The sequence below is a fragment of the Bacillus nitratireducens genome, from assembly GCF_036320425.1.
GTDB lineage: Bacteria > Bacillota > Bacilli > Bacillales > Bacillaceae_G > Bacillus_A > Bacillus_A nitratireducens.
The window spans coordinates 904,061-961,731 of sequence record NZ_JAUMJO010000002.1 but is presented as its reverse complement, the minus strand read 5'-3'; the positions used below and the strand labels follow the sequence as shown (position 1 = coordinate 961,731).

The following is a 57,671-nucleotide window of genomic DNA, read 5'->3' as shown; positions in this document are numbered from 1 at the left end:
CTGATAAGGTTTTCATAGATTAAACTGACTTCTGTTTCCAAATTATCATACTAACCATAAAAATTTTGTCATCCTTTTATTATAGTAATGGTTTTTAGGAAGATATCTCGAACTCAATACTTTCACAATCCTGCCCGTTTGCTGAATAATCTGCTGTAAATATTATACCGTATTAAGAAAATTAACCTTTATTTTAATTAAAAGCAACAATCTTTATGAAAAGAGCCTTTTAATTAAAAGTATCTCTGATTGTAAAATAAAGGTAAATACCTTAAATTAGACATATAAACACTAATAAGGAAGGAGTGCCATTCCATGCAACTGAAAACATACACTTGGAAAAGTTATACGTTTCTCATTGTAAGTATATTCGTTACTATTAGTCTATTTCTCTTCTCACCTATTTTAGACAGATTTGGAGTAGAATACGTGGTTCCTTTCGCATACTTCATATTAGCTTCCACTGTTATAGCAATTATATTAGCAGTTATCTCTTTTTGTAGTCGTACCGAAAAGAAAATTTTATCTATTATCGGTTTAACCTTTACGTTATTTAATACAGCAATTATTTTATTTTCCCTTTGGTTCGGTTACCATTTCACGTAAAATATAAATATAATCCGTAACCTAAAAGAAGTATTAGTATTATAGAAATGCTGAGTATCGTGTATATGACCCATCTTAATGTTGTACTCATATAATCACCCCTCCCACATTCCAATAATTCCATTATATAACAAATGATTCATCGAAAGTTCAGAACTTTCTTTAAAATAAATTAAGCGAAGTAAGGGACGCCATTTGACTCCCCTTACTTCGCCTTTACAGAACAATGAGTGAATAGCTTACTCAACCAGCTTATTAAGTAACCTTTCACTATTTTTACACAATGGTAATTATAGTGTTTTTTGACATTTGATCATTATAAATTTAAATGGAGGTTTACTTGCCATATTTTTATGTGGCTCCACAATTTCCGTAGTTTCCATCAGTCCATATTTTCCAAAGTCTTGTTGTACCGAGTCAACATCATAAAAATACATTTTTACCCCTTCCATTATCTCGAAGTAGTCTTTACCAAGTTGTTTCCCCTTCCCAAACATTGGGGCATCTTTAGAAATAGTAGTAAAAATCATATATCCGTTTGGTTTTAACTGACTATAACAATCTTTAATAAACTTCTCTCTCTCATCCCTATTCAACAAATGAATAAGTGCATAAGAAAATATGCCATCATACAGTTTGTTATCAAAAGGCATATCCGTAACTGAACCATGGAATAAATTAGCATTAATTTCATTTTCCCTCGCCAATTCAATCGCCGTTTTTGAAATTTCAATACCTGTTACATGTATTCCGTTATCAATAAAAACCTTTGCATTTCTTCCATATCCAATACCAGGAATCAATATATCCTTCACTTTCTTTTCAAGGAAAAAATCCTTCGTCAATATTGCGGAATCTGCAGCTTCAAATCCCCACATCATTTGATTTTCTATAAAACTTGCTTCCCAAAATTCTGTCATACATCAATCTCCTTTATATATATCGTTGTTTACCGTTGAATGTTGAAAAATCAGCGCATATTCACGAAATTGTATCAAATTTCAACATTAATTCAAAACAAAAAGCATTGGATACCCAATGCTTTTTACACTTACGCAAATAGAGAGGTATTCGCATATAAAGCTGGTGAGCCACCTGAATGTACGAATAAAATATTGTCCTCTTTATTAAATTTACCTTTTCTAATTAAATCGATTAGTCCCGCTACTGCTTTACCTGTATAAACTGGATCAAGTAAAATACCTTCAGTTTTCGCCAGTAACTGTACTGCTTCAACCATTTCTGGTGTTGGTAAAGCGTATCCTGGTCCTACATATTCATCAAAGCATGTAACTGCTTCGCGTGAAATAGAGTTTGGAATACCTACGTGAGCTGAAGTTTCATCTACAAGTTTTGCTACTTTCTCTTCTTGCTCCGCTTTTCCTCTACTTACGTTAATTCCGATTACAGGAATTTTGCTTTGCGTTCCAGAAAAACCAGTAATTAAACCAGCATGCATACCAGCGCTACCACTTACACAAACAACTGAACTGAAATCAATTCCTTGCTCGAATGATTGCGCCATAATTTCTTGCGCACAAGCAATATACCCCATTGCACCAGTAGGATTTGATCCACCAACTGGTATTACATATGGTGTATTACCTTTTTCACTAACTTCTTTCGCTACTTTATGCATCTCTTCCATAAGATCTGCTCCGTTTGGCACAACAATTACGTTTTCAGCACCTAATAAATGATATAAGAAATAGTTTCCGTTAAAGTCTGGCTTTTCTTCTGGCTCAAGCCCTTCTTCTAGCACAAGAATACATTTCATTTTTTCTTTTACCGCAGCTGCAAGTGTTAGACGGCAATGGTTTGACTGAATACCACCAGCTGTAATTAACGTATCTGCACCCTTTTCCTGTGCATCCGCAACTAGAAACTCTAACTTTCTCGTCTTATTACCGCCAGCTGTTAAACCAAGTAAATCATCTCGTTTAAAATAAATAGTCGGCCCACCAAGTACTTCAGAAAAATTGTTTAATTTTTCAATTGGTGTATATGATTCTGTATATTTTTTTCTCGGGAATTTAGCTAAATTCATTGTAACGCTCCTTTTGTACTTCTTTCACAATATATGTAACGATACTATTATTACATGGAAAAATGGTGAAGTCATCTTTCTGAATTTAAAATGTATTGAATTTCAATACGGTACATGAAATTTACATCGACGTTTTTTTAATATATCGACTTATTAACAAAATAAAAAGAGCCTTATCTCATTAGATAAGGCGCACCCAATCACTTATGTACCGAAAAACGAAGAAGTTGTGTTAATCCTGGCTCTAAATTCATTTCTCCTTTGTGACGTACGTATACGATTTTGTCGCCATCAAATTTCGGCGGTTTTCCTGGATTATACGTATTCCACTCGTTCGTTCCTTCTACAGAGTACTCCATATATTCTGTTGCACCAACGATTATATTTTTACTATCATCAGCGGTTACATTTGGTGCCATTTGTACGATTTTTGCATCACTAATTGATAATTTCTTTATATCCTTATCACGTTTATAATCGTAAGCCGTTACGACTACATCGTTACCATATGCTTTTATTTGTAATCCTTGTTTGAAAGAATATCCATCCGGCGCAGTCTTCTCGCCACCATTTGGTCCAGCCGACATCCAACCAGTTTCAATTCCGCCCGTATTTACAACCGTAAATCCTTTTTCATCTCCGCCTGTAATTTTCTTTTTACCAGCCCAGTCCGGCAAATTTAAATCCCAATGCGTATGACTCGTGAAGAAAACAACTTGCGGATAGTCTTTTAATATATCGTACAATTTATCAACGTTTAAATAGTCTTGTAAATACGGGTTTTGTCTTGATCCAGATACTGTATCAGGTAAAACGTGATGAGAGAAAATGAAAATTGGCTTATTTTTATCTTTTTGACTATATTCTTCTAAATTTTGTTTTAACCAACCTAATTGCTCATCACTCATATATACTTCATCCCACATTTTTGAATCATGGTATTTCATATATTTTTCAGTTCCTAAAAATAAAAGCGGATAACCATCTAATTCTTTTTTATGATATACCTTATCTTGTCCGCTAAATTTTAAATATCGATTAAACAATGTCTCTTCCGTTACACCATTTGGCCATGTATTTTGAGAAAGTTTCCCATCAGCTGTCCATTTACCAGCGTAAAATTCATGATTCCCAACAGTTGACCATACATTTTCCGGATGCTTATTTTTGTTTAGCACTCGCTTTACATCATCATATTGTGACTGCTGTCCAGTTGGTGTTATATCCCCATTCATAATAAGCGCTCTAGAAAGTGGTGTCACTTTGTTCATATCTTTTAATACGTGATCAAAATCCCCTAAATCCCCTTGAATATCACTAATAACATTAAACATCGTCGCTGTTTTCCGTGCTTGCGCTTGTTCTTTTCCCTCAGCATTCATCGAAAACGTTGGTAATAACACTGCCATAACGGCTAACGAAGCAACTGCCTTTTTCATACAATTTCTCCCCCCTAATAATAGAATGTATAAACTGACATGTTCTGCGTTCTCTTAGTTGCTTGTCCAATTCATATTATAAAGAGGGATTGTAAAGATTAATGGAGTAAAAATTTAAGTATTTTTTAAGAGATTTTGTCTTTTTTTCGCATTCCACAATTATCGATTCGCGCCAATCTAACTTTCTACCTTTTAACATTAAATAAATGTAAATTTATTTAATACATTTTTTAGTTTAATACGTTGTCTTTTAATCTCAGTTACATTACTACAACAAAATACTCTACCTTTTTAAGTTCTCTTCATTTAATCCGAATAACTCTGGTAAAGTAAAACGTCCATCTTTTCTGTATATTTTTCACAAAAAAATAACGTTTTTCCCCTTTTATAGATACAATCTCATTTATTTTTCTTGGTGCTCCGCTTCCCACTCACTTAAATAAGATGCATATTCTAATTCATCTGGATTATCATGTAACATAGAAATAAACTCTAATTTATTCCCATCACAATCCAGAAAGTATACACTTGCAGCTGGCATCCACCTTTGGACAATTGGCTCTTGATTTCCTTTCCCTTGGCTTCCCACCACTTCTATTCCACGATTCTCTAACCACAATTTAGAAGTCTTTAAAAATTCTAAATCTACACCAAAAGCAAAGTGTTTTATCTCAAAATCTTCAATATTATGTACTTCCCATAGTCCAAGCATTTGCTTTTTACTTTCTCCTACCCAAAAGAAGGCCACCTTTCTTTTGGATAGTTTTCTTGCTAATGCTAACCCCAACTTATTTTGATAGAAATCTATCGCCTTTTCTAAATCTCTTACATGTAAATGCGTTTCATATATGTTCTGTATCATTCTGCTTATTCCTTTCTTTATTAGTTAAGTAGTTACTGTAATTCTAAATCTGAAGTATGTATAATCATTGTAATTTATCTTCATATCCGATATACCTATTTACTATTCTATCGAAATTGAAATATGATAAATCCAACTGAGGTAGTAAATTTAAGTAAAAATTCTACTAATTTTGGAGGAAAAATCTCCAATACATTCAGATGAAATCATATTTAAATAATAAAAAAAACGTTATTCTTTTAGTAAGAATAGCGTTTTTGACTCTTGGAGTTAGTTAATATTTTTCAGTAAATAGGTATGTGCAATTACCCCATCACTATCAAGCTAAGTTCATACACCGTCAATTATAGTAGAGGTTGTTTCTTTTTTAAAAGGCTATGTGTAAGGAATTTAACCCTCCCCCAGGAATCAAAAAATTTCTGAGGGGATGCCTACGTAATATAACATATTTACAATTACATTGCGTTTAGGTTTAAAATGCGTATCTTTTTCATCTATATTTCAACTACCATATTTAAGTTTATAAGAGTTATGCTTTTTAAATAAAAGTAATTACTTGTTTTATAAACTCGTAACCAAAATAACCACTAAATCCGAATAGTACTATTGCGGCAAATATAGATACCCATTTAATAAAGGTTGGATTTAGAAACCGTCTAGTAAAATGAACAAAGCTTAATAAGACCATATCATGCATAAAGATACCTAATAAAATACCTACAGCTATTAATATAAATGTTGATGTACTTGCATTACCTAATGAAGAAACTAGAACCGGCCCAAAGATCCCTATCCAAAAGACAATATTAGCCGGTGATATAGCAATCATAAAACCAGACAAATAAGCTGTTAATAAAGATTTATTAGGATCTTCTCCCTCTATGTTAACTTCTGACTTTGCTTCTTTAATACTTTCTATTCCAATAAACATTAAAAACCCAAAACCTAGTAACCACATAACTGCTTCCACCCACGGATTGGTTAATACACTAGAGAACCCTAGATAAATCAGAACTATTAAAGATAAATCTACAGTCATTCCTCCTATACCTACAAACCAACCATGTACGAAACCATTTCTCATTCCTTGTTTAGTCATTTGGACAGTCATAGCACCTGCAGGTATTGATAAAGATAAACCTAACAATATATATGTAAAGAGTGTTACAATCATAAAAATTCTCCTATTTTAATCAATTATTATTCTTTGTATTAAATTATGCATGAAAAGGGCACTTACCTTTGATCGATTCATTACCATCTGTTATTACATATTATTTCCATTCTCTTTTATCTGGAGCAGTCACCCAATTAGATGACCACTCTTTTGGACCATGTTCGTTAAGATATTTTAAAATACTCCAAGTACCCCTTTGTTGAAGAGCAATGCCTAAAACCCCATAAGATCCTTTACATGTTTAGCGTTCTTTTTAGATGTTAGTTTTTCAAGTAATAAAAATGCAACATCAAAAGCTGTACCTGGATTTGAAGATGTAATAATGTTTCCATCTTGAACGATTAAATCATTTTGTACTATTGCACCGAAATTCTTTAACTGCTCTTTTCGTTTACTCGTTGGATGACTGTATGTGGTGGCTTTTTTATCTGTAAGAATTCCGCTTTTTCCAAGCGCTAATGATGCGACACATATACTGGCAATAGGCTTCTGCTTGGCATAAAAATGTTGAATAACATGTAAGAATTCTCTACTATATGCATCCCGATAAAAACCAGCTTCTTCAAAACCTCCTGGAATAGCTAATGCATCAAACTCATCTAATTGAATATCATCAATCGTTTTTTCGGGTATAACAGTAAAATTCCAAGTACAGGTTAATTTATTCCGAAGACCAACTGTTACGACCTCAGTTGATCCATCTCCCTCCCATTTATTCCAACCTAGTACATCTGTAAATACACTAGCTTCTACTGCTTCAAATCCATCAGCTAATAATAATAAAACCTTTTTCATATCGTAAATCGCCTCCTGTTATCCTTATTTTATACAAATATATAAGGCTGATAAATAAGTTCAATAAGGATATTCGATCATTTGGCTTTATTATATAAGGAATTTAGGTTATTCTATTTTATAAAAAAAGGTTGGATGATTTATGGATCAAATTGATAAAAAAATCGTGGGATTATTACAGTCAAATGCAAAAATTTCAATGAAGGATCTAGCAGAAGCCGTTCACTTATCTGCTCCGTCAGTAACCGAGCGAGTACGGAAGTTAGAGGAGCAAAAAATTATTGAAGGTTACCATGCACATGTTTCTCTAAAAAAAATAAACCGTCCAATTTCTGCACTTATATTGTTTAAATCAAAGGATTGTAAATCATTAGCTAACTTTTGCTATAATCATCCAGATGTACTTGAGTGTTACAGAGTAGCAGGGGAAATTAGCTATATTGTCAAATTAGCAACGTATTCTGTAGAAAGTTTAGAACAATTTATTGATGATACAATGCAATATGGTACACCATCAACGAATATCGTGTTATCTTCTTATGAAAAAAAAACAATTGCTCCTTTTATTAGTGAAGAATAAAAATACTGGCACAATCAATTAACTATTACTTACTCAATAATCCTTAATCCTTTAAAAATAGCCCTGATTTTTTTGACTGTATAAAAACCAGGGTCTCTAATCATTTTTATCGTTTTTGGGTAACCCATTTTTATTAGCTGGATAACGATGTGCAATTACCCCTATATAAACATTTAAATTATTCTTCACAATCCCTCTACTTCCAATAGCAACATGCTTATTACTTCCCATCACTACACCCCATCTCCTTTTTCCCACAAAAAAAGACACAGAGATTTCTCCCCATGTCCACTAATTCCTTACTTCTTCACCGCATGCACATAATGCACCGTCTCAAAAGCTTCTAAATAATCGTTTCGTCCCTCAAAATATAGTTTATTAATATCCTCTGGTGATAAGTGCTCATAAATAAGTAAACCCGCCTTTTCTAATAGTGCTTCCATTTCGGCATAAGAAAAACATGATTTCATCGGTTCTCCGCCTACCATAGCCATTTTCACCATGTTTTCAACCCGATTAGATAAACCTTTTTCCGTAAATAAGTTTTCATCAGGGTAATCAAAAACGATAGAACTCCCTTTTGGAACCCTCTCGAATAAACATTCTATTAAACTGGAAAGTTCCTCTTTCGTTAAATAGTACGTAACACCTAAAAGGCTAAAGAAATTCTTTTTATTTTCAAATCCTTCATTTACTAATTTTTGCTTAGAGAAATCCTTAGTAAAATCCATCGAAACAAAATGAAGATTGCTTGGAATTTCTAGACCTGATTCTTTCACTCTTTGTATTTTAAACCCTTGCGTAGAAGGATGATCCACTTCAAATATTTCTATTTTATTTTCTAATTCTCGGTGTCTAAAACTAAACGTGTCTAAGCCTGCACCGAGTATGACGTATTGCTTCGCGCCTAATGCAATTTCATGTAATAGCACTCTTTCACAATATGCCGCGCGTGCCAAAGGTGTTGGTGATAATTGAACTTGTGTAATCCATTTTAAAATTTCTTTCGGATTGTCTTGAAGCTGCTTTGCAATGTCTTTATTGAAAAAATGTATTCCTTGAACCATGTTCATTTCAATATCATTACGTTCTTTTTGTGAAATAAGATCTTTAGCTACATAATCATCAAAGATTTTAGAACTATCAAATTCACTATGATACGCCCTTCCGAAAGCTGATACTAACGACGTTACACTTGCTTCACCTTTTTTCACGCACATACACTCTCCTTCATTTCCACAACAAAAATAGGGTCCCCCTGGCCAGGAGAACCCTATTATACACTTTATTTTTATATTGGTAAATTATAGCATAAATAAGTTTTTTTGTCAAGTTTCTAACCTGCTACTACTCCGACACTTTGTATATTCTCTGGCAGGAAAACCGAAACTATATACGGAACTTTCCGAATTATTTATCCATTCTTTTTTGAGCAGTATTAGTATCTTGAGATACTGGTATGTGTTCGGTAGCTCTAGATAAACCGGTTTTTGGCATATTAACATAGATTGCTTCAGAAGCACCTTTTTCTATTTGATAAGTTTCGTGAAAAACACCGACACTCCCATTATCTTTAATCTTATTATTGTAGGATTTCCAAGCAGATGAATGGTTTTTTCCGTGAGCGTAGTTTACTAATTCATCGAATCCCTTCCAGTATTGAATTAAGACCACCTTTCTCCAACTAAATAAGAATTCGGTATGTAAGAAACCCCATTGTGGGTTTTGATACAATTCTTTAATCATAGGTCCCATAGCATTGAAAACTGGTAGCCACTTCCAAAATTTTAATAGGTTATTAATACGCATACCAATAATAAAAACAACAAATTCTTGATCCTTGCTATTGGCTATATGCCTGCCGTTAAAAATTTTAGCCCCCACTTTAATCCCCCTTTTTTACTGAACATAAATAATGTACAGCTCCCAAATAAACCATAACACTTTCCCCTGAATTTTCCAATTAATTTAACATAGATTATGAAAGGCCGTATTTAACAATAAAGGGTATATGTTTCCTACCTTATTATTATTTATTCTAAATCTCCTTTTCACCAGGTACATTTCCATAATATATTTCAATAACGATAGCATTGCCGCCCCCTTTCTAAACAGAATATTTTTTTGTAAAATTTTCAGCCCATTACTACTCAGCCACTTTGTATATTCTCCGGCAGGAAAATTGTCGATTCACATCGAATGTTCCAAATTATAACAATACATGTGGAGGCCAATATGAAACGATTAGTCATTATTACAGTAGGAAAAACACACAGCGGAAAAACTACATTTGCAAGAGCGTTAGAAAAAGAGATACCCAACTCTTTCGTTATGGATCAAGATAACCAAGCCGAATTTATTAACACGCATTATGAAAAATTACAGCCGACTAAGGGCCCTAATACATTTAAGCATGGTCTTTCAAAATTCATCGTTGATTATGCAAAAGAATATACAAATTTACACCTTATCATTTGCAACTCAAATAGAAGCCGAAACGGCCGGATGTATTTACTAAATGAACTGTTTAAGAAAGAGAAATATGTACGCATACTCGTTCATTTTGACATTCCAGATGATGTACTTTATGAAAGAGTAGCTCGTAGTAAGCGAAGTACAAATATATTTAGAGGTAACTATTCTAGTTTCAAAGAGGTACTCAATCGCCAACAGGCCGAATCACTGCATGAAGATGTAGTACATCCTGTAGAAAATGAGGCTGATTATTTGTTTGTTATTCGCGATAGTAAAGATGTAAAATCTACTATAGAAGAAATTGTTCATCTTGCTGAAGATTTGTCCCCTATCCCAAAATAAGAGACTATAAGAATCACATAATCATAGATTATTATGCAAATACTTCCTCTAAGCGCCGAACATGGTATATAATGATAAAATATTCTACTTCTATATGCTCAATTTTACACAATAGAGTTCACTCATAGGAAAGAGGTACAAAAAAATGAAAACAAAACAAACAATCGCTGCGTCTACACTAGCTTTAGCAATGATTGCGGGATCTACCCCTACTCATGCAGAAGTAAATGATGCTACTCCCCAGCAAAGTACGGGAAATCGCTTAGCTGAAATTAAGCAACATAGACAAGAGTTAGATGCGAAATTACAGCAGCACAAAGAAAATGTGGATCAAACATTAAATGAACTTAACCAAGTTAAGGAAAATGTTGATACAAAGGTTAATGAACTACATGAACGTAAACAAGTTGCAGATGAAAAAATCGGCGAGATTAAACAACATAAACAAGAGTTAGATGCAAAACTTCAGCAAGACAAGCAAATCGCCGAAGATAAAATTGCTGAAATTAAAGAGCATAAAAAACAAGTAGATGATAAAGTTGCTGAAATTAAAGAACATAAGCAAAATATCGATAATAAGGTTACTGAGATTAAAGAACACAAACAAACTGTCGATGAAAAGGTTAATGAAATTAAGCAACATAAAGAGAACATCGATCAAAAGGTTAATGAACTTAAAGAAGTAAAAAAACAGGTAGATGAAAAATTAGCTGAGTTAAAAAAAGCGAAACAAACTGCTGAGGACAAACTTGCTGAGCTAAAAGAAAATAAGCCGAATACTGGGAACGCGTTAGAAGAACTTAAGAAAATTAAAGGCAATTTAGATAGTCTTTCCGCTAACTTAGAACTAGCTAAACAAGATGTAAAAAACAAACTTGCTGAATTACAAGAAGCTAGACAAGATTTACTAAATAAAATAAACGAAATGAAACAAGCGAAACAAACTGTTTCAGATGATTTATCAAAGAAAAAACAAGACTTAGATATTAAAATAAACGACTTTAAACATACTGAGAAAAAAATTGACGACAAATTAGCTGAGTTACATACAACGAAGCAAAATGTTGATAACAAAATTAATGAAGTATCACAACCAAAACAAACGACAGTGAATAGTAACACTACTACTACACCTTCTACTGTTCCAGCGAAAAACAATGCTAAAGAACTTCCTAACGCTGGTAGTGAGCAATCAAATAATATGGCTTTAGGTATGTTATCTATTCTAGGTGGAATTTTATTAGTAACACGCAATAAAATTAAAACGTTATTCTCAAAATAAAGCCATTATATCTATTTTAAAATAATCATACAAAGGCCAACTGCACATATATGTACGGTTGGCCTTTTTTCTTTATATTAACTGTCCATCTCTAAGTGTCAATATACGATCACATACATCAAGCATTCTTTCATCATGTGTAATCATAATTGCTGCTTTTTGGCTCTCTTTCACTTCACGTTTCATCATTTCAACAACTTCACGTGCGCGTTTTGAGTCTAAGCTTGCAGTTGGTTCATCCGCTAATATTAAATCTGGGTTGTTCATGAACGCACGAGCGATTGCTACCCTTTGTTTTTCCCCGCCAGATAGTTGATTTGGATAATGACTTTTTCTTTCTCCTAATCCAAATGCCGCTAATAAATGATCCGCACGCTTTTCTGAGTCTTGTTTGTTTTCTTTTTTAAGCTTTGCAATGTAAAGCAATTGTTCTTTTACATTTAAATATGGAACAAGATTTGCGAACTGGAAAATGAAGCCGATTTTTTTCAAACGAATGTCTGTCATTTCCTTTTCTGATAACTGCGTAATATTTTGTTCACGAATGTAAATATCCCCTTTTGACGGTGATAGTAAAGCACCCGCGATTGATAATAACGTACTTTTCCCTGATCCAGAAGGACCGACGATCCCGATAAATTCTCCAGCTTTCACATCAAGCGACATCGGATGAAGGGCTGTTACTTCCGTATTCCCTTCTCCGTACACTTTACTTACTTTGTCTAATTTTAATAATGAAGTCATTACATCCCGCCTCCAATTGCTTCTAATGCATCAACTTTTAATACTTGGTATAACGAAATAAGTGTTCCTAAAATACTAATTACGATAAAGATTGCTGCATATTGTGCAATCATCGGTGTTGTTAATAAGAACGGCATACCCGCTGGTAAAATTTGTTCTAATCCTTGTACAAGAACAATACTGATCACCATCGCAACGACTGATAAGAATAACGCCTGCACGACTAAGCTATTTGCTAAATAAGAATTTTTCGTTCCAATTGCTTTTAGTACACCTAATTGCTGTGTTTTTTGCAGTGTAATTACGTAGAAGAATACACCGATTAGTAACGCAGCGATAACAAGTAAGAATGCAATGATCATCGTTAATGTCCCTTGCTCTTCTTTAAATCCTGGAATACTTTGCAGTACTTCTTTTTTGTCGATAACATGTGCATTTTTAATTTCTTTATCTGTATTCAGCGCAATTGCACTATAATCTTTTTGGTTTGGTTGTGAAATAGCGCCCCATACGTCTTCATTTACATAAACGACTGGTGTATGGCTAAACATTTGATCTTTCGTAAATCCAACGATTGTAAATTCTTTCTTTGAAACAGGGTCGATAATTGTATCTCCAATATCGATTCCTTTTTCTTTAATTGATTCATCAGCAACCATTTCGTTGTTTGCTGTACCTAATTTCTCACCTTTTACAATTTTCGGTTCTAAAAATGAATCACGTTCACTTGAGAAAATAGCAACATCCACTTTTTTCGAACTATCTTTCTTTTCATACGTTGAAACTTTCACACGAAACGGCACTGCCTCTTTCTCGCCTACTTGACTTACTACATTATCTACATCGTCTTTCTTAATTTGTGAACGAAGTAATTTATTTTCCGCATCATCTGCTAAAACGAACTTATTTGCCTCCATATTTTGAATCGATGAAGCATTATCATATGATAGTCCATTTGCTAATCCTGAAATGACAAGGACTAAAAATGATAATAACACCATAATAAGTCCGATTAATCCATATCTTAATTTTGATTGTTTTAATTCACGCAGAGCTAAAAACATTTCGCTCGCTCCTTCCTGTTACTTTCTATGCACTTATCATAAAAAAGAAATATGAACGGAGTATGAACGGAAGATTACAGAAGAAAAATTAAATTTTCAGAAAGTATTGAAAATAATTAAAATCCTTGATACAATTCAGTCAAATAATCTTGACCGAGTAATTTTATTTGAGGAGTTGATCATTTTGAAGCCCATGTTAACACTAACTACTTATAGCCAACTAAAAGCAATAAGCGATCCACTACGTGCCGAAATGATGATGCGTCTATGCGAACGTCCTTATACAGGACAACTGCTATCTGAGAAATTCGGCATTTCAAGGGCGAAAATTCATTATCATTTAAAAGAATTAGAAAAGAATGGCCTTATAGAAATCGTATATACAGAAGAAAAGAATGGCATCATTCAAAAGTTTTATCAATCTGTCGCTAAAGGCTTTACCCCTGCTGCAGAACTATTACCTCATGTAGAAATATTAAGTGAATCAGGTCGCCAAATCTTTTTACAAATGACGGAAATGACGAAAAGCCATATTCTCGCTGCGCCAGAAGGAGCTTTTACATTACGAAAAGTAAGTGAAGATCCAGCTGAGTGGAATTACGTTTCATCTTGCTGGGAGTTTGATGCTACGCCAGAACAATTTCAAGTGTGGGTGAAAAAGTTTTATAAAGTGATGTCTGAATTAAACGAGATCACAAAAGATGCAGATAAAGATCCAAATAGTAAATCTTATTACATTTCTACTACTGCACTACAAATCGAAGAACGAGCAATGCAGCGCTTTGTGAAAAAAGAAGAAAAATCGTAATACGATTTTTTTTACACTAACGGTCAAAATTATTTTACCGAATAAATTTACCCGGCAGTAACGGGCAGTAAGAATCCCCCCTGAAAATTCAACTGGAACAAAGAAGTTAGATAGGAGATTAACTGCCCGTAAATGCCCGATTGGTTCAACTAATAATCAATGGGAATAAACCTCCCACTGATTAAAGTTTCACTTTATTATAAAGGAGTAGATTAAATGGACATATTAAAAAACCGGAATTTCCTCTTATTATTTTTAGGGAGAATTTTTACAAACATAGGAGATAGCTTGTATTATGTAGCAGCGATGTGGCTCGTATATAAATTAAGTGGCAGTCCTTTCTATTCTGGATTAGCTGGTTTCCTTACATTATTACCTTCTGCACTTCAATTTCTTACTGGGCCATTCGTTGATAGATGGTCAATCAAAAACACCCTCGTCATCACACAAGTTCTGCAATGCGTCCTAATATTAATCATTCCTATTACACACTACTTCGACCTATTAACTGTTCAACTACTACTTATCATCATGCCCATCGTAGCCTTTATCGAACAATTCGCCTATCCCGCACAATCAAAAGCTTTACCTCTTCTACTGAATAAAACACAATTATTAAAAGGAAATTCACTCTTCTCATTTGCGTATCAAGGCATCGATTTAATTTGTACGACTCTTTCTGGAATATTAGTAGCACTACTTGGCGCAATCACTTTATATGTAATCGACTCTTTTACATTCGCGATTACTGCCCTTTTGTTCTTTTCATTAAAAATGCCAAAACAAACCGAAACGGGCACATCACTGTCAACTAAGCAATATTTCTCTGATTTAAAAGAAGGTTTTTCAATCGTCTTCCGTTCATTAATGGGCGTATTCTTAATCGGTTCAGTAGTCGCTAATTTTTCAATCGGTATGACGATGGCGATACTCCCTTCTTTCGCTGATTCTTTAGGAGGCGTGAGATCATATGGCTTCTTCTTAGCTGCTATATCAGCAGGTAGTCTCATTGGTGCATTATTCAGTTCATGGGTTGGCAAACGTAATGTTGGCCGTGTCTCTATTATTGGCTTTGCGACTGGCGCTATTTTTTGGTTTCTCTCTACGATTGTACCATTTCAATGGCTGTCTATTTTCTTATTCGGCCTAGCTTGGATTCCAATTGGTGCCACCAACATATTATTTGCGACAATTAGTCAAATTGTAATTCCAAATCAATACCTTGGACGCATCAATTCAGTCACACGGAGTATGGGCACAATCGCTATGCCGTTCGGTTCTTTAATTGGTGGATACACTGCAAATGTATTTAGTAGCCAACTCATTTTCGCGCTCGCTAGCATCGGGATTTTATTCATTTCTCTCGTATGGCTACTTCATCCGAAATTACGTTCATTGCCGAAAGCTGATGAAATTACATCGGATACTTTTGGGCTTCGGTTTAAGGAGGAACGTGGGAAAGGTGCGGCTTTATAGCAGAAAGAAAATATTATCTAATCCGTAATGTGTAGTTATAATAAAATTATTTAATTTTATTATCTCAAATAAGCATAACCCCGTTCTAAATATAGGACGGGGTTAAAAATATAATTATTTCATTTTGTATGTAAGATACTTCACTTCACTAAAAAATATATCAATAAAGTTGTTTAAAAATCTAAGTTTTATTCAACAATAGCGCCCTTTAATGGAATAACTAAAACGTTCAGTTAACGATTTGATGGCCATACCCTCTGCATCTTCCTTAATTGAATAATTTGGCCTGTATGATACGCATCATGAAGCATGATGTCCAGTAATTTACCCTCAAATGAATTTTGTTCAAGCTCTTTTTCGGAAATTGCACTCAATACCTGTCTTAAATTACGTTGAGCATCTTCAGAACGTTCAACGACTTTCTTCCATTCCTTATCATCATTAGATTGATTTGTAAGATAAAAGGTTTCATCACCGTCGAGATTATGTGTCCATTCACGGCCTTCCAAGTTTGCTGCAAGCCCCTCTTTGTAATAAATGAGATGATTAACGTTCTCCCAAATGGTTTTCGTTCCCTCTCCAGGTGGTTTCCATATAGCCTGTTCAGCTGTAAGTCCTTCTATAGCATGTTTAAACGGTGCATACCAACTCTCTTTATCGAATGTTGAATCTAGTGCGTTTAAAAGCAAGTCAATTCGTTTCAAAGTAATCTCCTCCCTAAATAGTTACAGTTTCAATAAAACCCTTATAACTCTGTAGGGATTCTACATTTCCAAATAAACTTCCTGCTAATCTTATTCCACAAACTAGTCCAATTGTAGAATAGAATGACTCGCATTTTTTTAACAATTCCATTGCAAATTAAACACCTTTTCTCACTTTACACGTAAGTGAAAATATATCGACTAACCAACAAAAAAATGACAAAAGAGAAGAGGCTGTTTCCAAACAGCCTCTTCTCCTACACTTATTTCGGAAGCTCCACCTGAACAGTCGTCCCTTCCCCTTTCGTACTATATACCGAAACGGTTCCTTGATGCAGTTCAACAATCTTCTGCACAATCGATAATCCTAAGCCGCTACCTTCTACGTTTCTTGCTCTTGCTGTATCTACTTTATAAAAACGATCAAATATACGATCCATCTCTTCTTTTTCCATACCAATTCCGTTGTCTGATATAGAGATCATCACACTTGATTCTAATTCTTCTACAACAAATTCAACGGTTCCGCCATCGTTTGAAAACTTAATGCTATTCGTAAAAATATTACTCCATACTTGATGAAGTAAGTTTTCATCACCGTTTATAACGATGTCCGGCACATCAAATTCGACAGCGATATCTTTTTCACGCCATTTCCATTCGAGCATAAAAATGACGTCTTTAATTTGCTTTTGTAGGTGAAACTTTTTCATTTGTAGAACTTTCTCTTCTTTATCTAATGAAGCGAGCGTAAGTAACTGTTTACATAAACTAGACATCCGCTTACTTTCGCCCTCAATAATTTTCAAGTAACGTTTTCTTTCCTCTTCACTCATATTCTCCGATTGTAATGTTTTCGAAAAACCTTGTATGGAAGAAAGCGGAGATTGGAATTCATGAGAAACGTTAGAAACGAACTCTTGTCTCATTTGATCTAATTCTTTAATACTCTTTGTCATCTTTTGAAAATTAGTCGCTAGTGTACCAATTTCATCTTTTCGATTTTCATCTAATTCGATATCATATTCACCACTTGCAATCTTTTGAGTCGCTCTCGTAAATGTTCGAATTGGACGAACGATATAACCAGCTGCAATCGCTATAAAGATAATACTTAATAGTACGATAAACCCAAGTAATACCGCTAAGAAAATTCGCATCTCGCCAAATTGGTTCTGAATGTCAGGACGAATAAATAAAGCGTACTGTTTATCACCGTGTTGCACTGGTACGCCGACACTATTTATTAATTCATTATCGAAAAAACCTGTAATAAAGAGACGTGTTGGATACGTAGAAACACCATTAAACGTTTCGCCATTCAATACTTTATGAACGGTATCATCACTAATAGACGTCTTACGAAACGCATTACCGATACGTTTTCCATTCTTTTGATCATCGACAATATAAATTTCATACCCTAATTTCGCAATAGACTGTAAGTATGCCTCTTTATTTTCTTCACTTTGCTTTTCATATAATGATTTTACTTCCTCAGCATACATTAAAATCTTTTCACTATTGTACGGTTTTAACTTTACTTGATAATATACATTTGTTAATAAAAAGCCAATTACACTACTAAGTAGCATAATCCCCACCGTCATAAAAACAAATCTAGAATACAATGATTTCATATTATTTCAACTCCAACTTATAACCGAGCCCGCGCACTGTCGTAATTTGAAAATCATCTGTTCGTTTTGAGAAACGATCTCTAAGACGTTTTACATGAACATCAACTGTTCGTTCGTCCCCTTCAAAATCCATTCCCCATACTAATTCAATTAATTCTTCTCTCGAGAATGTTCTTCCAGGATAACTAGCAAGTTGTGATAATAACTCAAATTCCTTCAGCGGTAGTAAAATCGTTTGACCGTTACACTTCACCTCAAACCCTTTTCGGTCAATTGTCGTTCCGTGGAGTTTAATAATATCAGCACTAAGCATTTGATAACGACGCAATAATGCTTTCATGCGGAAAATTACTTCAGCTGGTTCAAATGGCTTTACAATATAATCGTCCGTGCCAGAAATGAATCCTTTTTCTTTATCAACTAACTGATCTTTCGCGGTTAATAAAATCACAGGTATATCATGATACTTCCTAATTTCCTCACATAACGTATAGCCATCAATAAACGGCATCATAATATCCACTATCGCAAGATGAATATTTTCTTTCTCTAATATACCTTGAGCTACCTTTCCATCTTCAGCCTCAAAAACTTTAAACCCCTCTTTTTGTACATGGTAATGTAATAACTCTCTAATATGCTTGTCATCATCAGCTAATAAAATATGTATCATCTTCATTAAACCCTCTCTTGTTCATCCTTCTACATTCTTACATTAAGAAACAATTGGTTTTTTTGCAAGAAAAAGAAAAACGAACCAACATTTTAAGATAAATAAAAAGAATCTATTTTGAAAAAAGATTATTCAAAATAGATTCTTACGTTTTAGTATTAAGATTATTTTAATGAAAAATAAGTTCTAAGCCTTAGAAATATCAACAAATCCTTCTCCAAATACGTCACGAACATCGTGTATAGCGATGAACGCAGCTGGATCTGTAGTTTGAACAATCCGTTTTAGCTTCACTACTTCTTGCTTATTAATAACAATATAAAGAATTTCTTTCGGAGTTTTCGTGTAATAGCCATGACCTGAGTACACGGTAACTCCTCTGCCCATTAAGGTAGTCACCTTCCCGGCAATTTCATTCGGGTTATCAGAAATAATCGTAATGGCCTTCTTCGGATTTAAACCTTCAATTACAAATTCCATCACTTTCGTTGCTACATATAGCATAATAATTGTTATCATCAGTTTTTCTGCACCAATGATGAAATAAGATGAAAACGCAACGATTAAATCGAAGAACAGTAGACCGTAGCTAATGCTCCAGCCTAAATATTTATGCGTCATCCTTGCTAAGATGGTAGTACCTGCTGTTGTTCCGCCAACACGAATGATGAGACCAATCCCGCATCCAATAAATATTCCACCGAAAATGGCATTTACGAGCATTTCATCCGAAGCAATTGTCCATCCTTCTGTTAAATGAAGAAATAGCGAGTTCGTAACTACAGCGATAATCGTATAAATTGTTGTAATCTTATTTAAAAATTTATAACCAGCTATTAACAAAATCGCATTTAAAATTAAGTTAACTAAGCCTGGTGACCATTCAAATAAATAATACGTAATAATCGTGATACCTGTTACCCCACCCTCACCAAACTCGTTCGGGATAACAAACAAATTGACACCTAACGCAAAAAGAAATGCACCAATAATAATAAAAATAATGTCTGTCGTTCTTTTTTTCATATAGTACCTCACTTCTTATGTAAATATTTATTCTGTCATAAACTCTCACCATTATATCGTGGAATATTCAAATCGAACAGTGGTTTATTTTTATTTTAATATAGGATGATAAAACAACTTTATCCTATACCCACATGTCATTAAAAAAGTAAAACAACTGTATTTATTATGTACGACAAATAAAGTTTTGATTTCACAAGTAATTCACGCTAAAAAAAAAGAGTATGAATACTCACTCGTACTAACTTCGAATACAAAGCAAATAGGCGAAGCTATAGAATAAACTTCGCATCAAATATTTGATCACAGAGATTTATATGAAATTTTATATTCATAATTTCCAGTAATAAATTTACTTATCTTTCTCCATATATTCTTTAATCTTTCGTTCTTCCCACTCTTTTCCGAATATCCCAAATGGAAAAGTTGTCAATCCGTGTATAACGATACCAATCCCCCAACCTGCAAGTGGATATAAAAACCATAATTTACTTGAATCAGAGCTTATATTTATAATAAAAAGCATTAAGTTCACTAGTATATACACCGTTAAATGAATATAAAACGCTTGTAAATTCTCTACCCTTTTTTTAGCTCGTAAATAAACCTCATCTCGCTCCACCCTTAAACACCTCTTTCCATATTGTTTTTTTCAACCTTCGCTCCAGTATTAACATCATATTCTAATCGAAAATCCGTTATTCTCAAAAAAACATAAAACAAAAAAGTACCCATCGAATTATCATACATATGATGATTCGATGGGTACTGCATGATACATTTGTTATTTACAAGCGTCTAATTAAGACCAAATCCAAACATCATCATTATTTTCAGCGTTGCTCTTTACCTCATGAACTTTTTCAATGTTGTCCGTTGTGTTCCAGTTAATAGAACTTCCGCCCCAGCCCACATACTTCATATCAATTTTTACTTTCTCACCCGAATTAAATACTTGTCCCTTCGTTAAGAAAACATCAATAATATCTTTTTTCCCGTTTAGCGATGGATACTCAACTACGACATATTTAGTAGAACCGTCTCCCCCATCTTCCATCGTTCCTACTTTTGATACTTCCCCAATCACATAATCAGGAGAACCGTCTTCTTTCATGTGCATGCCTAATTTATTTGAAGTATTTTCAACTGTATTTGCAATCATATATTCCGTAAAATTACGCATCATAGATCCAGTAGCTTTAACCTCATCCCCTACTTTCACATTTGAAAGGGAATTTATATACACACTAACAGGTTCCTCATATTGCTTAGATTTCACAACAATTACACCGTTATCTACTTCTACTACTCGCCCTTCTAACGTCGAGAAATTTGATTCAATAGAAGCGGCACTCGCTTTTGACAGTTCTAACCCTGGTAAATTCGTTCCTGATAATGCTGCGATACCTAAAGCACCTGCTAAAATTAATTTTTTCATACCCATATGTAACATCTCCATTCATGATGATTGTATTTTTGATTGGATACGACCAACCTGTAACTATTATAGTTACAGGTTGTAGAAAATAGCAACCATCTTTCTTATGCAATGTTGCATACTGTAATTCTCAAATGCAATTCAACACTAAGACTGAATTCTTGAATCACAGCAGGTAAACTGATTAATGATGAAGAAACTAATGTCATGCATCATATTTTTTCAAAGCTACAGTTTGTATAGTCGTAGTCCATTACATTATGTAGGAGCGGAGTTAACATGTTAATAAAACCAAACAGATTACAGCCAGGTGATATTGTGGCAACAGTAAGCCCTTCATGGGGAGGCGCAGGCGATTCTGAGATAAGATGGCGGTATGAACAAGGAGTAAAGCGATTAGAAGAAGTTTTCGGTCTTACGGTTGTCCCAATGCCAAATAGTTTAAAAGGTAGCGAATTCATTTATAACAATCCTGAGGCTCGTGCGGAAGATTTAATGACAGCTTTTAAAGATACGCGCGTGAAAGCAATTATTGCGAATATTGGCGGTGAAGATGGCATCCGCTTACTTCCTTATATAGATTTTAATGTGATCCGTGAAAACCCGAAAATTTTTATGGGGTACTCTGACGTTACCGTTTCACATTTGTTTTGCCATAAAGCAGGAATTTCCTCTTTTTACGGTCCAGCAATCTTAACTGATTTTGCCGAAAATGTAGAGATGGATCCATATACTATCGAAATGGTAAATCGAACTCTCTTTTCAAATGAGACTATTGGCGAGATTCAACCAGCTCATGAATGGACGAGTGAGCGTTTAGAATGGATAGAGATAAATAAGGATAAAAGGCGTACAATGCAGCAAAACAATGGCTATGAACTACTTCAAGGCTCTACTACTGTACAAGGACGCTTAATTGGTGGTTGTATAGAAGTATTGGAATTTGCAAAAGGAACGGAGCTTTGGCCTGAGAAAAAACATTGGGAGAATAGTATCCTTTTCTTTGAAACCTCTGAAGATCATCCAGAACCAAGTTATATAAAGTATTGGTTACGAAATTACGCAGCGCAAGGTATTCTGCAAAAAGCAAAAGGCATCATTTTTGGTAAACCAAAAGACGAAACATATTATGAAGAATATAAACGCGAAATACTGCAAGTAATGAAGGAGCATAATTTAGAAGATTTGCCGATTCTTTATAATTTAAATTTTGGCCATACCGAACCGAAGTTTATTTTGCCTTACGGTGCGATGGCAGAAATTGATTGTGAAAATGGATCTTTCTCTATTTTAGAGAGTGGCGTGGAATAAAGAGCAACTTTTAATAAGTATAGCCATAAGTTTTATAATTATGTTTTCCTGATCCTACAGAAAGAATAGCGTATTTTTTCATTTTAGGGAGTATTTTATTTTATTAGCTTGATAGCGATATGGCAGGACCCCAATAAATAAAATCACTCCTATGAGATATGACTGTGAATTGATACTTTTTAAAAGTATATAATTGGAGGGAGATTACGTGTATGGAAGTAACATTTACAGTAAGTAAATGGGATGAAAAACTAATTGATGATACTAGAAAAGATTTCCCTATTAATATTGCCCATGTTGAATATGATATTGATGGTGAATTAAAAGGAAAAGCTTTTGTTGAATACTTATTATATTATTTAGACTCAAATATAAATGATGGTCACTTGGCTACTGCTAAAATTTCTGGATTTTTACACTTTGAAGGAATTTATAAGGGGCAACAAGGGACATTTACAGCTATAGAGCAAGGAATATTTGATAAAGGAAATCTAGATTCCCCAGGAACAATTATTAAAGCTACCGGTAACTTAGAAAATCTGAGAGGGTCCTATAATTATCAGTTTACAGGTCAAACTAGTAAACTAATTTTAGAGTTTGAATTTTAGCAAAATATCCCATATTTTAGTGGAAAGGACATTTCTTGTAATACTAGGAATGTCCTTTGTGTTGACGAGCTTATCCAACTATTCTTCTAATAGTTAAGAAAAGAACAGAGTATATTACATAACGTCTTATTATCAGTATTCAACGATGCATAAAATTTTCGTTAGGGGGGAATTAAAAATCTAAGCCTGAGAGGCATGGGGCCCCCACTTCTTCATTACTTTTCCTACTAACTAAAGAATAATCCCCGAAAAACTCCCCTTCATTACTTCCTTTTCAAGTTGATTCCTACATATAAACATTGCAATAATCTTTGTCCGATTTTTTTCATCGGGCTCAAATTGTTCAATGGTTACGTCACAACGAATCGTATCACCACTATAAACAGGGCGTAAAAATTCAAAATCCATCTTGCGCGCTAATACGTTATAATCACCGCCCACTTTCGTAGGCAGTGTTGATGTTAAAAGTCCTTGTACAACAAATCGTCCTTGCTCATCTGGTGTAACATGATGGATACCCTCATCCTTAGATACTTCTGTAAATAAAACAACATCTTCTTTTGTAAAAGTTCGTTCAAAGGTGATTTTTTCGCCTACTTGCAATTTCATTCATTCCCCTCCTTAAAAACAGTTCCTAATTAACTAAACTGATGTTTCTTTTTTATATAAGAAAAACCGAAATTAAAAATCATCTCGGTTTTTCAAAACTATAGAAGTCTATATTTATTTTAGCGAATGAACAAACAACCCGCTGCGCAGTTTCGGTTCAAACCACGTTGATTTTGGTGGCATAACTTCTCCAGCATCCGCGATTGCTAATAAAGCTTCCATTGATGTCGGATATAATGAGAAAGCTGCTTTATAATCACCGCTTTTCACAAGACGTTCTAGTTCTTCTAGCCCGCGGATTCCTCCGACAAAATCAATGCGTGAATCAGATCGCGGATCATGTATTTCAAGTACTTGGCTTAATAAATGATCTTGTAAGATAGAAACATCTAAACCTTTAACGAGATCATTCGCATCAAACGTTTCCTCTTTCACTGTAAGCTTATACCACTTCTCGTTTACATACATACCAAATGTTTTTGGCTCATTTGGTTTATATGGAGAAATCCCTACTTCTTCTACATAAAAGTATTGTGCAATTTGCTTTAAAAACTGTTCCTCTGATAAGCCATTTAAATCTTTCACAACTCGGTTATAGTCCCAAATAGATAGTTCATCATGAGGGAATAAAACAGATAGGAAGAAGTTAAATTCCTCTTCTCCTGTGTAATTCGGATATTGTTCTCTTCGCATAACTCCTACTTTTGCAGCTGATGCTGAACGATGATGTCCATCTGCAATATAAAGGTTAGGAATATCTTCAAATGCGTTTACTAAAGTAGTAATTACATCTTCATCAACTATTTTCCAAGCAATATGCTCCACACCATCTTCTGCTGTAAATGTATAGATTGGCGCATGTTCTTCTTTCCAGCTTGCGATGATACGTTTCACATCTTCTTTTGTACGATACGTTAAAAAGATAGGACCCGTATTTGCATCACACACATCTACGTGGCGAATACGATCTAGCTCTTTTTCATGACGCGTTCTTTCATGTTTTTTAATTGTATCATCTTCATACTCGTCAATAGATGTACAAACGACAAGGCCTGATTGTGTTCGTCCTTGCATCGTCAGTTCATAAATATATAGTGCTGGCTCTTCATCTTGAATGAACACTTCTTCTTGTATAAATTGCTTTAAATTTTCACCCGCTTTTTCATATACGCGATCATCGTACGGTGAAAGTGCCGGATCTAAATCGATTTCTGCTTTATCAACATGTAAAAAAGAATATGGATTCCCTTTTACAACTTCTCTTGCCTCTTCACTATTTAATACATCGTAAGGTAAAGCTGCAACTTGCACTGCTTTTTCTTCTACTGGACGAATAGCCCGAAACGGTCGGATTTTTGCCAAATTCCTCTCTCCTTTACACAATCATTCGAACGGCTACAACACCTGTAATTTTGCTTATATTTTCTACAATATTCTCTTTAATTATATCATCAATTCCGTTATCAATATCAATCATTGTGTATGCCCAAGAATGTTTACTACGATTAATCATATCGGCAATATTAATATGATGTTCTGCTAAGCATCCTGTAATTTGTCCTACCATGTTCGGAACGTTTTGATGCATAATTGTAATACGTTTCTTTCCGATATACGGAAGCTCTACGTTTGGATAGTTTACTGAATTACGAATATTTCCTGTCTCTAAATATTCACGTAATTGACGAGCTGCCATTACTGCACAATTTTCTTCAGACTCAGACGTAGATGCACCAAGGTGAGGCGTCGCTGTTACATTTTTCATCTTTATAACATTTTCATTCGGGAAATCTGTTACGTAATGTGTAATAATATCTTCTTCTAACGCTTTTTGAAGAGCATTTTCATCTACAAGTTCTCCTCTTGAGAAATTGAATAGACGCATTCCTTTTTTCATCGTCTCTATAGCGTGTTCACCAACAATCCCTTTCGTTTGATTCGTAAGTGGAATATGCAGTGTAATATAGTCACAAGTTGCAAAAATTTCATCTAGGCTAAACGCTCTTTGTACTTGCGTAGAAAGGCGCCATGCTGTTTCAACAGATATATACGGATCGTATCCGACAACATCCATCCCTAAAGCTAACGCATCGTTCGCAACTAAAGCACCGATTGCGCCAAGACCGATAACACCTAAACGTTTCCCCGCAATTTCTGATCCAACGAATTGCTTCTTCCCTGCTTCAACAAGCTGGGGTACTTCTTCTCCATCCAACTCTTTCGTCCAGCTCACTCCGTTTATAATATTACGGGAAGACATAATAAGGCTTGCGATAATAAGTTCCTTCACTGCATTTGCATTAGCCCCTGGCGTATTAAATACTACAATCCCTTTTTCCGTACAACGCTCAACAGGAATATTATTTACACCGGCACCAGCTCTTGCAATCGCCTTTAAATCTTCTGAAAACTCTTCTTGATGTAAAGAATAGCTGCGAAGTAAAATACCATCTGGATGACCTACTTTGTCTCCAATTTCATAGTGATTTCCATCAAAAATTTGCAAACCCTTTTCCGCAATTTGATTTAACGTCTGAACACGAAACATATTCCCATCTCCCTATCTATTTTCAAGCTCAAATTCCTTCATATAAGCTACTAATTGCCCAACACCTTCCACTGGCATCGCATTGTAAATACTTGCACGCATACCACCTACTGAGCGATGTCCCTTTAGCGTAACGAAACCGCGTTCTTTTGCTTTTTGTAAAAACTGTTTGTTAAGCTCTTCTGACGGTGTTGTAAACGGAATATTCATAAGTGATCGATACGTAGGATCAACTGGTGAAGTAAACAATTTAGATTCATCTAAAAAATTGTAAAGAAGTGAAGATTTCATTCTATTTTGTTCTTCAATCGCAGATACCCCGCCTTGTTCTTTCAACCACTCTAGTACAAGTTTCGCTACATAAATACTAAAAGATGGCGGTGTATTATATAAGGAGTTATTTTTACTGTAAGTTTCATAGTTTAACATTGTAGGGCAAGCACTATTTGCGCGGCCAATTAAATCTCTTTTTATAATTACAATCGTTAAGCCCGCTGGCCCTAAATTCTTTTGCGCACCCGCATATATGAGACCAAACTTCGTAACATCATATTGTTCTGATAAAATATTTGAGGACATATCCGCAACAAGCGGCACTCTTTCTAAATGTGGAATATCCACATACTTTGTCCCCTCAATTGTATTGTTCGTTGTAATATGTACATAATCTAGTTCATCATTTGGTAAATCATCCATTTTAGGAATCGTAGTAAACTTCTCTTTTGCAGAAGAAGCAATCACTTGCACTTCCCCTACTTTTTCTGCTTCTTGTAGCGCCTTTTTAGACCATGAACCTGTCAGTACGTACCCAGCTTTTTTATACGTACTCATTACATTTAACGGTATCATAGAAAATTGTAATGACGCACCGCCTTGTAAAAATAAAACTTCATACTCATCAGGAATGTTCATTAATTCACGAAGTAAGCTACTAGCTTCATCAATAATACTTTGGAAATAAGAAGATCTATGGCTCATTTCCATAACAGACATGCCTGTCCCGTTATAATTCACAAGCTCCTTTTGCACTTTCTCTAAAACTGGCAAAGGGAGTATAGATGGTCCTGCTGAAAAATTATACACTCTCTCCATCACCCAGATAACCTCCCTATTTCTCTTTTTTGTTATTATTTAAACTTTCTGAATTATAACCCATATACAATATACGGTCAATTTGTTTTCCGTTATTATGGCGTAAGACGCAATGGAATCGCTTGCATGTGCACCTTATTTTTTATAAACATACAAAAAAGTGTTAAGTACATAATCGTACTTAACACTCTAGTAATAAATTATAATAGCTACTTACTCGTAAAGAACCGATCAAAAATTTGATAAATAGCTGAAAGACCAAAGAGCCAATAAATGGTATCCACAAGCGCCGGCATAGAACCAAACCATTCCTCAACTACATTATAATCTAACGCCACAAACAACCAATTCAAACCGCCAAGAATCACCAGTATTACTGTAAGGTAAGACAAAAATTTCATTATGATTGCCCCCTAGGTGATAAGATGGTGAAAGGCCTTTCACTAAAATATATGTAATAGATTCTAAAACTTACCTATTTTATAAAAATTATTTTCGATACCATCCATTAATAACTGCCTCTGCTTCTTTACTATGTATTTGATACGAATGATTACTATCATTAGAGCCAATAAACCATATTGAAAAACCTTTAAAATACGGCTTCGGTTCTAATACATCACGGTAAGCACGCCACCCGTTAAGTTGTACATCTTTTGAAAACACATTCGTAACATCTGGGTTCCACGGATTTTGCAGTCCAAGTTCACGTGCTGGAACGTTAAATCCACCAAAATAAACTGGCTTTCCTGTTGTTTTATGTAATTTCTCAAGTTGCTGAACGACATTTTGACCACGATTGTATACTGTCGTCGCAAATAAACTTTGTTTTACTTCTTCGTATGATGGATTTCTTTTTCCTGAAACTTCAAACCAACTATCAATACTTACGATGTCCACCTTTTTTAAATACGGACGATTTATTTTTTCCAGAAACTTCGCTTCATAAGATGGATCCCAACTTGCAGTTAACCACCAGTTCATTTGATACAAAACATTTCCTTTATACTGTTTACGAGCAAAATCAATTGTATCGCTCCAGTATCCTTCTGCATATTCCATATTCACGAAATTAGAAGCGATCTTGAGTCCATACACATTGTATTTACTAGTAATGGAATCAAAAATATCTTGTAAAACAACCGTTTTCCAATTCCAGAAAAAATCGTTAATATTACTCGGGTTCCATTCCGTCTCTCCAATATTTCCTTGCTGAATAAATGGGAATGGCTCCACCATAACTTGAATATTACGCTTTAATAATTCTTGAATTAAAATAATAGCTTGTTGCTTTTGCGCCTGATTAATTACCATATTAGCAGAATTCACATTCGGAATATCAACTTGGACTGGTACATTCACCGTATTTAAATTCAAACGCTCCACATCTGCTAACACTTTCTCTACATTGCCTACTTCCCATACCGTTACGTTTCCTGATTTTATTTTTCCGGATTGAACAGTACTTACATCTGCCTGTACATTTCCCTGGAAACAAAAAGAAAACAACATGATACACACTCCTAAAAAACTTATTAAACTCTTATTTTTTTTCACAACTTCCCCCCATAATTTTTGACTTTCTTGATTATTTTATACAAAATTTCACATATATTCCAGAAAAAAATTAAATACATTTCCATTAATAAAAGTGTTATCCATATAATTCCCCTAAAAATAGTAAGGTAAATAAAAAAGGAGCGTATTTCCGCTCCTTTTTTATCTTTTCACAATTGAAGTTATTGAATTTTCTCTGATAATCTAATCACATCTATTTTTTTCGTATAAATAAATTTTTGTCTATATTCGCTTTTGCTTGTATTACTTTTATATTTACTTCATTATTTACCTTTATAGTTAACAATTTCTTTGTTCTTTTTTCAAAAATCACACCATCATACAAATAAATTCTTAATTGTGTGCAAAGTACTAATTACTTCTTTAAGAAGTACCCATTTTCTTGTCTCAATATATGGACAAGAAAATGGGTACCAAATGAAAGGTGTCTATAGTTAATTCAGCATTCTACACTGTATAATTAGTTCCTACTTTCATGTCTTTCTACATCACAGTTATTGACTTTCTTGAATCCATATTGTTTCCGTATCTCCAGTAATCTTGTTTAAAGCTCGTTCAGCTACAATAACTGTTAATGCTGTAATATAAAGGTAATCCAAAAAAGTAATCGTAATTAAACTCGAGAAAGCGGATGATGGTTAGAAAATTAGTAAATCATAAAAAAACGTCCTAGAATTCTAGGACGTTTTTTTAGTTCCCTCAATCTTCTTCTTCGAAATCACGTAGACTAGCAAGCAATTCTGTAAATGTTGAGCAAACAGGATATATTGCTTCCTCTATGTTTTCTTCCTCATGCTCCCAGAATACGATTATTGGTGAATCAGTGTTGTTTCGATAATCAAAGCATAGAAGATTGCCGAATGGATCTCTAGCAAAAGGATATATTTTGTCAGGTAATCTATCTTTCGTACTATTATATGTTTCTAGAATTGAATATTTTCTATCAGAATCTAAGGTTAAAAGATTATTAAGTGAATTTTCATCTTGATTTGGAATGTTAAATGTATCTGGCGTTGGATATCCACCATCATATTTTTGTACACAATCAATAAAATCATTAGGAAATTTAATATTTAAGTATTGTTCTAATTGTTTAATTTGGTCATCTGTTACTCTTTTTTCATTTACATTAATCCATGTAATGTGACTCATGGCTAAGTACCTCCCTATTTATCGCTATCTTTTCCCCAAATTTTATATCCACCTGTATGACCAGTATCATGATGAGTCTGATAATCTACAAGTTGCATCCTTCCAGTGTCTTGATGATGATGCCATGTATAATGCTCTGGAGTTTTTCCCATTTTAAATAATTGAATTTCCTCATCCGTAAATTTTAAAGCTAATTTAGGATTTTCCATTATTTGTTCATATAATGCCTTACTACACTTTCTAGACTGTGTTGTTCTAGACTTTTTGAAATCTGCCTCTTTTAACATTACCTCGCCTTTTGATTCAAAAATAGGAAATCCTTCAGCATCATACGGAATACCTGTAACAGGGTGCTTATCTCCTGCTAAGTCTCCTTTACGCAAACGAATCGTTTTTGGTCCATTTGCACCTTCATAAGTATACGTAGCTGCTTTCTGTAAATATTGTTGTGTACTACCGACACCTGCATATATTTCACCAGTTGAATTTGAAACACATCCGTATGCTATTTAGTAAGATTTACTATTCGAGACGTAATTATTGCAGTAATTAATATAATAATAGCGGTTATCAAGCCAGATTCTCCAATCCAAATATCAGTTTGATACCCTGTACTTGCACGTGTGAAAGGTCCTTGAATAATGGCATTCCAAGTAGCATGGATGATAACCGAAGGCCAAATGCTACCTGTGATAAGTCGTAAATAAGCTATAATATAACCGAATGGTACAATACAAAGATAGATACCAAGTACTGAAAGAACGACAGATGGTCCCGCTACATATAGACCAGCAATAACTATTGGAACATGCCACGTTGCCCAAATCAATCCACTAATAAGGATGGGCCGTGAAAACTCTGCATCGACTAGCCTTGTGAGCATATAACCTCGCCAACCCATTTCTTCTCCCAAAACTGGGATTAAGTTAAGCAAACTTCCGAAAATGCCGCTCAATACCACTAGATAAATGAAGCTGAATGGTGCCGTTACATACTGAAGCCCAAGCATATTGTAGATCGGTTCTAACATCATACCACCTTCGGGATGCTGAAACCCTGCAATTCCACTCAACCAGGCGATAGAATAAGTAGTTCCACAAATAATCATAGGTATTAGCAGAGCAAAACCGATCCCCTTCCATATCTTTAAGTTACCGAGACTAAAAGATACATCTTTAAACCCTTCTTTCAGTATTATGCGAGTCAAAATAGAAGATAATGCTGGGGTAAACATATATACCACAATAAGCGTCTTACTTTTCGTAATCATTACTACTACATTTAGGATAATAGAAGTAATGATTAAGATACTCAGAAAGAGTTGAAGTCCTATTTTAGCACGTTGGATTTTATCTTTATTGTGGAACGGTTTTGCGTGTAATATCATTGTAATCCGCCCTTCCCCTATAATTCACTTGTTTATCGAATTTACTTCTTGTCATTTCTACAGACACAACTTAGAATAAAAATATTTTTGTATACAGATTCATTCATCTTTAAAATCCCTCCCAAATTTATAGTCTAGTCTTACTTACGACTCATCAATGTAATTATTATTTATAAGTTGTCATGGCCGATAGTACAAAAGTGTAATGATTAGTCTATGACCTGTGTCAATTAACCTTATGACAATATGTAACTAGAAAATATGATATGGAATAGATAACAATTGAATTAAGGCAATTGATTCGTGCAAGTACATGAATCAATCTTGCTTTTGCAAATAATTCAATTGAGGTGGAAAAAATGAATAAGAAAAGAATAATTGCAATGGTTAGTACAGCTTTATTAGTCACAGGATGTGTAGAAGTAGGAAAGGCTCAAACAGTAGCAGTCGAAAATTCAGGTCAATCAATCCAAAAAAATATAGTTAAATCAATACAATCACAGGCTTACCCATTAAAAACGATAGAGCCGTCAAAATCATTTGAGGATTTAAAACCACTTAAGAAAATGATTGGGAGCGCACAATATGTAGGATTAGGAGAGAATACTCATGGAAGCTCTGAAATTTTCACTATGAAGTTTCGCCTTGTGAAATATTTGGTTACTGAGATGGGTTTTACAAATTTCACAATGGAAGAAGATTGGGGAAACGGCTTAAAACTAAATGAATATATCCAAACAGGAAAAGGAAACCCTAGGGAATTTTTAAACTTTTTATATCCTACTGATGAAATTATAGCCATGGTTGAGTGGATGAAAGATTATAATGCTGATCCATCCAATAAAAAAAAGATCCAATTTATTGGGCTCGACTTCAAGGAGTTGGACCAAGGTTGCTTTAATAAAGTAATTGATTATGTAAGGCTGCATCGACCAGATTTGCTGGCAGAAGTAGAAGAAAATTATAAAGAATTGTCGGCTTTTAATGGAGGTTTACAGGAATATATGGACCTTGCTCCTGAAATAAAGGAAAAGTTCAAAGCAAACGCTGAGAGAGTAGCCCAATTACTAAAAGATGAGAATGGGCAAGCCAAAACAGAATTAGTTTCACCCGAGTACATCTGGGCGAAAGCAACGGCAAGTGTAATAGAGAAATATACCACAATGCTAATTCCTAACGACTATCCAAGTGTGTTAAAGCTACATGAGCAATACTTGGCCGATCATGCAATGTGGGCGCAAGAGACATTGGGTGGTAAAACGATGGTATGGGGACACAATATTCATATAGCTAAAGGAATTATCGATGAGAAATTATACCCTTATGTTGCGGGACAGTATTTAAAGGAACGTTTAGACAATAATTATGTCACAATTGGCAGTACAACTACGGAGGGGAATTTCACCTTATACAACGACACCCAAGATAAGATTATAACGGATCCGATTCCACAAAATGTAAATAGTTTCAATTATACCCTCGGAAAAGTACCATATAAAATGTTTTTATTGGATAACCGTCACCTTAAAGGACCAGCAGAGAAATGGGTTAAAGCAAAAAGACCATTACTAAGTATAGGAGCACGACTCTTACCGAACGAATCGGCATACTTTGATACGTCATTGCTTGAGCAATTTGATATTATTTTTCATATTCGAAAAACAAGTCCATCTCATATTAAATAAAGTGAAACTTTAATCAGTGGGGATTTTCTTCATCCCCCACTGATTATTAGTTGAACCAATCGGACTTTTATGGGCAGTTGATCCCCCACCTAAATTCTTTACTTTCGCTGCATTTTGAGGTGGGGGTCTTACTGCCCATTAAAGTGGGATAAAAGTACAAAACAATCCCGTTCTTGCAGATGCAAGAACGGGATTGTTTTATGGTGATTCATATAAGCATCTTTTTTAACCAGAAGTAGGTTACTCTCCCCTTTTTAGCATCATTTAAAAATGTCATATGACACTTTTACACTAGTGAGAATGACAAAAAAAGCAGTACAATTCGGTTATTACATAGATAGGAGCGAGAACTTTATGAAGTCAAGATTCATCCAGAATGGTTATTTTTTATTGCTAACTTTCGTTACAGGATTGTTTTATTTTTGTTTTTATCTAATAGCTCTGCTATTCAGTTTCACCCTTTCATTTACGGTAATTGGGATTCCACTAGTTATACGCGTACTACAGACTACGACACCTTTTATCCAATTCGAGCGCATACAGACGAAAATTTATACAGATATTTCGACCGACACTTACGATAGAAGTATAAAAATGGATACATCAAACTGGGCTCAGGTGAAATTAGTGCTTACAGATCGTCGTACTTGGTCTGCTGTCTTTTGGTTAATGCAGAAATTAGTGATTGGCATTTTCAGTCTCATTAGTGCAATCATTTTTTATGTAATGCCACTTATGTTGCTGTTGGCACCACTACTGTATCGCTACATTGAAATGAATATTATATTCATACAGATAGATACTTTTGCTAAGTCACTCTTTGTAATGTTTATAGGTATAGCATTTACCGCCATAAGTATTAAAATAGTAGATCGTTTGACTAAGAAACTTGGGGGCTATACACGTAGCATGATTCGGCAACTAAATCGATAGAAGTTTGCCTTTTGTGAGAGAATTGCAGTGTAAAATTAAAAAGTATAACAATGTATGAAGGATTAATTTATAATATAGGAAGTAAAAAGGTAGGCTACTTAGGGGGTAAATGACTTGTTAGATATGGTTAAGTATTGGTTTTGGTACGATTGGATTATGTTAGGAGTCCGTATACTTGTTAGTGTCTCTATCGCCATAACCACATTAGATTTTCAGGATAGTTTAACATTGCCACTTTGGATTATTATTCTTTGGGAAATTATTGCCTTCTCTGTTCCATGGGTAGCCTTACTATTCAATTATAAATATTATTTGTTCACAGAAATACTGCTATATGGTGGACTGTGTATATATTTAACTTCTTTATTTCCGGAAGCTAACGTTACATTTCTTATATCGGCTTTTCTGATTGCTGCGAATAGTCAGCATTTGTCCTATTATTGGACAGCTCCAACAACAGTTTTTATAACAACTGGAATTTTCTATGCGGTTGCGCCAAGTAATAGCTATTGGATTATGGTTACCTACTATGGACTTGCTTATGTAATGGGCTTCGCTTTCCATTTATTAATCGTCAATCATAAGCAAAATGAAGCGATTCGTAAACAAAACGCGGTACTTGAACAATATATGTCTCAGATTGAACGCATTACACTGGCAGAAGAACGGAACAGACTGTCGAGTGAGCTTCATGATACAGTTGGTCACGCTTATACTTCTATTATTATGGGGATGGAAACGTTGCGTACCGAACTTGCTACTGAAATGGGTATACAGAGGCTAGATTCTCTGCTTGAAATGGGACGTAAAAGCATCGAGGACGTGAGAGGTTACCTACATCAAATGGATTCTCCGTGTCAATCGTCTTCCTTGATTCAATCTCTACAAAATCTTGGAGCCGAATTTCAGGAGCACGCTCAGGTAAATGTAAGTTTTAGGACATTCGGAGAGGAATATCAACTATCTCGGCAAGCGAAGATCGCATTCATTCGTTGCTTACAAGAGTCCCTTACGAATGCAGTACGTCATGGTCAGGGGACTGAAATTATAGTTTCATTGCAGTTTGAACAACAATATACGAGGTTAGAAGTTCAAGATAACGGAAAAGGAAATGTAGAATGGCAGGAAGGCTTCGGTATGAATGCGATGAAAGAACGGGCAATAAACTTGCAAGGTCAATTGTCTGTATATACAAAGCCAGAGGAAGGAATGCTTGTTACTTGTACCATACCGCGACAAACTGAAATAAAAGATGGACTTATTCGTTTGTTAATTGTAGACGATCAGCCATTTGTTCGGGAAAGTTTGAGGACACTACTCGATAGATATGAAGATTTAAATGTAGTCGGTTTGGCTGAGGATGGCAATCAAGCCATCGATTTGTGCGGGCGCCTTCAACCCCATGTTATACTTATGGATTTAGATATGCAGCACATGGATGGAATCGAAGCAACCAAAAAGATTAAGCAACAATGGCCACATATCCGCGTATTGATTTTTACAACGTTTCAAGATACCGAACAGGCATTGGAATCACTTCGCAACGGTGCGGATGGTTTTTTACTTAAATCTATTGAAACGTTGGAGCTAGCTAATACGATCCGACTTATTCACAAAGGTGGGACACTAATTGATCAGGGAATGTCTCACAAAATATTTGAGAAGTTTGATGAGCAAAAAGAGACACCACAATCAAAAGCAACCGCTTATGAGCTAACAGCTAGGGAGATAGAAATATTGCAGCTAGTAGCAAAAGGACTTCGATACACTACCATAGCATCAAGGTTATATTTATCGAATGGTACGGTCAGAAATTATGCTTCCACAGCTTATACAAAGCTAGGAGTTCGTAACAAGGAAGAAGCTATCCTCAAGGCTCTAGAAATTGGAATTATTGAATAACAAAATGTTTTGCGGTGTATAAAAATGAGTAACAAAGAGACAGAACGCTTTGTGTGGTTTCTTTTGTAACAGAGTAAATAAAGCCCGTTATCGTATAAGTAAATGTTAAAACATTTACTGTTTTGTAATAATAAAATCATTGAATCTTATCCTCTAAAATACAAAAGCCTACTATCCATTTAACTGATAGTAGGCTATTAAAATTATTTAAGAACTGGGTTATGCTCTAATTTATAAGCTTTCATCAGAGGAAATATTATCACTTCGGCTCTAAAGTTAACACTTTCCCCTCTATCCCCTCCATATTCAATGTAGTCGTATGATACTCACCATTTACCCAATCATCTATTTGATCGTGATACCAATCGCTTCTAAAGTTTCCTGATTGTCCTGGTCCTACGATATGATAACCGTTTGACATATCTTTCGTATCAATAACAAATCTCCAAGATGCCCCGTGATTGACAATACCGTTATCTCCGTAACTCGCTGCTTGAACGGTAACTTGGCTTCCGCCAATTGGAACTGGTGCTTCACGATTAAATGCAAGTAGTGCTAACATACTAGATGATCTCGAAATTGGATGTGTAAAAGCAAGTTGATGGTAATCGCCCCACTTCCACTCCGCAACATCGGGTCCATATTCCTTCTGCAATTTCTTCATTACATTCTCATACGATGTATGCACAACTTTTGTGAATCCTCCGTACTTCGTAAACCAAGCGCTATTTTCTCCTGCCACTTCTTTTCGAATCAATTCATCAACAACTTGTGACTTCCCTTCAAATAACTCCATCACATCTTTCGGTATTTCTTTTGAAAATAACGTATTCGAAATCTCTTTCATTAATAAATGGAATAGTAATGGTGCCGCTTCATCTTTACTATCGTAAAAATTCCACTTTGTTAATTGTTTTACGCCTTCTTTCTCTACTTCATTTAAAGATGCTTTATTTAACTCTTTTAACAATATAGGAGCAAATTCTTTCCCATATAAATTTTTTTGATCCATCTGTAAGTCTTCTAAATCTTTCACTGTATATTTTTCCTTCTCTTGTAAAAACTCTTGAATACGCATTTGCCTATACGGTTGCGCCCACGTATTACTAATATGGTACGGATAATTATCATCAACAATTTTATTATTTGCAGTTGAAATAAACCCTTGTTTTGGATTTATTACTTTTGGCAGTTGATCAAACGGAATATACCCTTCCCATTCATATTCATCTGTCCATCCTGGCACTGGCAAACTACCATCGCCTTTTTTACGCACTGGTATATTTCCGTTCGCTTTGTAAGCAATGGTTCCGTCATTTGATGCGAATACAAAGTTTTGAGTTGGTGTATGAAAATCTTGAAGAGCAGTTTCAAACTCATTCCAGTCTTTCGCTTTATTCATATTTAATACAGCCTTTAATTCAGCTGATGGCTCTAAAGCAGTCCATTTCAAAGCAAATACTGTTTTCGTTTTCTCTTTCTCTTTATCTGCAAACTCTGAAATGACTGGACCATGCCTCGTAACCGTCACGTTATACGGAATTGTTTTCCCGCCTTTTACTTTAATAGATTCATCAACAACCGTAGCTTTTTCCCACTTATCGTTATACAAAAATTCATTTTCATTATTAGGATTTCGCTTCTCAATATATAAATCTTGCACATCAGGACCAGTATTCGTAACGCCCCATGCTATTTTGTCATTGTGGCCTAATATAACACCTGGCACTCCCGCGAAAATAACGCCACTTACATTTAAATCTTTCATTTCAAGTTTCGATTGATACCATATGGAAGGCGTCGCAAGCGATAAATGAGGATCATCCGCTAAAATCGGCTTACCAGACGCACTCTTTTCACCACTTATGACCCAGTTATTACTACCATTAAACTCTGGTGGAATGATCGTTTTTGCAAAACTTTGTGCTACATTCACATTTGTATTTTCCAGTTCAGCTAGCAATCTAGGTGCATCTTTCGGATATGTAGGAAATAACTCATTTGCTTGCTCTATCGAAAGATTTTTCAGCGCCCAATATCGAAACGCCTGTCCATGCCAATGTCCGCCTAAATCAAACGCCATATACTTTCCAATTGTTAGAGAATCCACGATTGACCATTCAGCAGGCTCATAACCTAATATAGTAAACTCAACCGGCAATCTCTTTTCCTCTTTTGCCTCGCGTATAAAAGCGTTCACTCCATCAGCAAATGACTGCAGGGCATATTTCGCTTCCCCATCATATTGACTAACAGACGCTTCGGCTGCTCGCCGTAAACCGAGCGTTCGAAACAACTTATCTCGATCAACAGCTGCTTCCCCAACAACCTCACTTAACATACCAGAAGCTTGTCTTCTACTTAAATCCATTTGAAACAAACGATCTTGCGCTTGTACATACCCTTGCGAGAAATATAAATCATGCGCATTTTCCGCTTTAATATGCGGTACACCTTTACCATCCCGCTTCACCGTAACAGCATGTTGTATATCCTCTAGCTTTATCGTTCCATCTATCTTTGGCATAGATCTCAGCGTATATATGTTCAAAAAAATCGCTGTACAGATAACTAACAAAAGAACGATACTACTAGACCAAATAAAAATTCTCTTACCCCTAGTTCGTTTCTTCTTTATGACGACTTCCATATCCATATAACCCCTCCTTTCTCAAACTATTCGCTTCTATTTAAGGAAGAACCTTTTAGAAAAGTTGAAAAACCCCCTTCATTTTCCTACAAATGAAGGGGGACTTCTTAACGTTTGTTACGCCAGCTTTCATTATGACCAAGATTTGACTCGGTCGCTAATTGCACATCATATAATACTTCACTAAAGAAGCGCTTATCTACTTGTTTTGGTACAATGCGTCTCTCATCATCAATTTCGTCATATTCATATGAACCACGGTTCACTGTACCCGCTTTATAAAATTGAATCTCAAATACACATACATCTTCTTCACCTTCATATCCAATCGGCGCTCCGCTAAATGAAAGCTCTGCCCCTAATCCAGTGCGAGTATCTTCTTTATAAAATGTATAATAAACACCGCCATCTTGAACCGATCCGCGAGTCCATCCAAGTTTCGTCATCTTACCAAATAACGAGCGACCATTTAACAAAATACCGCCAAATCTCTCAACATCAATCTTATCATTTTCCTCTACTACAAACACTGGACGTTCAATTTGTAGAAATGGCTGCACAATTCCGGAATTTGTCAGTTGCTCTTTCCATAGCTCCTTTTCCGTTCCTGATAATTCTAACGGATGAATTAAACCAATAACATTTCCAGGTGAAAGTTCAGGGTTCTCTCCTATCATTGAATAAAATGTATCATCCGCCGCATAACGGAACATTTTCCGCAACGTTCCTTCCGTATATTCACCCCAAACAAGCGAAATAGCAAATTGCTTCATAATTGGATTTTCCAAAAATACCGATTTCCACGTATCATATGACCAGTAGCGTTTTCGTGATAGAGCGTCTTCCAAACGTTGTTTCTGCATAGAAAGAGCACTTCGAAGTTCTTTCTTTAATACGGCTAACTCTTTCTTAGCCTCTTCAGCTTTTTCTATATCATCTTTTGCATTCGGCTTTGGAAGTGACTTCATACGTTTTCCTTCTTCTGTCTCTAATTCAATTTTCGACTCAGAAGTTAAAATAGCAGTAAAACATCTATTCCCAAAATCAATCTCCTTCTCACCACTTATATTGAAGCCAAGATCTGGTGCCAGTTGATCTTCCAACTCTTCTTCTGTTATACCACGTGTTTTCGCAGCAAGACTTAGTGCTTCTTTTGCCGCATTACGCACTAACTTATGCTTATATTTAAATGCCATCGCATGAATAGACACAAGTGCAAGCTTAGATGAGGACAACCCTAGAGCCCGAACAGCATCTGCTGCAATCTTCCCTCTCATATCAAGCACCCATTCATCAATTTGCTTTTTAAGTATACCGACCATTTTATCATCACTATACATGCCATATAACGAAAGAATACCACGTTTCTTCACATCTGCATCTTGAGAAATCCATACTTGATATATTTCTTGTACATATTCCTTCAAGTCTTGTTCATTCAAAATAGTACTAATTACTTCAGCCGCATCTTTCTTCTCAATAACGGAATCTGATACATACTGATTTACATATGCTAGCGGAAGTTTTACATCGGCTATTTCATTTGAATTACGAAGACGAATTTGTGGTTCGTTCCCAATCCATTGCACAAATGAATTTCTTTTTTGTTCCGTTACTATACGACTGCAAAGTTCTTCTATATTTTCTGAATCTCCACCCACTTCAAGTAACGGAGCAAATTTCCCAACAAAGGAAGCATTCTTCTTTTCTTGTAAAGCTTCCTGTACAAGTTGTATATATTTTTCAATCTTATACTCTATTAGTATCTTCATCACATTTTCACGAACAATTTTCTTTTTATTATGAAGTTCAGCTGCTACATCTACCGCAGCTCCTACATCTTTTGAAAGAATTTCCACTACAGACTCACGCATTTTTTTAGATGAATCTCCTAAGCATTTGATCAAAATGGGACGCATTTTGATCATGTTATCCTTAGCTAACTCTTCTAAAATATACGCTTTGGCCACAGCAGAATACTCATCAAATCGTTCAATTATGTACGCTTGTTCTTTTACAATGACATGAACAAGCGCTTCCTTCGCCTTGTTTCTCTCTTCACTGTAGCATGCAGCTTGTTCAACTGCATAAGTGATAAGCTTTTCCTTACTTAATCCATACGAAAGAAGATCTTCTAATACTTGTTTCGGTTCTATCCCTCTGACAGAACATTCGTACAGAAGTTCGTATAAATTAACGTTATATTCATCTCCGAATTGCAGTGTAAGTACAGCTTCCCTCTTCGCTACATCATCTACATCCCAAAGGAGCGCAACCTCTACTACTGGCATCCCCCAATACATACTTCTATACTTAGGATTTTTAAGTATTTGCTCCATATCCTCAAGTGACAATTTCCCTAGTAAATAATCACGATATGTATCACGTATTGTAGACAATTTAATTTGCAAAGCAGCGACAAAAAATTCTTCTCGCATTCTCCCTCTATTTAACTCATACCCTTTTTCAGCTAACGTTCGTGCGATAATGAGATAATTAATTTTACTTACATATTGCAAAGTACGTTGAACAAATTCAGGATTTTCTTCCGCCATGAAGCATAGCAATTCATATTCATACGTCTTACAAAATTCTCCATTATTTAAATCATGTTGCCTCAAGCGATGTGCAAAAAAACGTTCCTCAGAAATCCAAAACTGTTTACAAAAACTTTGAATTTCTTCATATGCTTTCTTATTTATACTACCTGTTCTTTTGTAGTTTTGAGGCTGGCCGAGAGCTTGACACATATAACGTGTAGCATAGTTTATAAAACCCCAAACATTTTTCTTCGCTACTATTTCAACATATCGCTTCGCAACATTTGAATACTTATGAATACTAAATAATAGCCGCCAAATGTATTCTGGTAAGCTTCCACCTAAAAATAATTCCCTATCACTTTCACCTTTTATATATCTTTCAACTGCTTCAATCTTTTCCTTTTCTCCATTCAAATTCAATATAAATTCAGCATGTTCTTTTAATCTCTCGTCCAATAAAGAGCTATATGTACAGAATCTTTCATAATCTACTTCAAACATTACGAGAAGTAAAGATAATTGCTGCTGATTTGGTAAAGTGTGTAATTGTTCCTCTATATAGTTCGGATTCTCTTTTGTTAGCCCTTTAAGAAAAACATACGCTTCATCCACATAACTTGAAATATTAGTTAAATATTTACATGCAATTCCTACAAGTTTATCTAAAGGCAGTGCACTTTTTTCTAAATAAATCTTCATATTAGCAAAATCCACATATTTAAACCTTATTATAAGAACATTTAACAATTGCTCCCCTAGCAAATAATAAAATAATCGAAAGAAAGCCGGATCTTGTTTATATACTTTTCTAAAATCGCTTATAAACTGCTCTGCAAAATCGGCTCTCTTTTGATCTCTAATTGTCGTTAGTTGAATAGCTTTTAAAATTGCTTCTTCTCTCGATTCTAAATATCGCAGCGCTAATTGTTTCTGCTCTTCTGTCATATTAATATATTGAAACAACTTTGATGTACTGTTTGTCAAACCCTGTTCCTCCCGCATCTTTTTATCTATTTATAAAAAATAAAATACCCATATATAATTCCTCTATCATTCAAAAATAGTATAGCATATAATCCACCTAATACGAACGTATATTCTATATCGTATTTATATAAATTAAAAAACACTACTCAAAATACTTCTCCTTCGCTCTAAATTTCCCATCACACTCTTTTCTTCACCAGCATTCTCCGCCTTTTTATTACACCAATTCCTCAAAATCCCCTGCACATAATCGAACGTCCCCTTATTATTCTCAAACGCAATTTTAAGTGCCTCTAGTACTTTATCTCCTGAAACTCTTTGTATCCACCCCTTTAATCCCTTCACGATATATGGAGATAAACTACTAATATTTTGTTCGTAAAACTTGTAAACTTCACTATGCAGAGTGACCTCCTCTACTATTTCTACCTCTTCCTTCTCTTGAATAATTACTTGTTGTGAATTACTACTAATCTCTTCCTCTGGCATTCCAAAATACTGAAGTAATAACGGAATCTTGCATCCTTCTTCAAGACATTTACGCAAAAACTTATGTAGGAACTCTTTACTTTTTACCATCTTTAGCTCACGTAATACACATTTCTCTATGTTCGTATTAAAAATAGGATTATATTGTAACCAATTTATAATGAATAACTCTTTCGTTTCCGCATCATATAAAATCTTCCCGTATTCCACAAACCGGTTCAATAACTTCTCAACAGTTTCCATACTGTAACCAGTTTCAAGCTCTGCCAAACGCTTTGGTAATATGTAAATACCACATTGCTTCGTTTTCGTACCAGTTAACAAATATATGTAAAAATAACGCTCTTCTGGCGTTAAATCTAAAATGAATTCATCTTGCCAAAAGTTCACTTGCACATTACGGTACACCGCCATCAGTTTCCCTCCCGCTCTTTACTAGCAAATAGGAAAATTCCAATCCTTCAATATAAATATAGGAATGAGCAAAAGGTTTTGGCATTCGAGTTCCAATTTTTTTACTACTACCACGCCGGTTTTATTTTTTCGCACTTGTTTTGTTCTTGTAGTTGTTTTTGTTTTGTTTTTTCTTAGTGATTTATTACTTGGTAGGTGCTTATGAGGGGCTTTGAAGGGGCTTATATTGTTTTCATTCCCCTCTTGTCTGATGTCTAATTACAAATGTCGCCAACAATCTTCATACATTGCAGGCCATCATTATGATTCACCTACTCATATTTACCCGAAAACAAAAAGCACCCGTTGCCTTCGTAGACAATTCAGTGCTTTAAGGTTGAAAGTTTATAAATAAAAGTGTCTATAATCGTAATAGTTGATTGAAATACAATTCTGTTACATTTATTTTAGTAACGATAATATGATACATACCGTATTATCTACAACTGAACGTTCTGGGCGAGATTTCATTAACACTGTTAATCCAATTAATGAAGTGACTAGCGTTTGCGCCAATGCTTTAGCATTCACATCACTTTGTAATTCTCCAGACTGAATACCTTTGGCAATCAATTCTTGAAATATAACTGAAAGATACATTTGATGTTCTCTAGTCAACACTTCAAATTTTTCATTATGAGGAGAAAGCTCCACCATTGTGTTAATACAAAAACAGCCTTTATTTGATTCTCTTTTATATTCCTCTTCCACCATATCTTCAAAAAATGTACGAATGGCCTCTTTTACAGATTGTTCCTTTTGAAGTTTTGTTCGAATGCTAGTCGCATGTATATTTGTGTATCTCCGTAGTGCAGCTTCAAACAGCCCTTCTTTATCACCAAATGCTGCATATAAACTCGGTCTTTGTATTTCCATTTTAGCAGTTAGATCGCTTAATGAAGTAGCGGCGTATCCTTTTTCCCAAAAAAGTTGCATAGCAGCATCCAAAGCTTTTTCTTTATCAAATTCACGTAGTCGAGCCATTTAATCCCTCCTCTTTCTTCACCTGTTTTCTAACTTATACATCACGTTTTTATGTACTAATCAGTATATTATATATTGTATTAAATTATAAATGATATGTCAAAATAAACTAAAAATTATCCACAATTCACTTGACACAATAACTTATCCCTGATTATATTTTAATTAAGAAATAAAATACCGTTCGGTACATTATTTTAAAAACAAAAGGAGATGATATTATGGATGCTAAAGAAAAAATGACAACCGCTCTTACACAGAATAATGATCAGTTCCAATCAACTATCAATACAATCATGCCCCGCTATATAACTCTATTATTTTCAATAGCTTGCGGGATGGCTGTGGCGAATATATACTTCGCTCACCCTCTACTTGATTCTTTATCAAATGAGTTTAAGATCAACCATTCAACTATTGGTGTCGTTATTACTATTACTCAAGTTTGTTATGCACTCGGATTACTTTTATTAGTTCCACTTGGTGATTTGTTAAACCAAAAAAGACTTATTATTGTTCAAATGCTTTTATCCGTTTTCGCTTTAATTGTGATCGGATTCGCTCCTTCAAGCACCGTACTTTTTATAGGTATGGCCTTAGTCGGAATCCTTGCGACTGTTACGCAGACACTCGTCGCATACGCATCCATTTTAGCTAATCCAAAAGACCGTGGGCGAATAGTAGGTTTCGTCACGAGTGGTGTCGTAATAGGAATTCTACTTGCACGTACATTTGCCGGAACATTAACAGATCTAGCCGGATGGCGTTCCGTTTATCTTACCTCTGCTGTACTTATGCTCTTCGTAATTGGTTTGTTATATCGTAATTTACCTAATTTTGAACATAAAAAAACAGCTATGACCTATCGTAAATTATTACATTCCGTTCTCTTATTATTTGTAGAAGAGCGCCACTTACGCATTCGCGGAATATTAGCATTGCTCATTTTCACTTCATTCAGTATTTTATGGACTTCATTAGTTTTACCTCTAAGTGCTGCACCATATAATCTATCACATACAGCTATCGGAGTATTTGGTCTTGCTGGAGTTGCTGGTGCATTAGCTGCCACTAAGGCCGGACAACTTGCTGATCGCGGATTCGGAGAAAGAACTACTGGCATAGCCTTATCCTTATTATTACTTTCATGGCTCCTAATTAAATTAATGAACCATTCTCTATTCCTACTAGTTATCGGTGTTATCCTTTTAGATTTAGCTGTGCAAGCTGTACATGTCACCAATCAAAGTATGCTTTTCACAGTGCGTCCAGAAGCGAGAAGTCGCCTCACTGCCAGTTACATGATTTTCTATTCTATCGGCAGTGCAACAGGTGCGATTCTTTCAACCAACATTTATGCAAGCTACGGATGGAACGGAGTTTGTATATTAGGTGCATCCGTTAGTGCTTGTGCTCTTTTATTTTGGGCAATGACCTTACGGCGATCATCACAGCTGAACGAAGAATAATTCATTTATGTTTAAATACGTGTTTTTCTACAAGACTATAAAATAGTATTTACTTTTTAACACAAATCAACGGCATTTTTATATGAAAAATGCTGTTGATTCACAATTTCATGATAAAAGATCCTATACTATCGAAATACATCTACTACAAATTCCCTTTAACGTTTTCGACAATCTCATTTATTGTATTTCGATCAAACTTATCACTAATTTCGTATGTATCACGATCTCCTACTAGTTGTACGCCTACGATATCGTTGCGGTCCTTACCAAATTGCACTTCAATAATAGACCCCTGCTCTATCTGTTTCCAAATGTAACCTGCTTCCTCTTTATTATCTAAAATAATACAATCCTCAATATTTTCATCAATTCCAATTAACTTGTTATCATCTATAAACCCAACCTCATATTGTTGACGTTCTTTCGCTTTGCCGCTTACTAATATACCTTTGCTACCATATGAATAATCCATATAGTTCTTTTTCTCAGATTGTACCGCTTTCGTCTCTTGTGCTTTAGTTTTTTCAGCGTTCCCACAACCCATGATAAGACTAATTGGCATCACCATAGTTAGTACTACCCTAGTAAATTTCTTTATCATTTAGAATCAACCTCACATATTTAATGTAAAACTCCATTTATTACCTTATTAAAGGATAACATGATACTACAGCAAAAGCGTCAAAGAGAAAGCATTATTTACATCCCCTCACTATGTGGAGAGCCATACATCCGTATTGTTTCTTCTCCCTTTTATCTTAATGTTGTATCTTCACAACAATAAAAAACGAACTGAATTATCAAGAAATTAAAGAAAGTAGACATCCTACTCACATAAGATTTAAAATTGGAAAGTATGGAAGACATGATAAAAGATATAGGTTAACTCGCAATTAAAATGGTCTTTATATTAAGGAAGAAAGTGCACAGCTTTGGATTTTAAAACAGTTATGCAAGAGCTTGAAGCCCTCGGTAAGGAACGAAAAAAATATACATATCTAACGGTGCACATGAGCCAATTTTCGGCGTTGCTACGGGCGCTATGAAAATAAAATTAAATCAAGAGTTAGCTGAGGAACTTTATTCCACAGGTAACTACGATGCTATGTACTTTGCAGGCATTATTGCCGATCCAAAAGCTATGAGTGAATCGGATTTTAATCGTTGGATGGATGGGGCGTATTTTTTATATGCTATCTGATTATGTTGTAGCAGTAACTTTATCGGAGTCAAATATTGCACAAGACGTTGCTGATACATGGATTGCAAGTGGGGACGAGCTTACAATGTCTGCAGGCTGGCGTTGCTACTGCTGGCTTTTAGGCAATCGTAAAGACAATGAATTTTCCGAAAGCAAAATTTCCGCTATGCTTGAAATGGTGAAAAATACGATTCATGATTCGCCAGAACGAACAAAATCCGCTATGAATAATTTCCTAAACACTGTAGCAATTTCATATGTGCCACTACACGAAAAAGCAGTCGAAATTGCAAAAGAAGTTGGTATAGTTGAAATAAAACGTGAAAATAAAAAGAGCAGTTTGCTAAATGCTACAGAGAGTATTCAGAAAGAACTTGATAGAGGAAGACTTGGTTTCAAACGTAAATATGTTAGATGATCAAAAAAGGTGTCAATCTAAGCAAGATTGACACCTTTTTTGATGAGAAAAACGAATGAACTCCCCTAGGAAATTATTCATCCCCCCCCTGTACACCTTATCCGTTAAAAACTTCTTCATTCAATTTATAAACCCTATCTCTTTTCTCATCACTTTTGACAAAAATAAGCTTTCCTTCTTTAACAAAACCTTCTAATAGTAAGCATACTTGTCCATATGCTTTCGGCTTATTCGTAGTGAATCTTTCATCGGGTATTTTACCAGCTCGTATTAATTGTTCGCACAGCTCCAGTGCACTTATTTCTTCAGAATTAAATAATCCTAATATATCTTGTTGCAACGGCGATAAAGGTACTGGTTTTTCAGCTACCTCCACCTTTTCTTTTTCGTTTTCTTCTTCAAATAAATCTTCAAATGAAATTTGATTCATTACTTCTTTTCCTTTCTAACGATTGATTTATATAACATGAACTGAATCCTATAAAGAGTAGTTATTGTTATGTATTACTTACCTTATTACATAAATCTCAAACTCATGTACATCGTTTCATATAGTATGTTTTGATTATACCAAATATACGTTCTGTCTTCTATCGTAGATTGAAAAAAGAAGCATTTTACTGTCCACAAATAGCGAAAAGGTATCTAGATGTTTTTGTTGAATGGATTTATAAAAGTAAATTAAGCAAAAATAACTTCAAAATCAACTTTTATTGTATATTTTTGAGTTACTTTACAGTTCACTCTATATACCATTTTTAAATAGAGATGAATATTTATAGATATTATGATTAAGTTTCATGCAGATTAGTAAAATAGATATTTATTCCATAGAAATTTATGGTAAATACTTATCGTTTACATGTTATAATCACGATGTAAATATCTAATATAACAGGGGGGTTCCAAAATGGTCTTTAAAACAAGTAAAGTTAAAAAAATTTTCGGATTAGTAATAACTGCAGCACTAGCAACTACAACGATGGTAGGCACAGTAAATGCAGAAACAACTACGAAAACAAACTTTAATGAAAATAGCTATAAGGTAGTTAGCAATAATGACAATGTATTTACAGATGTACCAAAGGACCACTGGTCAAAAATTGCTATTGATTACTTAGCGGCAGCAGGGCTTTTTAAAGGATATGGAAATGGGAAATTTGGTTTTGGGGACAATGTTACTAGAGGACAGGTAGCTTCTTTAGTCAATCGACATTTAGGTTTAATAGCAGACGATAAACAGGCGAATATGTTTAGTGACATTACAAATCATATGTTTGAAAAGGATATTAAAGCCATTGCGCAAGCTGGAATTATGAAAGGTGATGGAACAGGTACATTTCGTCCAGATGATGTATTAACTCGGTATGAGATGGCAGTAGTGTTACAAAAAGCATTTCATTTAGAATCAAAAGGACAAGGGAACTTTAAAGATGTACCAAAAGGTCATTGGGCCTACGAATCTGCCAATGCACTGCGTAGTAACCGTATAGCACAAGGTGACGAGGCAGCTAATTTTAATGGAAACATGCTTGTGAAGCGTGAACAGTATGCACAATTTTTCTATAATGCAATAGCAAAGAACAGATCTTATAATTTCAACATCAATTCAAAAGAAGAACTGAAACAAATGTTAACAACAGCTTTACAGAATGGGACGTTTGGTCCATTTAAATTAGATGCACTAGGTAAAGATATATCTGAGGTAAAAAAAGAATTTGGAGCGCCTGATGTTTGGAAGCAAGCACCATGTACAGAATGTGATGCACCTACAACAGCGGTATACGGAGATTATAATATTGATATGTACCCTTCGGACGCTAGATATATATGGGTGAAAATGGATATCTCTATCAACGAATTAAAAGAGTGGTTTGGTGAACCAGATGGAATCGGAGAGGATATGACTAGTGAAGGCTTTATATATAATCGAGGAAGCTATTCTCTTTATTTCAGCTTCTCTGATGGTTATATTCAACGCGCTGAAATATCTAAAATTGAACATCATTAATACATTACAAGCAATATAAAATATATACAGCATAAAAAAATCCTTCAAGAACCCCCTTATTCTTGAGGGATTTTATTTTGTTCCTATCTATTTTACATAATACAAAGTTATAAAAACGCCCCAAAGAACGCGATCAAGAGTAAAATTGGTCAATCTCAAGAATATCTACTATTTCATTCAACCAATCTATTATTAACAAAATATCTCTTCACCCTACTCAACGCCTAAAATATTTTCCTTACACCAACTATTTCACCTTGACAAAATTCGCAAGATTCTAACAAATAAAAAAACACTACCAATCGCAGTGTTTGGGCTACCTCTACATGTCTATCAAGCTAAGAAAATCCAACATCCAAAACAAAAATGATAGCGAGGTTAATATTGTAGCACCAGGAAAACAGGCCGTCTCTAAAGCCTAGTTAAGCAGATTCAGTAGGCAAGTATTCTATGTTACGAATGAAAAAGGATCTGATATGAATATCAGATCCTTTTTCACTGCTTCTTTTATAAATTTAATTTCTTGATACATAGGTTCATACGTGCTTACATTATCATACACAGTTTTCGCAATACTAGGAGGAAGATTAACACATCCTCCAGATCCACCTTTTCCGCTGGCTTTTTAATAGAATCAAAGTGTATTTTTATTTGTCGGACTTAATTTTTTCGCAATACTCTTCTAAAGTTAACCCTTTTTCTTTTAGATAAACAGCAACTTCTTTTCCTACGTAACGATAGTGCCATGGCTCATACTTAATGCCAGTAATATTCTCTTTATCTTTTGGATAGCGGAGAATAAACCCATACTCTGCAGCATTCTTATCTAACCATTTGAATGCATCGGTAGTTTCAAATTTTGCATTTAAATCTTCTACAGTATTCTGCCATTCAACTGAAATAATGTCTAATGCTAATCCAGTATGATGTTCACTTGCGCCAGGATACTGAAGATATTCCAATGCCTTAGCACTAGCCTCTTTATCCGACAAACCTTGAGATTTATAGCTTTTAACTGAAGCATCATAATAAGTTTGTTGTAATTTTATAGCTCGATAACCTGATCTTAAATAAAGATTAATTCCCTCTTTTTTTGCAGCTGTTACCATATCCTGATAGGAAGTTGCAATTCTGCTATCGATTTTCATATTTGGCTTAGCATTTTGGGTGATACTTGTTAATTCAATCCCTAGTTCCTTTGGTAACATATGCTCTCTATTTACAAGGATAATTCTCCAATCATTAAGATCAGAGATAGGTAAAACATCTTTTTTATTCGCATTTATCTCATTTTTATTTTTATCGTTATTATTAGTAGTTTCCTGAGATGTTTGCTTTCCACTACAAGCAGCAAGGCTCCATCCCAATGTCAATACCAATGCTAAAATTATAAATTTTTTAATTGTATCTCATTCCTTTTTTGTTTATTAGTCTTTATACCAATTTCCCAACACATCTCTAGGAATATCCTTGAAATCCTCTAAAGAAACGGGTCCGACAAATTTTTTAATCCCATGATTTTTAGAATTTTCATCCGAATAATCTTTTAAAAATTGAATTTTAAACTGTTTCTTACCATCAGCATAGTCGGTTACTGTCGGTACGAGTGCCGCTTGTCGTATACCAAAAGTTTTATCTTCATACTTAACAAATTGTATATAAGATAATCCTCCAACCAATGTTTCTAATTTTTCTTGAGCAGAAATAAGATTTCCAAGAGAATAATAGATTAGCGTTTGATGTCCATCTTTATTTTGTTTCCACTCAATTGGTTGAATTACATGTGGATGATTTCCAATTACTACATCTACACCTAAATCTGTTAAATATTGAGCAACTTCTTTTTGTTGTTTTGAAGGTGTAGAGGTATATTCTACTCCCCAATGCACCATAACAATCACCATATCAGAACTACTCTTTGCCTTTTCCACATCATTTTGTATCGCTTTTTTATCAATTAAATTTAATGCCCAAGACTTATCAGATGGAATTTTAATTCCATTCGTACCATATGTATAATTAAGTAATGCAAAACGAATCCCATTTTTTGTAATCGTTTTTATTTCATTGCGCTCGTTTTGACTCTCATTAATGCCTACCGGGATAACACCTGGATATTTCTTCCAGTATCCTCTTGTATTCGCAACACCTTTAATACCCATATCCATAGCGTGATTTGTCGCTTGAGTCACTATATTGAATCCAGTATCCACTAAAGATTGACCCACTTCTTCAGGTGTATTGAAAGTAGGATATCCCTGTACTTTTAAATTATTTCCTGCAATCGGGGTCTCCTGGTTCACTATAGCAAGATCACTTGATTTAACAGCTTTTTTGATATTTTCATAAATATAGTTATAATCATATGAACCGTCTTTTTGTTTGCCATCTTTAATTACTGCGTCATGGTATAAATTATCACCCGTTGCTAATAAATTCACAACCGATTTTACTTTTTTATCTTCCGTAAAATTAGGAGACTGTTGGATAGGACTTTTATCTACCCAATTTGGTGCTTTTAATGATGTATCTATATTGGATTGAGCCGGTGGTAATGAAGCTTTAGATGTCTTAACATCTGTATTACCACAAGCGGTTAAAAGCACTAAAAAAATAAGACATAATAAAAAAAACTTTTTACTTCTTTGTAAAGTATCTAACATGTGATCCTCTTTTCTGTTTTATTACTTATAACCAGTTCTAACAAATCATTCTTTAAAACAACGTATTTTGGTTTTACCCTTAATTATGGAAGGACACTTTGTTACATCAGCTTCGGAATATACGGATAATCATTTTCCATTTTCTAGCAATCTATCAATTCCATCAGAATTGATAGATTGCTAGAAAAACATGATCCATCAGGATGTCGACTAGATTCTAATCAATCCTCCAGATATTGAGTTTCATATACCTGTTCCAATTGCAGTAACTGATTTAATCTAAACAAGATAGGAGAATAGTTCATATAGCCTCTTCTCTTGCTTTACGTTCGTGAGTGGCTCCAAAAAGAGGGGGTCGTTGCTGTACCCCCTTTGAATATTATGGAATCTTTGTAACTAATTTCTTTACGTTAAGCGACAAATATTATACCGATAAAAACAAGTAAGACCCAAGAACTTATTTTACCAATATACAAAAAAAGTAGCAATCTTTTCTCCGCCCAATATAAAGAAACCATCCAACTCAAACGAATTGGATGGTTGTATACGATAAAGAGGATTTATTATTTGTATTACTTCAATTTCCCCTCAAAAACAATCTTTCTACCACATGGTTCAACTTCTGTTTTCCCGTCTTTCTTCACTTCATGAAAGATTGGCTCTTCCATGCGACGAGATGGTGCGTATCCTTCTTGTTCCATGCGTGCTAAGCAATCTGTAATTGTTTCATTTTCTAGTACTTCAAATTTTTTCTTATTAGGTTGTTTTGTCATGCCCTAACCTACTTTCTATTTTTCTTGATGCGAATTGATTTTTCATGTAAATAATATAAAACATTGCGAGAATACCCATTATAATCATAACTGCAATAAAAAAGCTTGTATACTGTATTTTTTCTATAAATACGCCTCCTAATACAGGACCCATAATACTTCCTAAACTAAAGGCGATTCCAGATAATATATTTCCTGCTGGTAGTAAGTGTCTCGGTAATAAGTCTGTCATAAATCCAAGACCTAATGAGAAGCACGATCCAATTACCATACCAGCTAGAAGCATACAGGCAAAGACGATCCAATAATATTGATCAAATACTGCTGCAAGCAGGAAAATGCCTGTACTTACACTGAACGTCCACGTTAAAATACGGTCTCTCCCGTATTTATCACTTAATATACCGAGTGGAATTTGTGTAATAATACCCCCAACTGCAAACGCTGGTAATAAGAAGGATACATCTGAAACAGACCATCCTTTACGAAGCGCGTATACTGGTAAGTTGCTATTTAACATTGCTTCAAGTACGCCGTATGCAAGTGGTCCTAGTAATGCAATCCAACCTAATCCAACAACTTGTTTATAACGAGAAAATGATGATTCACTCTTCATTTCTTTTTCATCTTGTGCCGGGAATGCATTTTTCGTTGGTAGTAATAAAAGCCATCCTATTAAGCAGAGTATAGTAGATATGATAAATGGTGTTGCAAGACCATACTGAACAGTGCTTGCTAAATACGGACCAACGGCGAAACCAATTCCGAAGAATACACCGTATATCGACACTTGTCTACCTATTTTACTCGGGTCCGATGTTGTCGTAATCCATGTTTGCGTTCCAACATGAAGCATATGATCTCCAACACCAACTAGGAACCTAAGAATAAACCATACCCAAAATGAAAATGTTTGTGTAAAAAAGAATAATGAAATAATAACGAGAAACCCACCAATTACGATAATTGGCTTCATTCCAAACTTTTGCATCGGTTTTTCAAGAAACGGTGAAATAAATAATATCCCAATGTATAATGCCGTCGCATGAATACCGTTAATACTTGAACTAACCCCTTCTTGTTCAAAAATCATTGCAATGGCAGGTAAGAGCATCCCTTGTGACAAACCTGAGATTGCAACAATCCCAACCATAATCCAAAAAGTAAAACGCATCGACATCCTTTTCCCTTCCCTCTCCTTTTCACGCTTTCCACTTTTCATTATAAACTGTTTTTTCAAATGCGTGTACGAATATTGACATAAAAAAAGAAGCTAAAAGAAGTTACTTTTTAGCTTCTTATCCTTCCCAAACTTGTGCTTTCACATGGTAATGAAAATGTTTAAAATATGGATTTTCATAAAATGAAGGACCATATAAGTATTGATGTGAATGAGCTATTGATGGCTGCTGCACTTGTAAAGGAACTACAGCTGATGCAACTTGCATATACATCGGATTAATAATAATTTTTATATATTGATGATTATTATATGGAGAATGATATATTAAAAACGGTTTATGCATTGACTCTCTCCCCTTATACATACAAATGCTATAGTATATGCACGGTTTATATTTCGGGAATTATTTATTGTCTAACCAATCCTCTACATGCTGTATAAATACATCTAAACAATCAATAAACGGTGAATGCCCGCAATCTTCTAACACCTTCAACTCCGCATTTGGCAAATGTTTCGCTAATTCCTCACCAACTACTTGTGGTACGACATAATCGCGGTCACCTTGTATAACGAGAGTTGGAGCTTGGATACGGTGAATGTGTCCATTTCCTCGCACAACACCATTATGTTCATCTGAAATATTAAATGTAACTAATGAATAATTCACATCAACGAAATTGCGCTGTGTTAACATATCATCTAAATACTTTTCATAACGATCCGGTTCAGGTTGATTATGTGTATATATTAATAGATTCCACACTGTACGGTAGTATACTTTATTCATATTTTTTATTGCATCTAGTACTGGTGCAATTTGCACTGGGTCTTGCGCAATTTCTTCTTTCGTTTTTAATAAACTCGATACGATTGGTTGCCCGTTAATATCTTTTTTAAATATCGGGTATCCTTTCATCCCTACCGATTCTACTAATATTAGTTTTTCTACAAAAGTTGGGTGGCTCGCTGTAAACTCCATCGCAACACCGCCGCCCATTGACCATCCCATTAATGAAAATTTCTTCAAATTTAATTTATCTATAAAAAGTTTCACATCTTCTGCAAAGTCTTGTAAAGAATCTATCGCCTTATTATACGTCGATTGTCCAAATCCTCTTAAATCAATTGCGTAAATATGATATTGCTTTTGTAATTTCTCAATAACTAAATCAAAGTGTTGTGACGATGTCATATTCCCATGAATGAGTACGAGCATTTCTTCATTTTGCCTTCCAACTTCTTGATACGCAATCGTTTCTCCGTTCGATAGTGAAACAAACTCCATTGTTGCAGGCTTAATCATCACAAGTTCCCCCATTCTTTTAATAGAAAGAAAATTCTTTACTTATTTAAAGAATACCATGTAGAATGTACGTTCTCAATACAAAATCTATACGAAATTCCCCCATAAAACAACATGTCTATTACTAGACAATTAAAATAAAAAGGTATATAGTTAGCTAGGTAACTAATTTGAAAGGATCAAAATACATGGACGAAAAACAACATTTTTTCCACATTGTCAGTCAAACTTCTCGTAAGTTTACGAAGAAATTTAATGAACGTGTATCTCCAACAGGATTATTTAGTGCGCAATGGGCCGTTATTTTCCGCATTAATCAAACCGGTTCTTGTACGCAAACAGAATTATGTCAGTATTTAAATGTTGAATCACCAACGATGACTCGTACATTAACACGTATGGAAACGATGGGTTGGATTATTCGTACAGAAGGAAAAGACCGCCGTGAGAAGCTCATTTCATTATCGGAAACAGCACTAGAAATGATTCCAGTATGGCAAGAAGAAGTTGATGCTTTCGAAGAAAAGACGCTAGAAAATATTAACGAAGAAGATTTACATCAAGCATTTGAAGTACTACAAAAAATTATAAAAAATTTAGATGATTAAATTGGAGGGATGACGATGCAAAGTGAAAAACTTTGGACGAAGGATTTCCTCGGAACTTGTTTTAGTAGTCTGTTTCTCTTTTTAACATTTTACATGCTTATGACTACTCTGCCCGTCTACGTTATAGATGGCCTAAAAGGAAAACCTGAGGAAATTGGTTTAGTTGCAACTGTTTTTCTTATTTCATCTGTTTTATGTAGACCATTCACAGGAAAATGGCTCGATGATTTAGGAAGAAAGAAAATATTATTTATTTCACTTTCACTATTTTTAGCCGCTACTGTTATGTATTTCGGTACGCAAAGTTTATTTTTATTACTTGCCCTTCGCTTCTTACATGGTATTGGATTCGGAATGGCAACAACAGCTACTGGAACAATTGTAACTGATGTAGCACCAGCTCATAGACGCGGTGAAGCACTTGCTTATTACGGTGTATTTATGAGTCTACCGATGGTAATTGGTCCTTTTTTAGGTTTAACAATTATTTCTCATTTTTCATTTACTGTATTATTTATCGTTTGTTCAGTATTTTCATTACTCGCATTTTTATTAGGATTAATAGTGAATATTCCTCATGAAAAACCAGTAAGTAAACAAACACGAGAAAAAATGAAATGGAAAGACTTAATTGAACCATCTTCTATTCCGATTGCTCTAACAGGATTTATTTTAGCCTTTTCTTATAGTGGTATTTTATCCTTTATTCCTATTTATGCAAAAGAACTCGGTTTAAGCGAAGTTGCTAGTTATTTCTTTATTTTATACGCACTTGTTGTTGTAATTTCTCGTCCATTCACAGGAAAAATCTTTGATCGTTTCGGTGAAAATGTACTTATTTATCCAGCTATCATTATTTTCACAATTGGAATGTTCATTTTAAGCCAAGCTCAAACTTCATTTTGGTTCCTTGGCGCAGGTATGTTAATTGGTTTAGGATACGGAACATTAATTCCAAGTTTCCAAACGATTGCAATTTCTGCCGCTCCAAACCATCGACGTGGTTCTGCGACAGCTACTTACTACTCGTTCTTTGATAGTGGTATTGGCTTCGGTTCTTTCATTTTAGGTATAGTCGCTGCCAAATCAAGTTATCATAATATGTATTTTATCGCAGCTATTATCGTTGCGTTCACTTTACTTCTATATTATGGATTACACGGACGAAAACAAAAATTCAAAAAGCAAAGTACAGATGGACAACTATCTGCTTAACGTTCATAAGGAAAGTAAACTTACCCGTTTACTTTCCTTATTTTGTATTTCTTTTAAGACGAGCGTATACTTATAATAGAAACTAAAGGAGGTACATGCATGAATGTAAAGAAATCTCCCCTGCTATTACTGTTACTAGTATTACTATTCGTAGTTACAGGGCTTGGGTTTACTTTTTTAAAAAATAATAAAACGACCCCCACTAAAGATAATGTCACAAAAGAAAACTGGTTAGATGCTCCATACTTACGTTGGTCGTATACACATATGAAAGAATTCACTTTAATTAATGAAGTAAAAAACAATCCTGACCAAGTTGCTCACTTCCCTACCGCGTTACAAAACTTAGACGATTTTGCAGTCCAACGTGGATTTGGAAATACGACTCCTCTAAAAATACTTTTAGATGAAAACAAAACAGATGCTTTTGTCGTTGTACAGAATGGTCAACTTGTTTATGAACGATACTTCAATGAATATAACGAGAGTGATCCTCATGGCATGGCATCATTAGCAAAGGTGTTCACTGGTGCCATCATACAATCTCTCGCTGAAGAAAATTTTATTGATGTAGAGAAAACAGCTGACACTTACATAAAAGAATTAAAAAACACACCGTTTGGTAAGGCAACACTTCAGCAATTACTGGACATGCAAGTTTCCGCTGAATACCCTACTCACGGATATATGCAGCTAGGACTAGAAAATCAAGATGCACAACTATATTTAGCT

Annotated in this window: 53 protein-coding genes and 2 pseudogenes (1 of these 55 cut by a window edge); 17 read left to right on the top strand and 38 right to left on the bottom strand. The window is 34.7% G+C overall.

What is annotated here, in order from left to right:
- Positions 1 to 315: 315 nt before the first annotated feature.
- A complete protein-coding gene (locus Q3V31_RS11175; RefSeq protein ID WP_001176324.1) occupies positions 316 to 606 on the top strand; it encodes a hypothetical protein in 291 nt (96 codons plus the stop codon).
- Between the two features lie 290 nt (positions 607 to 896).
- Here Q3V31_RS11175 and Q3V31_RS11170 read toward each other — a convergent pair whose 3' ends face one another.
- The 6 genes from Q3V31_RS11170 to Q3V31_RS11145 form a co-directional block, all read right to left on the bottom strand.
- Positions 897 to 1,526 carry a class I SAM-dependent methyltransferase gene (locus tag Q3V31_RS11170; RefSeq protein WP_000134653.1) on the bottom strand — a complete coding sequence of 210 codons (630 nt, stop codon included), beginning with the start codon at positions 1,524 to 1,526 and terminating at the stop codon, positions 897 to 899.
- Between the two features lie 131 nt (positions 1,527 to 1,657).
- Positions 1,658 to 2,653: a D-cysteate sulfo-lyase gene (gene cuyA / locus Q3V31_RS11165; RefSeq protein ID WP_001046627.1), complete on the bottom strand. Its 996-nt coding sequence runs from the start codon at positions 2,651 to 2,653 to the stop codon at positions 1,658 to 1,660.
- 200 nt (positions 2,654 to 2,853) lie between these two features.
- Positions 2,854 to 4,092, bottom strand: coding sequence for a DUF4073 domain-containing protein (locus tag Q3V31_RS11160; protein ID WP_329765094.1), 1,239 nt, complete (start codon positions 4,090 to 4,092; stop codon positions 2,854 to 2,856).
- A 403-nt stretch (positions 4,093 to 4,495) separates the two neighbouring features.
- Positions 4,496 to 4,954: a VOC family protein gene (locus tag Q3V31_RS11155; RefSeq protein WP_000615632.1), complete on the bottom strand. Its 459-nt coding sequence runs from the start codon at positions 4,952 to 4,954 to the stop codon at positions 4,496 to 4,498.
- Between the two features lie 538 nt (positions 4,955 to 5,492).
- Positions 5,493 to 6,128: a LysE family translocator gene (locus tag Q3V31_RS11150; protein ID WP_000637404.1), complete on the bottom strand. Its 636-nt coding sequence runs from the start codon at positions 6,126 to 6,128 to the stop codon at positions 5,493 to 5,495.
- Positions 6,129 to 6,344: 216 nt separating this feature from the next.
- On the bottom strand, positions 6,345 to 6,926 hold the full coding sequence (locus Q3V31_RS11145) for a DJ-1/PfpI family protein (RefSeq protein WP_000756894.1): 582 nt from the start codon (positions 6,924 to 6,926) through the stop codon (positions 6,345 to 6,347).
- A 142-nt stretch (positions 6,927 to 7,068) separates the two neighbouring features.
- Here Q3V31_RS11145 and Q3V31_RS11140 point away from each other — a divergent pair, with 142 nt between their 5' ends.
- A complete protein-coding gene (locus tag Q3V31_RS11140; protein ID WP_016129884.1) occupies positions 7,069 to 7,506 on the top strand; it encodes an Lrp/AsnC family transcriptional regulator in 438 nt (145 codons plus the stop codon).
- Positions 7,507 to 7,602: 96 nt separating this feature from the next.
- On the opposite strand, the gene Q3V31_RS11135 is transcribed toward Q3V31_RS11140, so the two are convergent.
- From Q3V31_RS11135 to Q3V31_RS11125, 3 genes are all read right to left on the bottom strand, one after another.
- Positions 7,603 to 7,776 carry a hypothetical protein gene (locus tag Q3V31_RS11135; protein ID WP_329765091.1) on the bottom strand — a complete coding sequence of 58 codons (174 nt, stop codon included), beginning with the start codon at positions 7,774 to 7,776 and terminating at the stop codon, positions 7,603 to 7,605.
- A 29-nt stretch (positions 7,777 to 7,805) separates the two neighbouring features.
- Positions 7,806 to 8,726, bottom strand: coding sequence for a class I SAM-dependent methyltransferase (locus Q3V31_RS11130; RefSeq protein WP_329765089.1), 921 nt, complete (start codon positions 8,724 to 8,726; stop codon positions 7,806 to 7,808).
- A gap of 190 nt (positions 8,727 to 8,916) precedes the next feature.
- The gene (locus Q3V31_RS11125) at positions 8,917 to 9,390 is read right to left on the bottom strand and encodes a DUF4188 domain-containing protein (RefSeq protein WP_000501003.1); all 474 of its coding nucleotides are present in this window, start codon (positions 9,388 to 9,390) and stop codon (positions 8,917 to 8,919) included.
- A 351-nt stretch (positions 9,391 to 9,741) separates the two neighbouring features.
- Between Q3V31_RS11125 and Q3V31_RS11120 the strand changes: the two genes are divergently transcribed.
- The gene (locus Q3V31_RS11120) at positions 9,742 to 10,323 is read left to right on the top strand and encodes an ATP-binding protein (protein WP_016129886.1); all 582 of its coding nucleotides are present in this window, start codon (positions 9,742 to 9,744) and stop codon (positions 10,321 to 10,323) included.
- A 145-nt stretch (positions 10,324 to 10,468) separates the two neighbouring features.
- Complete coding sequence (locus tag Q3V31_RS11115) at positions 10,469 to 11,605, top strand: LPXTG cell wall anchor domain-containing protein (protein WP_329765087.1); 1,137 nt, start codon at positions 10,469 to 10,471, stop codon at positions 11,603 to 11,605.
- Between the two features lie 72 nt (positions 11,606 to 11,677).
- Here the strand turns inward: Q3V31_RS11115 and Q3V31_RS11110 are convergent, their stop codons facing one another.
- Entirely contained in the window at positions 11,678 to 12,349 is a 672-nt protein-coding gene (locus Q3V31_RS11110; protein WP_000202609.1) for an ABC transporter ATP-binding protein, read from the bottom strand.
- A complete protein-coding gene (locus Q3V31_RS11105) occupies positions 12,349 to 13,413 on the bottom strand; it encodes an ABC transporter permease (RefSeq protein ID WP_000477779.1) in 1,065 nt (354 codons plus the stop codon). Before Q3V31_RS11105 ends, Q3V31_RS11110 begins: the two co-directional genes overlap by 1 nt.
- Positions 13,414 to 13,597: 184 nt before the next feature.
- Here Q3V31_RS11105 and Q3V31_RS11100 point away from each other — a divergent pair, with 184 nt between their 5' ends.
- Positions 13,598 to 14,221, top strand: coding sequence for an ArsR/SmtB family transcription factor (locus tag Q3V31_RS11100; protein ID WP_329765085.1), 624 nt, complete (start codon positions 13,598 to 13,600; stop codon positions 14,219 to 14,221).
- A gap of 216 nt (positions 14,222 to 14,437) precedes the next feature.
- Positions 14,438 to 15,697, top strand: coding sequence for an MFS transporter (locus Q3V31_RS11095; protein ID WP_329765084.1), 1,260 nt, complete (start codon positions 14,438 to 14,440; stop codon positions 15,695 to 15,697).
- Positions 15,698 to 15,930: 233 nt separating this feature from the next.
- On the opposite strand, the gene Q3V31_RS11090 is transcribed toward Q3V31_RS11095, so the two are convergent.
- From Q3V31_RS11090 to Q3V31_RS11065, 6 genes are all read right to left on the bottom strand, one after another.
- On the bottom strand, positions 15,931 to 16,401 hold the full coding sequence (locus Q3V31_RS11090; RefSeq protein ID WP_329765082.1) for a DinB family protein: 471 nt from the start codon (positions 16,399 to 16,401) through the stop codon (positions 15,931 to 15,933).
- Positions 16,402 to 16,664: 263 nt separating this feature from the next.
- Entirely contained in the window at positions 16,665 to 18,041 is a 1,377-nt protein-coding gene (locus Q3V31_RS11085; protein WP_071735367.1) for a sensor histidine kinase, read from the bottom strand.
- A 1-nt stretch (position 18,042) separates the two neighbouring features.
- A complete protein-coding gene (locus tag Q3V31_RS11080; RefSeq protein WP_000781976.1) occupies positions 18,043 to 18,720 on the bottom strand; it encodes a response regulator transcription factor in 678 nt (225 codons plus the stop codon).
- Between the two features lie 180 nt (positions 18,721 to 18,900).
- The gene (locus Q3V31_RS11075; RefSeq protein WP_000747487.1) at positions 18,901 to 19,740 is read right to left on the bottom strand and encodes a YitT family protein; all 840 of its coding nucleotides are present in this window, start codon (positions 19,738 to 19,740) and stop codon (positions 18,901 to 18,903) included.
- A 352-nt stretch (positions 19,741 to 20,092) separates the two neighbouring features.
- Entirely contained in the window at positions 20,093 to 20,362 is a 270-nt protein-coding gene (locus tag Q3V31_RS11070; RefSeq protein WP_000438998.1) for a 2TM domain-containing protein, read from the bottom strand.
- Positions 20,363 to 20,542: 180 nt separating this feature from the next.
- Positions 20,543 to 21,184: a F0F1 ATP synthase subunit alpha gene (locus tag Q3V31_RS11065; protein WP_016129888.1), complete on the bottom strand. Its 642-nt coding sequence runs from the start codon at positions 21,182 to 21,184 to the stop codon at positions 20,543 to 20,545.
- Positions 21,185 to 21,457: 273 nt separating this feature from the next.
- Here Q3V31_RS11065 and Q3V31_RS11060 point away from each other — a divergent pair, with 273 nt between their 5' ends.
- Positions 21,458 to 22,489, top strand: a complete 1,032-nt coding sequence (locus Q3V31_RS11060) for a S66 family peptidase (RefSeq protein WP_090814349.1) — start codon at positions 21,458 to 21,460, stop codon at positions 22,487 to 22,489.
- Between the two features lie 212 nt (positions 22,490 to 22,701).
- Positions 22,702 to 23,097, top strand: a complete 396-nt coding sequence (locus Q3V31_RS11055) for a DUF3224 domain-containing protein (protein ID WP_000454079.1) — start codon at positions 22,702 to 22,704, stop codon at positions 23,095 to 23,097.
- A gap of 231 nt (positions 23,098 to 23,328) precedes the next feature.
- On the opposite strand, the gene Q3V31_RS11050 is transcribed toward Q3V31_RS11055, so the two are convergent.
- The 9 genes and pseudogenes from Q3V31_RS11050 to Q3V31_RS11010 all read right to left on the bottom strand — a co-directional run bounded on the left by Q3V31_RS11050 (position 23,329) and on the right by Q3V31_RS11010 (position 31,463).
- Positions 23,329 to 23,706, bottom strand: a complete 378-nt coding sequence (locus Q3V31_RS11050; RefSeq protein ID WP_000776362.1) for a hotdog family protein — start codon at positions 23,704 to 23,706, stop codon at positions 23,329 to 23,331.
- Between the two features lie 114 nt (positions 23,707 to 23,820).
- Complete coding sequence (locus tag Q3V31_RS11045) at positions 23,821 to 25,068, bottom strand: DUF1015 domain-containing protein (protein WP_090814348.1); 1,248 nt, start codon at positions 25,066 to 25,068, stop codon at positions 23,821 to 23,823.
- Positions 25,069 to 25,081: 13 nt separating this feature from the next.
- A complete protein-coding gene (locus tag Q3V31_RS11040; protein ID WP_000490220.1) occupies positions 25,082 to 26,254 on the bottom strand; it encodes a 3-phosphoglycerate dehydrogenase family protein in 1,173 nt (390 codons plus the stop codon).
- Positions 26,255 to 26,266: 12 nt separating this feature from the next.
- Positions 26,267 to 27,346 (bottom strand): 3-phosphoserine/phosphohydroxythreonine transaminase, encoded by a 1,080-nt coding sequence (gene serC / locus Q3V31_RS11035; RefSeq protein WP_090814355.1) that lies wholly within the window; start codon positions 27,344 to 27,346, stop codon positions 26,267 to 26,269.
- A gap of 209 nt (positions 27,347 to 27,555) precedes the next feature.
- Positions 27,556 to 27,747 carry a DUF378 domain-containing protein gene (locus tag Q3V31_RS11030; RefSeq protein WP_000670797.1) on the bottom strand — a complete coding sequence of 64 codons (192 nt, stop codon included), beginning with the start codon at positions 27,745 to 27,747 and terminating at the stop codon, positions 27,556 to 27,558.
- An 88-nt stretch (positions 27,748 to 27,835) separates the two neighbouring features.
- Positions 27,836 to 28,903 (bottom strand): glycoside hydrolase family 113, encoded by a 1,068-nt coding sequence (locus Q3V31_RS11025; protein ID WP_329765075.1) that lies wholly within the window; start codon positions 28,901 to 28,903, stop codon positions 27,836 to 27,838.
- 720 nt (positions 28,904 to 29,623) lie between these two features.
- Positions 29,624 to 30,076, bottom strand: a complete 453-nt coding sequence (locus Q3V31_RS11020) for an SMI1/KNR4 family protein (RefSeq protein WP_090814346.1) — start codon at positions 30,074 to 30,076, stop codon at positions 29,624 to 29,626.
- A 14-nt stretch (positions 30,077 to 30,090) separates the two neighbouring features.
- Positions 30,091 to 30,546 (bottom strand): annotated as a pseudogene (locus Q3V31_RS11015) (HNH endonuclease); the annotation flags it as partial.
- Positions 30,547 to 30,581: 35 nt separating this feature from the next.
- Positions 30,582 to 31,463, bottom strand: a complete 882-nt coding sequence (locus tag Q3V31_RS11010) for a CPBP family intramembrane glutamic endopeptidase (protein WP_329765074.1) — start codon at positions 31,461 to 31,463, stop codon at positions 30,582 to 30,584.
- Positions 31,464 to 31,822: 359 nt separating this feature from the next.
- Between Q3V31_RS11010 and Q3V31_RS11005 the strand changes: the two genes are divergently transcribed.
- The 3 genes from Q3V31_RS11005 to Q3V31_RS10995 all read left to right on the top strand — a co-directional run bounded on the left by Q3V31_RS11005 (position 31,823) and on the right by Q3V31_RS10995 (position 35,983).
- A complete protein-coding gene (locus Q3V31_RS11005) occupies positions 31,823 to 33,148 on the top strand; it encodes an erythromycin esterase family protein (RefSeq protein WP_329765073.1) in 1,326 nt (441 codons plus the stop codon).
- Between the two features lie 354 nt (positions 33,149 to 33,502).
- Positions 33,503 to 34,081 carry a sensor domain-containing protein gene (locus Q3V31_RS11000; RefSeq protein ID WP_000842202.1) on the top strand — a complete coding sequence of 193 codons (579 nt, stop codon included), beginning with the start codon at positions 33,503 to 33,505 and terminating at the stop codon, positions 34,079 to 34,081.
- Positions 34,082 to 34,195: 114 nt separating this feature from the next.
- Complete coding sequence (locus Q3V31_RS10995; protein ID WP_000886417.1) at positions 34,196 to 35,983, top strand: helix-turn-helix transcriptional regulator; 1,788 nt, start codon at positions 34,196 to 34,198, stop codon at positions 35,981 to 35,983.
- Between the two features lie 259 nt (positions 35,984 to 36,242).
- On the opposite strand, the gene Q3V31_RS10990 is transcribed toward Q3V31_RS10995, so the two are convergent.
- The 4 genes from Q3V31_RS10990 to Q3V31_RS10975 all read right to left on the bottom strand — a co-directional run bounded on the left by Q3V31_RS10990 (position 36,243) and on the right by Q3V31_RS10975 (position 44,089).
- Positions 36,243 to 38,633, bottom strand: a complete 2,391-nt coding sequence (locus Q3V31_RS10990) for a penicillin acylase family protein (protein ID WP_033670448.1) — start codon at positions 38,631 to 38,633, stop codon at positions 36,243 to 36,245.
- Positions 38,634 to 38,740: 107 nt separating this feature from the next.
- Entirely contained in the window at positions 38,741 to 42,178 is a 3,438-nt protein-coding gene (locus tag Q3V31_RS10985; RefSeq protein WP_414093520.1) for a DUF4132 domain-containing protein, read from the bottom strand.
- A 117-nt stretch (positions 42,179 to 42,295) separates the two neighbouring features.
- Positions 42,296 to 43,066, bottom strand: coding sequence for a DnaD domain-containing protein (locus tag Q3V31_RS10980; protein WP_016129893.1), 771 nt, complete (start codon positions 43,064 to 43,066; stop codon positions 42,296 to 42,298).
- Between the two features lie 441 nt (positions 43,067 to 43,507).
- Positions 43,508 to 44,089 carry a TetR/AcrR family transcriptional regulator gene (locus tag Q3V31_RS10975; protein ID WP_000113336.1) on the bottom strand — a complete coding sequence of 194 codons (582 nt, stop codon included), beginning with the start codon at positions 44,087 to 44,089 and terminating at the stop codon, positions 43,508 to 43,510.
- 221 nt (positions 44,090 to 44,310) lie between these two features.
- Here Q3V31_RS10975 and Q3V31_RS10970 point away from each other — a divergent pair, with 221 nt between their 5' ends.
- Positions 44,311 to 45,558, top strand: a complete 1,248-nt coding sequence (locus tag Q3V31_RS10970) for an MFS transporter (RefSeq protein WP_000338943.1) — start codon at positions 44,311 to 44,313, stop codon at positions 45,556 to 45,558.
- A 145-nt stretch (positions 45,559 to 45,703) separates the two neighbouring features.
- Here the strand turns inward: Q3V31_RS10970 and Q3V31_RS10965 are convergent, their stop codons facing one another.
- Positions 45,704 to 46,162: a hypothetical protein gene (locus tag Q3V31_RS10965; protein WP_090814338.1), complete on the bottom strand. Its 459-nt coding sequence runs from the start codon at positions 46,160 to 46,162 to the stop codon at positions 45,704 to 45,706.
- Positions 46,163 to 46,493: 331 nt separating this feature from the next.
- Here Q3V31_RS10965 and Q3V31_RS10960 point away from each other — a divergent pair.
- Positions 46,494 to 47,180: pseudogene (locus Q3V31_RS10960) on the top strand (DNA alkylation repair protein).
- 97 nt (positions 47,181 to 47,277) lie between these two features.
- Here the strand turns inward: Q3V31_RS10960 and Q3V31_RS10955 are convergent.
- Positions 47,278 to 47,610 (bottom strand): DUF3895 domain-containing protein, encoded by a 333-nt coding sequence (locus Q3V31_RS10955; protein WP_001071916.1) that lies wholly within the window; start codon positions 47,608 to 47,610, stop codon positions 47,278 to 47,280.
- 480 nt (positions 47,611 to 48,090) lie between these two features.
- Between Q3V31_RS10955 and Q3V31_RS10950 the strand changes: the two genes are divergently transcribed.
- Complete coding sequence (locus Q3V31_RS10950; protein ID WP_000231460.1) at positions 48,091 to 49,191, top strand: S-layer homology domain-containing protein; 1,101 nt, start codon at positions 48,091 to 48,093, stop codon at positions 49,189 to 49,191.
- 647 nt (positions 49,192 to 49,838) lie between these two features.
- Here Q3V31_RS10950 and Q3V31_RS10945 read toward each other — a convergent pair.
- The 6 genes from Q3V31_RS10945 to phaZ form a co-directional block, all read right to left on the bottom strand.
- Positions 49,839 to 50,570 carry a M15 family metallopeptidase gene (locus Q3V31_RS10945; protein ID WP_033656609.1) on the bottom strand — a complete coding sequence of 244 codons (732 nt, stop codon included), beginning with the start codon at positions 50,568 to 50,570 and terminating at the stop codon, positions 49,839 to 49,841.
- A gap of 48 nt (positions 50,571 to 50,618) precedes the next feature.
- Positions 50,619 to 51,854, bottom strand: coding sequence for a CapA family protein (locus tag Q3V31_RS10940; protein ID WP_090814337.1), 1,236 nt, complete (start codon positions 51,852 to 51,854; stop codon positions 50,619 to 50,621).
- A gap of 572 nt (positions 51,855 to 52,426) precedes the next feature.
- The gene (locus tag Q3V31_RS10935; protein ID WP_000166302.1) at positions 52,427 to 52,627 is read right to left on the bottom strand and encodes an NETI motif-containing protein; all 201 of its coding nucleotides are present in this window, start codon (positions 52,625 to 52,627) and stop codon (positions 52,427 to 52,429) included.
- Positions 52,611 to 53,807, bottom strand: coding sequence for an MFS transporter (locus tag Q3V31_RS10930; protein WP_000062777.1), 1,197 nt, complete (start codon positions 53,805 to 53,807; stop codon positions 52,611 to 52,613). Before Q3V31_RS10930 ends, Q3V31_RS10935 begins: the two co-directional genes overlap by 17 nt.
- Positions 53,808 to 53,925: 118 nt before the next feature.
- Entirely contained in the window at positions 53,926 to 54,153 is a 228-nt protein-coding gene (locus Q3V31_RS10925; RefSeq protein ID WP_000549478.1) for a hypothetical protein, read from the bottom strand.
- A gap of 60 nt (positions 54,154 to 54,213) precedes the next feature.
- The gene (phaZ, locus tag Q3V31_RS10920) at positions 54,214 to 55,116 is read right to left on the bottom strand and encodes an intracellular short-chain-length polyhydroxyalkanoate depolymerase (protein ID WP_000594865.1); all 903 of its coding nucleotides are present in this window, start codon (positions 55,114 to 55,116) and stop codon (positions 54,214 to 54,216) included.
- Positions 55,117 to 55,304: 188 nt separating this feature from the next.
- Between phaZ and Q3V31_RS10915 the strand changes: the two genes are divergently transcribed.
- The 3 genes from Q3V31_RS10915 to Q3V31_RS10905 all read left to right on the top strand — a co-directional run.
- The gene (locus tag Q3V31_RS10915) at positions 55,305 to 55,724 is read left to right on the top strand and encodes a MarR family winged helix-turn-helix transcriptional regulator (RefSeq protein ID WP_000343682.1); all 420 of its coding nucleotides are present in this window, start codon (positions 55,305 to 55,307) and stop codon (positions 55,722 to 55,724) included.
- 15 nt (positions 55,725 to 55,739) lie between these two features.
- On the top strand, positions 55,740 to 56,939 hold the full coding sequence (locus Q3V31_RS10910) for an MFS transporter (RefSeq protein ID WP_329765054.1): 1,200 nt from the start codon (positions 55,740 to 55,742) through the stop codon (positions 56,937 to 56,939).
- A gap of 99 nt (positions 56,940 to 57,038) precedes the next feature.
- A protein-coding gene (locus Q3V31_RS10905; protein ID WP_329765052.1) for a serine hydrolase domain-containing protein crosses the window boundary here: on the top strand, positions 57,039 to 57,671 show its 5' portion. It continues 627 nt past the right edge of the window; the window shows 633 of its 1,260 coding nt (coding positions 1-633); its start codon is at positions 57,039 to 57,041; its stop codon lies beyond the right edge, outside the window.

What these genes read in the sequence shown, in the direction of transcription:
- Q3V31_RS11175 (WP_001176324.1), top strand. Translation starts at nt 316, where the DNA reads ATGCAACTGAAAACATACACTTGGAAAAGTTATACGTTTCTCATTGTA.
- Q3V31_RS11170 (WP_000134653.1), bottom strand. Translation starts at nt 1,526, where the DNA reads ATGACAGAATTTTGGGAAGCAAGTTTTATAGAAAATCAAATGATGTGG.
- cuyA (WP_001046627.1), bottom strand. Translation starts at nt 2,653, where the DNA reads ATGAATTTAGCTAAATTCCCGAGAAAAAAATATACAGAATCATATACA.
- Q3V31_RS11160 (WP_329765094.1), bottom strand. Translation starts at nt 4,092, where the DNA reads ATGAAAAAGGCAGTTGCTTCGTTAGCCGTTATGGCAGTGTTATTACCA.
- Q3V31_RS11155 (WP_000615632.1), bottom strand. Translation starts at nt 4,954, where the DNA reads ATGATACAGAACATATATGAAACGCATTTACATGTAAGAGATTTAGAA.
- Q3V31_RS11150 (WP_000637404.1), bottom strand. Translation starts at nt 6,128, where the DNA reads ATGATTGTAACACTCTTTACATATATATTGTTAGGTTTATCTTTATCA.
- Q3V31_RS11145 (WP_000756894.1), bottom strand. Translation starts at nt 6,926, where the DNA reads ATGAAAAAGGTTTTATTATTATTAGCTGATGGATTTGAAGCAGTAGAA.
- Q3V31_RS11140 (WP_016129884.1), top strand. Translation starts at nt 7,069, where the DNA reads ATGGATCAAATTGATAAAAAAATCGTGGGATTATTACAGTCAAATGCA.
- Q3V31_RS11130 (WP_329765089.1), bottom strand. Translation starts at nt 8,726, where the DNA reads ATGTGCGTGAAAAAAGGTGAAGCAAGTGTAACGTCGTTAGTATCAGCT.
- Q3V31_RS11120 (WP_016129886.1), top strand. Translation starts at nt 9,742, where the DNA reads ATGAAACGATTAGTCATTATTACAGTAGGAAAAACACACAGCGGAAAA.
- Q3V31_RS11115 (WP_329765087.1), top strand. Translation starts at nt 10,469, where the DNA reads ATGAAAACAAAACAAACAATCGCTGCGTCTACACTAGCTTTAGCAATG.
- Q3V31_RS11110 (WP_000202609.1), bottom strand. Translation starts at nt 12,349, where the DNA reads ATGACTTCATTATTAAAATTAGACAAAGTAAGTAAAGTGTACGGAGAA.
- Q3V31_RS11105 (WP_000477779.1), bottom strand. Translation starts at nt 13,413, where the DNA reads ATGTTTTTAGCTCTGCGTGAATTAAAACAATCAAAATTAAGATATGGA.
- Q3V31_RS11095 (WP_329765084.1), top strand. Translation starts at nt 14,438, where the DNA reads ATGGACATATTAAAAAACCGGAATTTCCTCTTATTATTTTTAGGGAGA.
- Q3V31_RS11085 (WP_071735367.1), bottom strand. Translation starts at nt 18,041, where the DNA reads ATGAAATCATTGTATTCTAGATTTGTTTTTATGACGGTGGGGATTATG.
- Q3V31_RS11080 (WP_000781976.1), bottom strand. Translation starts at nt 18,720, where the DNA reads ATGAAGATGATACATATTTTATTAGCTGATGATGACAAGCATATTAGA.
- Q3V31_RS11075 (WP_000747487.1), bottom strand. Translation starts at nt 19,740, where the DNA reads ATGAAAAAAAGAACGACAGACATTATTTTTATTATTATTGGTGCATTT.
- Q3V31_RS11065 (WP_016129888.1), bottom strand. Translation starts at nt 21,184, where the DNA reads ATGGGTATGAAAAAATTAATTTTAGCAGGTGCTTTAGGTATCGCAGCA.
- Q3V31_RS11060 (WP_090814349.1), top strand. Translation starts at nt 21,458, where the DNA reads ATGTTAATAAAACCAAACAGATTACAGCCAGGTGATATTGTGGCAACA.
- Q3V31_RS11055 (WP_000454079.1), top strand. Translation starts at nt 22,702, where the DNA reads ATGGAAGTAACATTTACAGTAAGTAAATGGGATGAAAAACTAATTGAT.
- Q3V31_RS11050 (WP_000776362.1), bottom strand. Translation starts at nt 23,706, where the DNA reads ATGAAATTGCAAGTAGGCGAAAAAATCACCTTTGAACGAACTTTTACA.
- Q3V31_RS11040 (WP_000490220.1), bottom strand. Translation starts at nt 26,254, where the DNA reads ATGTTTCGTGTTCAGACGTTAAATCAAATTGCGGAAAAGGGTTTGCAA.
- serC (WP_090814355.1), bottom strand. Translation starts at nt 27,346, where the DNA reads ATGGAGAGAGTGTATAATTTTTCAGCAGGACCATCTATACTCCCTTTG.
- Q3V31_RS11030 (WP_000670797.1), bottom strand. Translation starts at nt 27,747, where the DNA reads ATGAAATTTTTGTCTTACCTTACAGTAATACTGGTGATTCTTGGCGGT.
- Q3V31_RS11020 (WP_090814346.1), bottom strand. Translation starts at nt 30,076, where the DNA reads ATGAGTCACATTACATGGATTAATGTAAATGAAAAAAGAGTAACAGAT.
- Q3V31_RS11010 (WP_329765074.1), bottom strand. Translation starts at nt 31,463, where the DNA reads ATGATATTACACGCAAAACCGTTCCACAATAAAGATAAAATCCAACGT.
- Q3V31_RS11005 (WP_329765073.1), top strand. Translation starts at nt 31,823, where the DNA reads ATGAATAAGAAAAGAATAATTGCAATGGTTAGTACAGCTTTATTAGTC.
- Q3V31_RS11000 (WP_000842202.1), top strand. Translation starts at nt 33,503, where the DNA reads ATGAAGTCAAGATTCATCCAGAATGGTTATTTTTTATTGCTAACTTTC.
- Q3V31_RS10990 (WP_033670448.1), bottom strand. Translation starts at nt 38,633, where the DNA reads ATGGAAGTCGTCATAAAGAAGAAACGAACTAGGGGTAAGAGAATTTTT.
- Q3V31_RS10985 (WP_414093520.1), bottom strand. Translation starts at nt 42,178, where the DNA reads ATGCGGGAGGAACAGGGTTTGACAAACAGTACATCAAAGTTGTTTCAA.
- Q3V31_RS10980 (WP_016129893.1), bottom strand. Translation starts at nt 43,066, where the DNA reads ATGGCGGTGTACCGTAATGTGCAAGTGAACTTTTGGCAAGATGAATTC.
- Q3V31_RS10975 (WP_000113336.1), bottom strand. Translation starts at nt 44,089, where the DNA reads ATGGCTCGACTACGTGAATTTGATAAAGAAAAAGCTTTGGATGCTGCT.
- Q3V31_RS10970 (WP_000338943.1), top strand. Translation starts at nt 44,311, where the DNA reads ATGGATGCTAAAGAAAAAATGACAACCGCTCTTACACAGAATAATGAT.
- Q3V31_RS10965 (WP_090814338.1), bottom strand. Translation starts at nt 46,162, where the DNA reads ATGATAAAGAAATTTACTAGGGTAGTACTAACTATGGTGATGCCAATT.
- Q3V31_RS10955 (WP_001071916.1), bottom strand. Translation starts at nt 47,610, where the DNA reads ATGAATCAAATTTCATTTGAAGATTTATTTGAAGAAGAAAACGAAAAA.
- Q3V31_RS10950 (WP_000231460.1), top strand. Translation starts at nt 48,091, where the DNA reads ATGGTCTTTAAAACAAGTAAAGTTAAAAAAATTTTCGGATTAGTAATA.
- Q3V31_RS10940 (WP_090814337.1), bottom strand. Translation starts at nt 51,854, where the DNA reads ATGTTAGATACTTTACAAAGAAGTAAAAAGTTTTTTTTATTATGTCTT.
- Q3V31_RS10935 (WP_000166302.1), bottom strand. Translation starts at nt 52,627, where the DNA reads ATGACAAAACAACCTAATAAGAAAAAATTTGAAGTACTAGAAAATGAA.
- Q3V31_RS10930 (WP_000062777.1), bottom strand. Translation starts at nt 53,807, where the DNA reads ATGTCGATGCGTTTTACTTTTTGGATTATGGTTGGGATTGTTGCAATC.
- Q3V31_RS10925 (WP_000549478.1), bottom strand. Translation starts at nt 54,153, where the DNA reads ATGCATAAACCGTTTTTAATATATCATTCTCCATATAATAATCATCAA.
- phaZ (WP_000594865.1), bottom strand. Translation starts at nt 55,116, where the DNA reads ATGATTAAGCCTGCAACAATGGAGTTTGTTTCACTATCGAACGGAGAA.
- Q3V31_RS10915 (WP_000343682.1), top strand. Translation starts at nt 55,305, where the DNA reads ATGGACGAAAAACAACATTTTTTCCACATTGTCAGTCAAACTTCTCGT.
- Q3V31_RS10910 (WP_329765054.1), top strand. Translation starts at nt 55,740, where the DNA reads ATGCAAAGTGAAAAACTTTGGACGAAGGATTTCCTCGGAACTTGTTTT.